Source organism: Chitinivibrionales bacterium (assembly GCA_014728215.1).
Lineage (GTDB): Bacteria > Fibrobacterota > Chitinivibrionia > Chitinivibrionales > WJKA01 > WJKA01.
In genome coordinates, this window is record WJLZ01000182.1 from 1 (window position 1) to 42,491 (window position 42,491).

General features: G+C 48.2%; 31 protein-coding genes. 16 read left to right on the forward strand and 15 right to left on the reverse strand.

Annotated elements, in window-relative coordinates:
• Positions 1-300: 300 nt before the first annotated feature.
• The gene (locus tag GF401_15770) at positions 301-2,415 is read left to right on the forward strand and encodes a hypothetical protein (protein ID MBD3346512.1); all 2,115 of its coding nucleotides are present in this window, start codon (positions 301-303) and stop codon (positions 2,413-2,415) included.
• A 281-nt stretch (positions 2,416-2,696) separates the two neighbouring features.
• Here the strand turns inward: GF401_15770 and GF401_15775 are convergent, their stop codons facing one another.
• The 4 genes from GF401_15775 to GF401_15790 all read right to left on the reverse strand — a co-directional run bounded on the left by GF401_15775 (position 2,697) and on the right by GF401_15790 (position 9,854).
• Complete coding sequence (locus tag GF401_15775) at positions 2,697-3,284, reverse strand: alpha/beta fold hydrolase (GenBank protein MBD3346513.1); 588 nt, start codon at positions 3,282-3,284, stop codon at positions 2,697-2,699.
• A gap of 557 nt (positions 3,285-3,841) precedes the next feature.
• The gene (locus tag GF401_15780) at positions 3,842-6,100 is read right to left on the reverse strand and encodes a hypothetical protein (GenBank protein MBD3346514.1); all 2,259 of its coding nucleotides are present in this window, start codon (positions 6,098-6,100) and stop codon (positions 3,842-3,844) included.
• 8 nt (positions 6,101-6,108) lie between these two features.
• The gene (locus tag GF401_15785) at positions 6,109-8,760 is read right to left on the reverse strand and encodes a hypothetical protein (protein MBD3346515.1); all 2,652 of its coding nucleotides are present in this window, start codon (positions 8,758-8,760) and stop codon (positions 6,109-6,111) included.
• Positions 8,757-9,854, reverse strand: coding sequence for a hypothetical protein (locus tag GF401_15790; protein ID MBD3346516.1), 1,098 nt, complete (start codon positions 9,852-9,854; stop codon positions 8,757-8,759). The genes GF401_15785 and GF401_15790 overlap by 4 nt, the downstream gene beginning before the upstream one ends.
• Positions 9,855-10,105: 251 nt before the next feature.
• On the opposite strand from GF401_15790, the gene GF401_15795 reads away from it, so the two are divergent.
• Positions 10,106-12,322 (forward strand): hypothetical protein, encoded by a 2,217-nt coding sequence (locus GF401_15795; GenBank protein ID MBD3346517.1) that lies wholly within the window; start codon positions 10,106-10,108, stop codon positions 12,320-12,322.
• Positions 12,323-12,328: 6 nt separating this feature from the next.
• On the opposite strand, the gene dxs is transcribed toward GF401_15795, so the two are convergent.
• Complete coding sequence (gene dxs / locus GF401_15800; protein ID MBD3346518.1) at positions 12,329-14,305, reverse strand: 1-deoxy-D-xylulose-5-phosphate synthase; 1,977 nt, start codon at positions 14,303-14,305, stop codon at positions 12,329-12,331.
• A 291-nt stretch (positions 14,306-14,596) separates the two neighbouring features.
• Here dxs and tgt point away from each other — a divergent pair, with 291 nt between their 5' ends.
• The 3 genes from tgt to GF401_15815 all read left to right on the forward strand — a co-directional run bounded on the left by tgt (position 14,597) and on the right by GF401_15815 (position 17,224).
• A complete protein-coding gene (gene tgt, locus GF401_15805) occupies positions 14,597-15,748 on the forward strand; it encodes a tRNA guanosine(34) transglycosylase Tgt (protein ID MBD3346519.1) in 1,152 nt (383 codons plus the stop codon).
• 21 nt (positions 15,749-15,769) lie between these two features.
• Positions 15,770-16,723, forward strand: a complete 954-nt coding sequence (locus GF401_15810; GenBank protein MBD3346520.1) for an aminopeptidase — start codon at positions 15,770-15,772, stop codon at positions 16,721-16,723.
• Positions 16,724-16,819: 96 nt separating this feature from the next.
• Positions 16,820-17,224: a hypothetical protein gene (locus GF401_15815; protein MBD3346521.1), complete on the forward strand. Its 405-nt coding sequence runs from the start codon at positions 16,820-16,822 to the stop codon at positions 17,222-17,224.
• Between the two features lie 136 nt (positions 17,225-17,360).
• On the opposite strand, the gene GF401_15820 is transcribed toward GF401_15815, so the two are convergent.
• The 3 genes from GF401_15820 to GF401_15830 form a co-directional block, all read right to left on the reverse strand.
• Positions 17,361-20,306 (reverse strand): hypothetical protein, encoded by a 2,946-nt coding sequence (locus GF401_15820; protein ID MBD3346522.1) that lies wholly within the window; start codon positions 20,304-20,306, stop codon positions 17,361-17,363.
• 215 nt (positions 20,307-20,521) lie between these two features.
• Entirely contained in the window at positions 20,522-21,448 is a 927-nt protein-coding gene (locus GF401_15825; protein MBD3346523.1) for a TSUP family transporter, read from the reverse strand.
• A gap of 23 nt (positions 21,449-21,471) precedes the next feature.
• The gene (locus tag GF401_15830; protein MBD3346524.1) at positions 21,472-21,852 is read right to left on the reverse strand and encodes a TIGR02147 family protein; all 381 of its coding nucleotides are present in this window, start codon (positions 21,850-21,852) and stop codon (positions 21,472-21,474) included.
• Between the two features lie 305 nt (positions 21,853-22,157).
• Between GF401_15830 and GF401_15835 the strand changes: the two genes are divergently transcribed.
• The gene (locus GF401_15835; GenBank protein MBD3346525.1) at positions 22,158-22,502 is read left to right on the forward strand and encodes a hypothetical protein; all 345 of its coding nucleotides are present in this window, start codon (positions 22,158-22,160) and stop codon (positions 22,500-22,502) included.
• 23 nt (positions 22,503-22,525) lie between these two features.
• On the opposite strand, the gene GF401_15840 is transcribed toward GF401_15835, so the two are convergent.
• The 6 genes from GF401_15840 to GF401_15865 form a co-directional block, all read right to left on the reverse strand.
• Positions 22,526-24,190 (reverse strand): hypothetical protein, encoded by a 1,665-nt coding sequence (locus tag GF401_15840; protein ID MBD3346526.1) that lies wholly within the window; start codon positions 24,188-24,190, stop codon positions 22,526-22,528.
• 116 nt (positions 24,191-24,306) lie between these two features.
• Positions 24,307-24,480 (reverse strand): hypothetical protein, encoded by a 174-nt coding sequence (locus GF401_15845; protein ID MBD3346527.1) that lies wholly within the window; start codon positions 24,478-24,480, stop codon positions 24,307-24,309.
• A 198-nt stretch (positions 24,481-24,678) separates the two neighbouring features.
• Entirely contained in the window at positions 24,679-25,863 is a 1,185-nt protein-coding gene (locus GF401_15850) for a hypothetical protein (GenBank protein ID MBD3346528.1), read from the reverse strand.
• Between the two features lie 180 nt (positions 25,864-26,043).
• Positions 26,044-26,655: a response regulator gene (locus GF401_15855; GenBank protein ID MBD3346529.1), complete on the reverse strand. Its 612-nt coding sequence runs from the start codon at positions 26,653-26,655 to the stop codon at positions 26,044-26,046.
• A 113-nt stretch (positions 26,656-26,768) separates the two neighbouring features.
• Positions 26,769-27,761: a hypothetical protein gene (locus GF401_15860; protein ID MBD3346530.1), complete on the reverse strand. Its 993-nt coding sequence runs from the start codon at positions 27,759-27,761 to the stop codon at positions 26,769-26,771.
• A 286-nt stretch (positions 27,762-28,047) separates the two neighbouring features.
• On the reverse strand, positions 28,048-28,428 hold the full coding sequence (locus GF401_15865) for a hypothetical protein (protein MBD3346531.1): 381 nt from the start codon (positions 28,426-28,428) through the stop codon (positions 28,048-28,050).
• Positions 28,429-28,876: 448 nt separating this feature from the next.
• Between GF401_15865 and GF401_15870 the strand changes: the two genes are divergently transcribed.
• From GF401_15870 to GF401_15915, 10 genes are all read left to right on the forward strand, one after another.
• Positions 28,877-31,795, forward strand: coding sequence for a hypothetical protein (locus GF401_15870; protein ID MBD3346532.1), 2,919 nt, complete (start codon positions 28,877-28,879; stop codon positions 31,793-31,795).
• 40 nt (positions 31,796-31,835) lie between these two features.
• Positions 31,836-32,309, forward strand: coding sequence for a hypothetical protein (locus tag GF401_15875; protein MBD3346533.1), 474 nt, complete (start codon positions 31,836-31,838; stop codon positions 32,307-32,309).
• 37 nt (positions 32,310-32,346) lie between these two features.
• Entirely contained in the window at positions 32,347-34,191 is a 1,845-nt protein-coding gene (locus GF401_15880; protein ID MBD3346534.1) for a hypothetical protein, read from the forward strand.
• An 88-nt stretch (positions 34,192-34,279) separates the two neighbouring features.
• The gene (locus GF401_15885; GenBank protein ID MBD3346535.1) at positions 34,280-36,271 is read left to right on the forward strand and encodes a HAMP domain-containing protein; all 1,992 of its coding nucleotides are present in this window, start codon (positions 34,280-34,282) and stop codon (positions 36,269-36,271) included.
• 26 nt (positions 36,272-36,297) lie between these two features.
• Positions 36,298-37,371, forward strand: coding sequence for a chemotaxis-specific protein-glutamate methyltransferase CheB (gene cheB / locus GF401_15890; GenBank protein ID MBD3346536.1), 1,074 nt, complete (start codon positions 36,298-36,300; stop codon positions 37,369-37,371).
• 84 nt (positions 37,372-37,455) lie between these two features.
• Positions 37,456-38,292: a chemotaxis protein gene (locus GF401_15895; protein MBD3346537.1), complete on the forward strand. Its 837-nt coding sequence runs from the start codon at positions 37,456-37,458 to the stop codon at positions 38,290-38,292.
• A 47-nt stretch (positions 38,293-38,339) separates the two neighbouring features.
• The gene (locus GF401_15900; protein ID MBD3346538.1) at positions 38,340-38,714 is read left to right on the forward strand and encodes a response regulator; all 375 of its coding nucleotides are present in this window, start codon (positions 38,340-38,342) and stop codon (positions 38,712-38,714) included.
• A 31-nt stretch (positions 38,715-38,745) separates the two neighbouring features.
• Positions 38,746-39,207 (forward strand): chemotaxis protein CheX, encoded by a 462-nt coding sequence (locus GF401_15905; protein ID MBD3346539.1) that lies wholly within the window; start codon positions 38,746-38,748, stop codon positions 39,205-39,207.
• Between the two features lie 33 nt (positions 39,208-39,240).
• Positions 39,241-39,597, forward strand: a complete 357-nt coding sequence (locus tag GF401_15910) for a response regulator (protein MBD3346540.1) — start codon at positions 39,241-39,243, stop codon at positions 39,595-39,597.
• A 17-nt stretch (positions 39,598-39,614) separates the two neighbouring features.
• Positions 39,615-40,514: an HDOD domain-containing protein gene (locus tag GF401_15915; GenBank protein MBD3346541.1), complete on the forward strand. Its 900-nt coding sequence runs from the start codon at positions 39,615-39,617 to the stop codon at positions 40,512-40,514.
• Between the two features lie 55 nt (positions 40,515-40,569).
• On the opposite strand, the gene GF401_15920 is transcribed toward GF401_15915, so the two are convergent.
• Positions 40,570-42,243, reverse strand: coding sequence for a ribulokinase (locus GF401_15920; protein ID MBD3346542.1), 1,674 nt, complete (start codon positions 42,241-42,243; stop codon positions 40,570-40,572).
• Between the last annotated feature and the right edge of the window lie 248 nt (positions 42,244-42,491).

The window sequence follows — 42,491 nt, forward strand, 5'->3', positions numbered from 1 at the left end:
AGCCAAATTAGCGTCATCGGCGTTCAACAATCAAAATAATTGTATAACGTAAACTTCGATTCAATTACGATAAAAAAATCGGGCTATATTGACTGCAATGTCAGTTATTTTCGATATTTCAATTTATTTTGGACAGTACTGCAATAGATAAAATATTCCAAAAAAAGTGAAATAAGTAAAAATAAAGTAGGTTAATACACATTTATACTCACTGTATTATTACAAAGGGCCTATATTATCTGTAATCAGGCACAAAGAGGTTTCAGGATAGGCTCTAAGCACACCGGGGAGGAGTATTATATGATTATCAGGTTTCCGAATAAAATGGAATTTTTAAAAGTACATATAATTGTTCTCTTTCTTGCATGCAGTGTCTTTTCCGGTCCTGTGGACATGTCGATAGATTGTTCACAGCCTGCAGGCCCTTTTGTACGCTTATATCACCAGACCGGCACGCCGAATGCCAATTCTTTTTTCAGTGACAGTCTCGAAACCATCTACAAGCAGTATGTAGAATATCTGGGAACGGTTCCCCACGATGGAATAAAGTACATGCGGTTCATGTGGCTTCTTGACCTCATTGCCGGAACCGATATTGTCGGCGAGAATGCAGTTTACGACTGGACATTGATCGATTCACTGCTCGATTTGCATGTCGAAAACGGTCTGAAAATAGTAGCGCCCATTATGGGTAATCCCACCGAAGGCACTATTCATGATATTGGTTTGCAGACCTATTCATCAAACTCGGTGGGGGCTTTTTTCACCTTTATTCAGCCGCAGGAAATACGGGCTTATTATCTTATGGTAAAGGCTTTCGTGCAGCATTGTGTCGATCGGTATGGTATCGATGAAGTCCGGAGCTGGTATTTTGATTCGTGGAACGAACCAAACACCCCCTTCTGGCGTCTGGTCAGCCGTAATCTGGAGAAGTTGGAATATTTCAGTTACTGGGATGCGGCATCGCAGGGAGTGAAGGATGTCGATTCGACATTTCGATTTGGAGGGCCGGGAAATGCAGAGGGTGAATTCCCTCGTGAGCTTTTTCAACATTGTCTGTCGGGGACCAATGCAATCACCGGCGAACAAGGATCGTCAATCGATTATTTCGCCGTCCATATCAAGACCGACGCCGATGAAATGGTAGGAGAATCGGTGGCCTTGATCGACAGTTTACGAACGCTTTTTCCTCAGTTGAGTGATATTCCTTTTATGAATGGAGAAGCAGACCCCCTTCCGGGGTGGACAAAGGATCTAACCTGGCGTGCCGGGCCGAATCACGCGGCTTTTGTCTGCAACTCTCTTAATCATCATCTGCTCAGAATTGTCGATTCCCTCGACTCTCCAGTACTCTCTGCTGCCTGTGATGACGCCTATGTGGGAGATTGGAAGCAGCGGACCCAGTTTACGTTGATCGGCGACAGGGACAATTTTGCCTTGATAAAAAAGCCGGTCCACAATGTGCGGACCATGCTCTCGTTGATGGGTGATACCCGGTGTGAAGTCGCTGGCGGGCCTGATATATACACTAATGCAGGGGTAATCGCAACCGCCTGTGATTCTCAAATTGCCGTGTTGCTTTTCAATGAGGATCTCAATGAAAACAAGGCTGTGACACAGGATATCAGCACCCGGATAATGGTTAATGATATTCCTTTTTCTCAAGGGTGTGTTGTTCATTACCGTATCGACAAAAGCCACTCGAATCCTTACAGACTTTGGAATAGTGAGCAAACACCCTCCGTTGAGCATATTGAAGAACTCCGTAAAAACCAGGAACTGGAAAGGATCGATATTCCAAAAGTTATGACCTTTGCCGGGAATTCCTATACCGATACAATCGATCTTCCAAAGAATTCGGTAAGCCTGATGCTCCTCTGCAGGAAGCCGGCCCAGGCTCCTGCACCAGTGAAAAATGTACGGGTAAAGGAATATAGTGGTATTGATGGCACTCCTGAATACCTGGTGCTCTGGGATGAATCACCCTCAAAGATGATGAAGACCTACGAAGTCCTCTATGCTGAGAACGCTCAGAGCGATGGTGTGCGGGTCAATGAGCCTGATATAATCTGCAGTGGATTTATGCATCGAGGCCCCTCACAAAAGGGATTTTACAGTGTACGGGCAGTCGATTACTGGGGCAGAGGGTCTGATGGCTCCATTCAGGCTGCTAAAAAAGGGTTGTATAAAACCGGCAGGCACGGCGCACCTCCAACACGGATCATTTCCACAGGGACTCTTGCAGGGCTCGGTCATGTCATGATGGAAATAGGAGTGTCGGGCTTTTCGATCTATAATTTACTGGGAAAATGCATTTTCCGGTATAATCGAAGCAATTGTGAAAACAGCGCGACCGTATCGCTGCCCCAAACCATTAAAAGTGCCTCAACTGTATATGTAATCCGGTATAAGTGAGGCGATTTTTCCGATTGCAGAATCGAATGAATAGGATCACGCGCTCACCTTGAAAGTTAAATAGAGACGGGTGTAGACGGATTACATTTTCTTCGTCCTCTTCTTTTTGGTCTTCTACCTCATCAGCATTGTCTCTAATGCCCTCCACAGGAGCCGCGATAGATCTTGTATTTAATCGCACAATAAAGGCATTCCTTTTGCCTTGTTAAGTCGGTAAACATGTGTTTACCTGTAAATATATAACCGAGCTATCTCGTTTTTGCTGTCGGTAAACGTATTTGTCAATTTGAGGGTGGACCGAGAAGCTCAGAACAGGCTGCGGCGACTGTTTCGCCTACTGCAGATACACTGTCGGCTGATGATGCGAGATCATGGTCGGCATTTTTAATAATGTGCAGGTTATCGATTATCGAATCAGCGTACTCGCTGGAAATTATTTCGTCATGTTCTCCGATAAAAAAATATGCCGGGCAGGGGACTTTCTCGATCCGTCTCTGTGCCTTGATAACAAACCGCGCCACCGCCGCGCCTTCAGACTGCGACAGGGCTGCATGAGTAGGGGCTGAGGGGATGATGCCGGGGCTATATACCGGAAGTGCCAGTAGAAAAATATTCCCGACTTTGCGGGTACAAGCCCCAAGCACGGCAGTCGATGCTCCCAGGGAATGGCCGATAAGAACGGTGGGACCATCATGAGAGTCAACCGTGTTTTGAACCGCTTTTAACCAGTCATCGGGCAGCGAAGGACCGATTGTGGGGAGGTCGGGAAAGCGGGGCGTAATGCCCAATTCCTCTATGGATGGAAGAAAGGGGGACCACCAGTCGGAGGTGTTTCCCAGGCCATGGATAAAAATCGCTTGTATTTGCATTGCCAAACCGGTTCGGGCCGGGCCCGGATCTTTCCCACGTGAGTATGAAAATCAACATCATCGGCGTTCTATAATAAAAATAATTATCTCTCACAAACTTCATAGAGGTTGTTATAAAACAGTGCCGGCGGTCGGTAAGAAAGGCAAATGCCGGATTTTCAAGCTCGTTAGTGCCGGCATGTCTGTAGAATCTTTGTATGAGGAAAGGGACTGCCGTCCCTTTACAACCCACGTTGAAAATGCTTATTGGTAGCTATGCATCCCGAGGGATGCATAGAAAGAATGATGTGGCGGGGTTGAGCTATGGGGTAATCCTCGCAGATCGGACCACGCAAAACCGAAAATAGCCGGAGTTTTTTCGCAACTGAACCGAACTTAACAACATAAGAAAATAGAACGCGGACGCCACGGATGTTCACGGATTTTGGGTTTGTAGTTAAGAAAGAAAGAAGAAAAACAGGGCATATTTGAGGAAATAGTAGTTTTTCTTTCTTGATTCGGATATTTCCAGACTATGTAAATCCGTCGTATCCGTATCATCTGCGGGCAGCACAGTTCTAAAACCGGAACTCATAGGCCAGACTTACTTGATTATCCCACAGGGCTTCACTGATCATGGTACTGATTTCTCCCCGGGCAAAGAGCGAGTGATGGGTGGTGATTTCCCAGGCCCAGCTTGACTGGAAGGCGATTTCGTTGACAGGGTCGGCGTTACGGTCGTTGTAGTGCTCGAATGTGAGGTCGAGATCGGCACGCATTTCATCGGGGATAAAGTGCCGGGTGATACCGGCGGAAGGGGAGACAAGGGTCAGACCGTAGTCGCCTTTGGAGGTGTTGACCGTTGCGGATAAACGAGTGTCGAAAGGGTAATCATCGTACCGGGTGGTAAGCGCCAGAATGCCGGTGTTGACATCCAGAGCTATATCGTCGAGCAGCGCCCCGAACTCGAGCCGGGAACGGGAATTATTGACCGAGAACGTGACAGTATTGTCGGTAATACCAAACTTCCGGGAGTACTGAATACTCGCGCCGATTATACCGAACCGGTTGTCTCTGCTGTCGGCGGCAACCGATGAATTCACTTCTTCACTGTTGCTCATCAGGGTTATCGTTACGATCGGCAGCGAGGGGCTCCAGAAGAGCGTTCCCATGAGGTTGAACCCGAGCATGTGGGCTGGAGCTGATTTGAGCCCGGCAAGATCGTTTCTGTACCATGAAAGCCCCCCTCGCACATAGACCCGCCGGTCAAAAACACGGACACCATTGGAAATGATGATTCCTGCCTTGTCATTCTGCTGGTTTTCATTACCCAGGGAGCGATAATTGGTTCCTGCGTAGAGATAGGTAAATTCGAATTCTTCATCGACACTCCCGATCGGCATGTGCAGTTTCAGGCCGGCGTCCCAGATAATTGAATTGCCCAGCGCTCCGGCATTGATCGTTTCGGTAGAATCAACCGGGATGGGAAGGGGGGTGCTCGTTTCGTTAATGATAATGACCCCTTTAATGTCATTGGGCCAGATCGGCAGTGAGGCATCTTCTCCCAGAGCATCGGAGATTTCATCATTGGAACTGGGGCCGTTGGAGATATCATTAGTCAAAAAGCTGAATGCAAAGTCAGAAAAGAGAGTGATACGTCGTTTCCACAGGGAAAGGCGTGCATCGAGGCCGCCGGCGATGTTATCTTTGGGAGTAACACCTCGTATCTGCTTTTTGAATACCGTATCGGCAAGTGATGTATCGGCGCCGCTGCTGTCGAGGGAGATGTTGGGCGCCAGAAGTGATATCTGGTCGATTGACTTGGGGTTATCCTTTGCTTTAAGGATATCAAGGCCTATTCTGAATCGTTTCTCAGTGCCGACTTGAAATCGTGCGGCAAAGAGTGAGCGTTTGAATGTGCCGTCGGCATACCCGCTTACCTTGCGGTTGAATGCATTGACCGTATCGATAAAATTTTCTGCGGTATCGTACATTATCTCCGCAGTTGCCAACGCTTTATTATCAACCACATAGGGGGCGATTGCACGCTGTGTATTTCCGAATACGACGTCGATACCAAAGCGGCGATCGGATGATTCCATGTTGACCTCCAGCCCCCTTACCCGCTGATCGCGGAGTATGAACGTGTTGTAGGCGGGGAAATTGTCCCCAATACTCAAACGGAGCATATGACTGTGGCCGGCGCCGATCCTGAACCGCTGGAGGGTTTGACGGTGTTTGTCTTCATCGGTGGTAAGTGAGAGATTGTAATTGTAAAACTGTTTACCCCGGTAACCGTTCCCCGAGGCTTCGAGAATAGCCGCGCTGTGGGTGCTGTCATGGAAATTCCGGTAGCCGAGTTCACTGTTGATCCTTCCGGTATGAACGATCTTTTGGGGGGTCACCGCCTTAAGCTCCCGGCCTTTCTGTTTCATCTCCTTCCGTTTTTCATCGGAAACGGTTTCCTCTTGTGTCAGATAAAACCGCACCGAAGCATCGGCAAGTTGTTTCCGGTGAGAACCGTAGAGAATAACGGTTACGATATGAGGGCCGGCCAGGTCCGGGCGATTCATGAAATCTTCGCCGGGAATGAACGTGACCGTCGAACCGGTAATGCGTGCTTTGGAGGAGATATCCTGCTTGTCGAAAAATAGTTTGACCCGGCTAACCGGTCCACTCAGCCCGCTGTAGGCAAAGGAGACAAAGAAATCTTCGAACAGCACGAATTCATCCGGCTGCGGAGTGAGTGACACAACCTCGCTTCCCTGGAGGTGTGACGAAATCCCCGTGAGAAAGAGCAATGCAGAAAACCGGAACATAAGGGTTTGGGTGTTCATAGATTTGACTACCGGAAATCAGCCTCAAGGGTCCTGGTGCGGTTGCTGCTGTTTTCGAAAATTACTTTCAGTGATGTAATCGGCCGTTGTTCGAATTCGGCTTTTATCAGGGCGTCATCACGGCTCAGGGTTATAATTGTTGTTGCATTCTGCACATTGGAGACAAGGGCGGAGCCCCGGGTAACCCGCCATTGGGTGAATGTATATCCATCGGCCGGGGCCGCCGTTACGGTCACCGGAATTCCCGCTTTTACCGCTTGCCGAGCATCGGTATCGATACTGCCCCGGGCGGGATCGAACTCGATGGTCAATTGAAAGGAATCGCCGGAGACGCCTCCTGTAATCAGCGAATCGCCGGGAACAAAGAGCGCTTTAATAATGCTTTCGTCGATGCCGGGGTTGACTTCGGTTTTTGCCGCGTACGGATCTTTGAACTCAACTTCGGTACCGGAGACGGTTATCCATTGCAGAAAGGCATTGCCTTTGGCCGGAGTGGCGTCAACCGCAGACCACCGGTTGGCAACGAAATACTCCTTGCCGTCGGGCTCGGTGGAGCCAAGCCCATTTGTTAAAACGGTCATTTCGACTGTTTCGGTGGAAAAAAGTGCCTCGATTTCCATCGATTGCCGGATATTGGAGAGGCTGATCTCCGTTGATGCGATCGTGTCGGAGAGTTCGAGGTCATCGCTGTTTTCGGGAAGCTTCCATGCAATAAAGGCTGCTTTGGGATTGGGTACTGCCTGGAGGGTCAGTGAGCCGCCTTCGGGTACCTTGATATTTCCCCCGGGTTCGGTATAACCGCCCTTTGTTGCCCCCACCGTCACCGTGCAGATCCGGGCTGCAAAGATCGCATTAATCATCGCATCGGAAGTGGTAAGGGTAACCGGCGTGGTATCTTGCTGCGGGTCCTCGATATCGGCCCATCCGCTCTGAATTTGCCAGTTGAGAAATTGTTGACCATTGTCGGGCTGGGCGGTAATAATCGTTGGGGTGCCGTGGATAATTCGTATGGGCTCAGAGGGTACCACCGAACCACCCTCTTCTGCAACGAGGGTAAGGGTAAAGGCCTTTTCGGTAATTGATGGCATAATAATGCAATCGGATTTTGCGTTAATCTCCGCTTGTTCGCTCCCTGTAACAGAAGCTCTCCCCGAGGCGACATTCCACTCCGTTAGCATATACCCATCATGAACCCCGGCAACAACAGAGAGATGCTCTCGCCGTTTCACAAAAACCGAATCGACCGGGGTGATTTCCGCCTGGGGGTGGTCGATAATCACTACTGAATAGGGATTGTCGGAGAAATGCGCTGCAACGGTAGCATCACTGGTGTCGATTACCAGGCGGGTTGCCGCCTTGCGGGGCTTGATGATTTGCGCGGTTCCGCTTTCAATCGACCAGGAAATAAACTGATACCCATCATCAGCCTGTGCCGAAAGGGGAATGGTATCCAGATAGATCCCGGTACGGGTCTCTTTATTGGAAATACGTCCGCCTTTCTTGGCACCAGTAACAATAGTATACTGTTTCGGTATAAACCGGGCGGTTACCGAACCTCTGTCGGCCGACAGGGTAACGAGGGCGGTATCCCGGTTTATCTGTTTAACCCCCACACGCCGTCCTTTTTTCCATCCTGTGCATTCATAGCCCAGTGAAGGGAGAATCGCCAGGGGAAAGGGTGCCCCTTTTTCTATGGTTATTGTTCCTGAAGGGGTTACTTTACCTCCATCGGTTGAAAGTACTTCGATTTGAGCAGGGGATTGCGAAAACTGTGGGGCAATGATTGAGTTTGATGAGACGATAACCGATGTCGACTCCTGTGAAGCATCCAGAAATGCGGCATTACCGCTGATTAGTTCCCAGTGGGTAAAGCTGATGCCGATTTCCGGCACTGCCTTTATTTCGACACCGGCACCATTAAGTGCCGCGGCTTCTCCCCGGGGTTCAGTTGTACCACCGTCGGTTTCCTGAATTGTCAGCCTGCTGGTAACCCGGGCATCACCTTTCAGTTTCTGCATCAGCTCGATCATGCCGTACAGCGTTCGGGTCTGTCCCCGGGAGATCGATCCTGTGTAAACCCGATTCCCGGTTCCGGCATACCCCACCGATCCGGGACCGAGCGTATGCCAGACGCCGCTTTCATCATCGGCGATTTTGGCGTTGCCGGTTAAAACATAGAATGTCGATTCGCCGCCGGCTCCGGTAACATCCAAAAAGCCGGCGCCGCGCTCGATCCAGATGAGTGTTGAGGGCGCGGTGGCGTCAAAGGAATAACCGGCGCGCGTGCGGACGTCAAACATCACCCGACCGGAATGTACTTTGACAATTTCGCTTGAGCGGTTTCTGTCGCGGGTAAAGTAAAAATCCGCTTCGGTATCGGGGCGGAGAATAACACTGCTTCTGCTGCCGATACAGACAATTTCTGCAAAACCCCGTTTCCCGGTCTGGAAACGGGCCCCGGATACTGCGGTATACCCTTTGGTTACGATATCGCTGCTTTTTCGGTCGATATCATAGGATACCGTCACCAGCCCCCGGGTGCGGACCACAAGCGCGATTTCCTGCGGTTCCGCGGCAGAAATATGAATGCCGGCGCCTGTCAGGCAAACAAGAATCATCCCGGCACGAATTGCACGTTTTTTGTCCCGGCTTTTCATCATCGAACATCCACTTTCTCAAGGTCCGTCTCTTCAACTAACACTTCGGCAACAAACTGTTTCAGTTCCGCCAGATTTTTCTTCTCGCCGTTGATATAGATCGAGGCGTCGTTATCATAGCCTGCAATTTTTTCGAAAACACTTTCATCATCGATAATAAGCCGCAGCTGCTGGATTATCTCCCAGACGCGCGGGTTGGCGACTTTATAAATTGTAAAGGCATATACCGGGCTTTTGATCAAGCTGGAAGTAGCTCCCTTTATTTTTGCGTGTACATTCCAGTAATAGGTTGTACCCGGTTCGAGCTGAGGTGATGACAGTGGAATGACATAGGAAAGTGCATTCACCGATGCACTGTGAAAGGGCGGGCGGCTGATTGCATCGGCCATGGAACCGCCGGGGACTTCTTCGTAGATGTAAATGGTAAAGATGTCTTCGGTACCATAAACACCCGGTAGAAGATCGGACCGCCACGAAAAGACCGGACGGGGTTCATAAATAGTTTGTGCACCGCCGGATGCCTCCCGACCGGGGTAATCTGGAATCACATAGGTTACATTGGTAATCGTGTGTTGAGAGAAATCATTGTCGATAACTATACCCGACACGCTTCTTTCGAGATCGAGCCTGAATTCGATGGCGCCGTCGGGAATACGCTGGCCGATGGAGATTTTTTCCTTGATCGAGGGATCCTTTAGTTCATACACGGTTGTTTGTATCGATGTCCGCACGGCGAGGTTGTTCTCGGTGAGAAAATCATTACTCTTGATAAGGATACTCTCGTAAGGCTTGATCGAAAATGTGTTCGACAGGCCTTCATAGATACGCTGATTTCCCTGTGTTCCCGCAGATTCACTGTCCAGATACACCCGGTAGCGGAGCCGAAGCCCGGTATAGGTCGAATCGTCGGGATTGGTTATCTGGATGACAAACATGAGCGGACCCAGACCGGAGGCAAAAATATCGAATTGCGAAATATGGGCATTGGTCATGGTGGAAGGAAGAGAGGGGATAAGATCGACGGTTACTCCAAGTAATGGAAACACTACAAAAAAATGGAGGATGAACAGACGGGAAAGATGCTTTTTGAAACTCATATGCTTTCCGTTATTTGACCAAAGACCAGTATGTTGTCTGTAATATATAATGTGATACATATAAGGTGGGTATGATTTTTACTAGAATTCAGTTAAATACAGGTGTTCGCCGTTGCCTTTTCATACATGCTCCTCTTAAATATCAGTGTTTCCATCCAGAAAACGCTTTTTACTCTCCGAAAGCATTTTCCTGCAAAATATTTTGTATTATTAAAGGTGAAAAAGATTCATAACCTTTTCCCGGAGGGATCATGATAAGAAAAATGTTTCTGTCTGCTTTACTGCTTTTTAATGTTGTTTTTGCAATCGGCTATCAGCATGCTACCTTTAGAAGTCAATCAACTCAGGGGGTACCCTGGAATGGAACATCGAAGATAATCCGGGAATTATTCCGGATAACCGTTTATCCGGATTATCTGGATATTGAACTGGATTGGGAATTTGATGTTAATGGGGTGGAACCGGATTCATTTAAAAATGCTCTGGAGATTGTCGGCAATATCAATCTTGAGAGAGGTTCTGTTGTTACAGGAATGCTGCTGTGGAATGGTGATGATATCCTGAAAGCAAAACTAAAATCCGTTGAAGAAGCCCGGAAGCAGTACGAAGAAGTCGTCGACCGGGATGCCGATATTCCTCCTCCGCCACGAGACCCGGTTATCTTCGAATACGGTTGGGCCCCTGATAATTATTATATGTCAATTTTTCCGGTAAGCTGGGGCGGTACGCGAAAAATGCGAATGCGCTATCTTATTCCATCACAAGAGTTGAATGGCACAACGAAGATCGGATTTCCGCACGCCTTTTCGGATAATGCTGAATATGTGATTTACAAAGGATCGGAGGTATCTTCATTCTACCTCGAATCATCTTCGGGAGCCATGCAGGAAATAACTGCGGATTCGATGACCCTTGAGCCCGGTGCAGGAAGGTATTCGTATAACTGTTTTCGATATATCACACCGCAGTTGTTTACCCAAACAGGTTCACGTTTGTATGTAAGTAATTTTTCCACTGCACGATTGAGCGGCGAAATGGTCCACTTTATCGGCATGACTCCTGATAATATCGTTTTTAATTCTGCTTTAAAAGAGGAATTTGTCATTCTCTGGCGATGGAACAATAGTGAAGTACTCAGCAGGTATGGCAAACAGATCGTGGAACAATCGAATCTTCTGCAGCAATTTCTGATTGCACTTCACGAGAAAAAGAAAAAGGTTGCTTTGATTATCGATAAAGGCGGCAATGAACGGATCATTTTCAATCTCGATCGCAAAGGCGGTCCGGAGTATAGCCGGATGATGAGCTTCTTATATGAGATCGGTACACGGCAGTTTGGAAATCCTCAGTCCGGCAGGGGACCGCAACTCACTCAGGCACAGATCGACAGCATTGTTGCGAAATCATTTTCTGAATTCGAAAATGCGTTGCAGGAGGCACTCTCGCTTTTTACAAATAACACTGGAGTGCTCAGGCATCTTATTTTGGTGACGGCTGGACCCGAGTGGATTCGGGAAAAGAGAAATGTCGGATCGATAGCCTGGGATCCATCCATCGAAGTCTCCGGCCTTATAGAACATTTGCAGAAATACCAGTGGTTTAATGCATCGTTATATCCTCCACAAAAGCTTTTCTGGCCTGGTGTGGATATTAATGCATTTGCTGCAATGTATAATCATTCGCTGACTGCAACTGCGGTATTATCGAATGGAACAAACTCGTGCAGCACTTATGTACGTTCGGATACGCGAAGCTCCTATTTCAATTACCGGCAGAGATACCGGATGCCTTCGTATGAACTGAAGCTCTTTACTGCGGAGCCTCTGGAACGCAGGATACACTGGAATATCTATCTTAACGGAACATCCTTTGCTTCCTTTACCGAAAAACCATTGGCAATAGAGAGTGGTGATCCCATGCAATATGCACGGCTGGTGGGGGCAGATCGGAATTTATTGTTTCTTGGATCAGAGAAACCGTCATCGATGGCCGCCACGTTGGGTTTTGTTGATGAGGAATATGCGTTGCTTGCGCTTGAAGAAGATGTGCTTCCGGATTCAGTGGCGGAACATTATGTCACTCGTGGGGTGCCGGACCTTCTGGCTGAAGATATCTTTCCGTCAGCTGATGACACATTAGCTTCGATTGAAGCTGAGGGTAATTCGGTTACTGATGTAAAAAATACCAGTCTGAATGGTAAAAAGCTGGTGAATGGAATTCATGCGCAGGTAACCGGACGCAGTCTTGTGTTGCATTTTGACTGGAGTGTGATCGAAAATCCCGAACAACTATCAATAATGCTTTTCACTGTTACCGGGAAGCTTATTCGGCGATGGAATTACACCGATATTGCAGGGATGAACCGGGTTGAATGGACAGCGGTTGATAACGCTGTTTCGCACAGCTCGTATATCCTGAAAATCAGAGCGGACAACGAGATCGCCGGGAAAGTGATAACGTTGCTGTGAGGTGACTCAGCCTTTCACAAAAGCGCGTATCTGCTTTGCAATGCCTTCGGCGTCGAGCTTGAGATTTTTCAGAAGGATTTTCAGGTCGCCGTGTTCGACGAATTCATCGGGATAGCCCAGGCAGAGAAATTTCGGAAGCCCCTTTTTCCCGCTTTGAGTGGCAAGTTCGAGGATGCCTGAGCCGAATCCGCCGGAAAGGATATTGTTTTCAAGGGTGATAATATGAGAATAGGAATCGAAAAGCTTTGTGTAAAATGCTTTATCGAGAGGCTTTACAAAACGAGCGCTGACAAGTGCCGGGGAGATGCTCTCTTTTTCGAGCAGTGTTATGGCTTCCTGTGCCGCGGCACAGGTGACCCCCGTTGCTATTATCGCGCATTTTTTACCCTCCCTTTCGATTTCCGGCCTGCCGATCGGCAGGGGGGCGGGATTTTTATCCAATGGAACACCCAATCCTGAACCACGAGGGTAGCGGAGGAAGGAGGGCCCATCGTTGTATTCAAGCGCTGTCAACAGCATATTTTTCAGTTCCCGTTCATCCTTGGGTGTCATGATTAACGCCCGGGGAACGGTGCGGAGAAAGGAGAGATCAAACATGCCATGATGAGTCGGGCCGTCATCACCTACGAGACCCGCCCGGTCGATACAGAACACGATCGGAAGCTTATCCAGAGCAACATCATGCATAATCTGGTCGTAGGCCCGCTGAAGAAAGGTTGAATAGAGGGCGACGACCGGTTTGAGACCGTTCAGGGCCAATCCTGCTGAAAAAGTCACAGCGTGGGACTCGGCAATACCGACATCAAAAAAGCGATCGGGATAGGTATCTCTGAAAAATTTCAGCCCGGTGCCGTCGGGCATGGCCGCGGTAATGGCGACAATATCCTTTCGTTTGGCGCCAAACTCGACAAGGGATTTTCCGAAAACCTGGCTGTAAGTCGGCCCCTTTTTCCCTTTCCCATTGACTGTTCCGGTGGTTTTCGAAAAGGCCGATATGCCATGATATTTGGTGGCGTCGTCTTCGGCAAAGCGGTAGCCTTTTCCTTTTTTGGTGATCACATGAATAATAGCCGGTTCCTTGGAGGTGTCGCGGGCAAATTTAAATACCTCGATCATTTCTGCAATATTATGGCCGTCAACAGGACCAAAATACCGGATTCCCATATCCTCAAACAGCTTGCCCGGAATAACAAAATGCTTCAGAGTATCGTCGATATCGTGCACCAGGTTTCGGATGCTTTTCCCTACATGGGACATATTCCCCAGAAGTTGCCAGACCTGTCCTTTGATTTTATGAAACCGCCGGTCGGTAATAACCCGGGTCAGATAGCGTGACAGGGCGCCCACGTTTTTCGAGATAGACATCTTGTTGTCATTAAGGATGATTGTCATTTTGGTCGAATGGGTCCCCAGGTTATTTAAGCCTTCGAAAGCAAGGCCGCCCGAAAGGGAACCATCCCCGATAACCGCCACTACATCAAATTTCTCTTTTTTAATATCCCGTGCCATGGCAATACCCAGGCTGGTGGATATGGATGTCGATGCATGACCGGTAGAGACGGTGTCGTATTCACTTTCCGAGATTCGGGGGAACCCGCTGATTCCTTTGTATTGACGGAGTGTGTTGAAATTCTCCCGCCGTCCGGTAAGAATTTTATGCGCGTATGCCTGATGTCCCACATCCCAGACAAGCTTATCTTTGGGAGTATCGTAAACATAATGGAGAGCAATAGCAAGCTCGACTGCACCCAGACTGGGAGCGAGATGACCGCCGTGTTGGCTGACATTATCGAGCATAAGCTCGCGGATCTCCCGGGCAACAAGGCGCAGCTTATTTAAAGGTATTTTTCGAAGATCCCGGGGGGAATCTATCGTATCGATGAGCCGCTTCGGTTGCTCGGGAGACGGTGTCTTACGTTTCTGTTTTGTGGTTTTTCTGGACCGCTGTTGATTTTCTTTCACTGTCGGCACAATCTGTTCCATTAAAGGTATATAAAAATAATGTTCTGCATCAGCAGGAAGACCTTTTGTATTCCAATCAAATGCGTTTTATACGACCCTGAAGCACTTTTCCGGAAGTACTCCGCTATCGGGTAGAGTCTATAAATATATATAGCATAACAATATACAATACTGATATATAACCGTGCTGATTCTTTAAAGATACCTCAATCGATGAATATGATCAAGATATGAAAGATATTTCAAAATTAAAATACGAAAAATGGAGCATTGTATTTTATACATTTAACCTCCAACAGAAAATAGTCGTTGATGCTCAAAGAATTTGCCTACTCTCTGGAAGGAAAAGATCCGCATTCCCGGGCCCGGGCCGGGTTGTTTCAGACGGCTCATGGAACAATCGAAACCCCGATATTCATGCCGGTGGGTACACAAGCCACGGTTAAATCGCTCTCACCCCGGGAACTGCAGGAATGTGGCAGCTCAATTATTCTGGCAAATACCTATCATCTCCATCTCCGCCCCGGTGATATGCTTATACGTGATGCCGGCGGACTGCATGCTTTCGAAAACTGGGATCGAGCGATCCTGACCGACAGCGGTGGTTTCCAGGTTTTCAGCCTGAAAGATATTTCAAAAATTACCGAGGATGGCGTCTGGTTTCAATCTCATCTTGATGGTTCTCGTCACTTTTTCTCTCCCGAGAGTGTAATGGAGATCGAGCATAATCTGGGCGCGGATATTATCATGGCCTTTGATGAATGTCCATCCGCCGATGCCGATGACAGCGAAAAGGTAAAAGCTGTGGAACGAACAATTCGCTGGGCCGCTCGCTGTATCGAGGCCCATGTAAAAACACCCTTCCATTTTGGCTACAACCAGGCGCTGTTCGGGATCACGCAGGGAGGGACCAATAAAGAACTCCGGAAAAAGTGTACTACCGAGCTGGTTGCCATGGATTTTCCCGGTTATGCTGTCGGGGGACTGGCGGTTGGTGAGAAAATCGAAACCATGTATGAGATTGCAGAATATAACGCTTCACTGCTGCCAACGGAAAAACCACGGTATCTCATGGGCGTTGGTATGCCCCGTGATATTCTTGAATGTATCGAGCGGGGAATCGATATGTTCGACTGTGTTCTTCCCACACGCAATGGAAGAAACGGCTCGGTATTTACCTGGAATGGTAAACTCAACCTTCGGAATGCCGGCCATGCCCGTGATTTCGATACCCCCATCGATCCTGAATGTTCCTGTTATGCATGTACAAATTTCAGCCGTTCTTATCTTCGTCACTGTATCCTTGCTGGAGAAATTTTAGGCATACGTTTGACAACGCTTCATAATATTTATTTCTTTCTATATTTGGTGCGAAAAGCACGAGAACATATTTTAAACGGTACCTTTACGCAATGGAAGGGTGACGTTTTGCAGAGAATGAATGCCGGAATGAAGAACGCATGAAGTTGAGGTGAGAGGAAAAAAATGCACAAAGAATTAAAAAGTGTCGCAAAAAATGCGCTCGCTGAATGTCTGAACCTGGGGCGGAAAGAGCAGCTTCTGGTTATATGCGATCCGCCCTGTTTTGGGATCGGTTCGGCTTTCTGGGAGGCCGGAAGAGAGCGGTGCAGGGAAGCGGTTATGGTGCAGATCAGTCCACGCAAAGAAAGTGGTAATGAGCCGCCCGCAGCAGTCGGGGAACTGTTTTGTCAGTTCGATGTCGCAGTGATGCCGACGTCCAAATCCCTGTCGCATACCAAAGCCCGTCGAAAAGCTTCTGATCAGGGAGTCCGCATCGCAACGCTTCCCGGAATTACCCCCGATATGTTCATACGGACAATGAACACCAACTGGGAAAAACTGGGTGTTCAGACCCGTAAAGTAGCTGCCCAGTTGTCGTCATCCAGAAAAATAAGGATCCAGAGCGACGCAGGGACCGATTTGACATTTGAAACAGGCGGACGGCATGCCAAAGTTGATGACGGCCGTCTGAATTTCAAAGGAGCCTTCGGAAACCTTCCGGCTGGAGAGGCATATATGGCGCCTGCTGAAGGTACTGCTGAAGGGGTGATTGTTTTTGACGGTTCCTTTCCCCTTGTAGGCATTCTGGATACACCGCTTATTTTGAAGGTGCGGGAAGGCAAGGTGACTGAAGTCAAAGGACACAGCTGTGCAAAACAGTTGGAAGAACTCTTTCTGAAATACCGGAAAGCATCGCGAACAATTGCCGAATTCGGCGTCGGAACCCTCGATACTGCCCGGATAAGCGGTAATGTTCTGGAAGATGAAAAGGTCAAGGGAACAGTCCATATCGCTATCGGTGATAATGCATCGATGGGCGGGAATGTTTCGGTCCCGATTCACCTCGATGGTATCATAAAGAATCCCTCGGTATGGCTCGATTACGCCCAATGGATGGATAAAGGCCAATTGGTGTAAAGAGTTGGAGGGAATGACGGAGATAATTGATAAGAATAATGGATGAAGTTATGGGGGCATTACTCCACTACTTCAGCAACCAGTGACCAGTGACCAGTGACTGAGAAAAAACGATCAGACAGGGAAGAAATATTACGCCACCTTGACAAGTACGGGGTTGTCGATAAGGATTCGTTGAGATTTTCACGCAAAAATCGACGGAGGCCTGGACGAACAGGGCGCCGACAGCGGAATCGGGAAATACTGGACCTTCATGGGCTTACCGAAGAACAGGCTGCCGTGCATGTACGGGCGAGTATCGAGCGGTGCAAAGAAAACGGCATTGCGCAGGTGTTGATTATCCATGGGAAAGGATATCATTCTACACCCGGAGAAGGGCCGGTACTCAAAAAACTGGTCAGGACCATGCTCGATCATGAGCTGCGGTCGATTATCAGAGACTGGATTCCCGCTCTTCCCAGAGACGGCGGGGAAGGGGCGACCGTAGTGAGGCTGAGATGAAGATGGCATGAGAATAAAAGACCCTTCGATAAACTCAGGACAATACAACGAAAATGATTACGATTATAGAATGGGAAAGGCAGACTGCTTCCTTATTCATCGATCGTTCTCGTGATCTTTTTTCGCTCTTATAAATTCACTCCAACCAATCATTTCCCGTACTGTTAACAATTCGGGTGTTATCGCTGCCGTCAAGGTTGACCCGGTAAATCTGCCGTTCTCCGGATTCGTATTCACGGTAATAAATAATTCCCGTTTTCCCTTTGTAACGCATGAGCTGCGGATGCAGTTCACTGTAATCTTTGATGCCGTGCCCGGTGATCAGTTTCCGGCTCATGCCGGTTTCTGTGTCGATGACGGTCAGGTCGCAGAGGTTTACTCCCGCCGAGTAGATGATTTGCTTTGAATCTTCGGTCCAGCAGAAATCAGAAACGTTTGCCTGCCGAGTGAGAGGCGAGGTTTTTCCGGAAACGAGATCGTGCACAAAAAGGTCCATTCTATTCCGTTTACTCATCCGGTCCGAGAGGAACGCGAAGCTTGTTCCATGGGGACTGAATTTCGGCTTTGCATGGGTGGCTTTTGCATTGCTGATCCTGAGCGGTTTTTCTCCGGCCGAAGATGCCATATAAACCTGGGGGAGTCTGTCGCGGTCGGAAATGAATACCATCTGTGAACCATCCGGAGAAAGATCGATATCGCTTTCCCGGGAATTATCCCAGGTTATCAAAGGATGTTTCACCCCACCACTGGGTTTAACACGATAGAGTGCTGTCGATTTACCAGGGCCCTTACCTGCAGCAAAGTATATCCAGTCGCCCTGCGTGCCAAAGCAGATATCTGATACATGGAAATTACTGCAGATTTCGGTTACCTGTGTACCATTGAAACTCATGGAAATGAGCGAAGTCGCGCCGGTTTTTTCATCATTTTGCAGAAATGCAATTTTGCCGCATTCATAGGAGTAGACAGGGGAGAAGCAATGTGTAACTCTGGGCGAGAGAGGAAATTCCGCCAGCTTGTCGATTACTTTCAGAAAGATGCCTTTCTTGCCGTGGCGGTTTGAGACAAAAAGAAATGTTCCATCAATAGCGCCCTTTGCCAGTTCCTTGAGATCTATTCCCTTTTGCTCGAGTTCTATCGTAATTGCAGTTTTCCGCGCAAGTTCATCCATTACCGGATCAGGAATCACCCTATTGGTAAGGGGGATAAGTTTGTTATTATAAGACAGCATCTTTCCTTCATCGTCAAACCTGATTGCAAGGGTTCCTACATAGCGTGAAGAGTCACCGGCCGAAAGGATAAGCGTAGAGCCCGCGGTCATAGGCGTATGAAACTCCCGGTGTAAACCACTGCAAATAATGATATCAATTTCCGGAAGTGCTTGCGCATATTTCGACATATTCTTGAAATTGTCATCGGCAACAAGCACCCGGAGATTGCATTTTTTTGCCTCAGGATAAAGCAGTTCTCCCTGAAGTTCTCCAATTACAGGCGTCAATAGAGCTTTATCCTCATTGCGTGAGGGAAGGGAAGGGTTGACGACGCTGAGCACCATAATTTTGTATTTATGGACATCGATAATATCTTTTTTAATAAGCCCTTTACCGAAAACTTTTTTTGCATTGGTACAGATGAATTTTGTATTGGAAACATTTGCTTCCGAAAGATATCGCTCGAATCCGAAATCGAGTTCGCCCGCACCCAATGCAACAGCATCCCAGTTGGCGGTTTCGTAGTATTTGTCAAAGAGAGTGCCTTTTAACTTGTGAGAAACCCTGAGGATGTTATTCCCGGTATTGATTCCGATTGAAGCGGGATATGAATCGCGAAGCTGTCGTATGACCGTTACCCCACGGGCTATACCGCCGATATGTTCCTTTTCGGAGAGGAATGGAAGTGTCTGACCTTTGGCACCTCCCGCGTAAATGAGGGCGATTTCGCTGCCTTTTTCCTGGCGCAATTCAGCCTGTGCCCGGGCTATGATCGTATGGGCCTTCCACATATTGGGGTTCAGCCGTAGTGCTTCTTTGGCATACCTGGTGCAAAGGCGGTATCGCTCTTTGGAGAAATGGTTATGAGCGACTTCATAAAAATCTTCGGCGGTTTTAGGGACAATCTCTTCCAGTTGCATGGTTGCGGTGATCCCCCATACCCCACCAAGTATCTCGGATTGGTATTTCCAGCCAAAATCTGCGCCGAAATTTTTCACGGTAAACCCGGCGCCCAGACTGAGGCCTGCAATGGATTGTTCCTGACCCAGAGGAAATTCATATCCTCCCCGGATTTTCCCCCAGGTCATGATTCCCATTTCGGTGCTGAATCCGACCAACAGCGGTTCATCAGCATTTTTTTGTACTCCTCCGCCGATTTCGAGGGCAAACCGGTTTTTGAGTTTGATCCGGTGAGCCAGAGGCATGAAAAAGAGTGACACGCCGGTCTGCAGCGGAAGCGGTTCCGGTGTTGCGATATAGGTGAGTTCGGGACCGAAATTGCCGCCATAGAGCCGGGCTTTAACAAATGGCAGATCGAGGGCCAGGTCTGCATGTCCCGCAACCGACCGTCCAGCCTCATTATCGAGTCTGCTCTCGATATAGGAAAAAGTCATTCCCCCTGCAAGGGTCCGGTAGAGAATCTCCCTGGCATAGGATGCACCAAATGCACATTCAAAAAAACGGGGTGATGAAGGCAGTTCATCGATATCACGTGAATGGGGAAATTCTCCCACAGTAAAAAGCTGTGAAAAAACACCGATCGTGCCGACACCGAAAACAGGAAAGCAGGCGCCGGTATATTCTTTTCGAAGCCCCTGAAGCCATTCGATATGGGATGCTGCAAATTTGTAGCTGTCAAAATATGCCGAGGTGGCGGTGAAATTCGGTAAAACCGTGGCATCCATCATACCCGGCGATGCCGAAAGGCCCCGTCCAAGATCGCCCACACTTACCGGAAGGGTCAAAAAATTGCATACCGTATGACCGGTGTTTTCACCTTTCATGTCGGTCAGCCACTCGCTCCACTGGGCCATGGAGGGGACGAGTATAAAGAAAAGCAGGAGAATTCCGGTTCGTATCTGTGCAACCATAAGCTTAATGGGTAACTATTTCAGACAAGTGGTCCCATATTTTCACAACTTCCTGATAGTGAATAGTATATCATTATTATTATCGGTTGTGGGACCAATATTATAAAGAGGGGAGCGGTAAATACGCTTTTTTTAATGATGTACGGGATGTCAGGAAAGACACGAAAGGTTGGATGTCATAAAAAAATCTTTGTTCCTGGGGCAGGTTATCATTTTTATGGGCTCCAGATCAGGAGCTTCGCTCCCACCAGGGCGAGAAAAATTCCTACAAAAATACGGAAGAATTTCTGAGGCAGTTTATCCAGCGATTTCTTGGCAAGAAAGGCTCCGGCAAAGGAGACGGGAATGCTGACGATAAGGGCGATGAGGAGATTCTGCTCCAACCGTGTTCCGCCCATGAAGTACCGCGTAATTCTTGTTACATCGATAAACATGGCGATAAGCCCGGAGGTGAAAATGTACACTTCCTTTTGAAGGTTAAAGGCCATAAGAAATGCTCCACGAACTGCGCCGCCCACACCAAAAAATCCGGCAAAGAGACCGGATAGTAAGCCTCCGCTCACTGCAGTCCCGTTTGTTTTGGGCAACGCCCATTCCCGTTTGAGGAACAGAAACACTACATACATAATCAGGAAAGCGCCCAGAATATGTTTCAAAGGAAGGTCTTCCGCATGCATGGAAAGGGAAGCCCCGATATAGCTCGCAATAATGCCTGATAGACCAAAACCCAGAACAAGTTTCCAGTCGAACCCCCGCTTGAACAGAAGTACTTTCCAGATATCACCGGCAAGATGGATAATACCCACAAATAAAAGGGCAACCGGCAAAGGTACAAAGAGGACCATCACGGGGATCATTATTGTCGATGTTCCGAATCCGGTAGCTGTTCCAACGCCCGAAGCCACCAGGGTCAGGAGACCGAGCAATACAATGTTGATCATGAGATATTCTTTCCTTTGTGTTTCAGCAGTATAGTCGGAAATATGAGTAAAACCAGCATAGCAAAATAATATAAATTTTCTCTGTGCCGGTATTTTGATGTGAGTGTGTATGATATGGATTCCGTATAAAGATCTGCGGCGGTATTTTGATAGCAATGTGCTATATGTCATAGCCTTCAAGGCCATGTCACCAAAAAACATTCAAAGAAGAAAAAAGAGAACGCTCAACCGAGGGCTGTATGAAGCTCAGGTTCGGCAAAATGGCTCGCATGATTGGCACTCGGGTCGTGCATTCGGCGAAAAGTGCGCATTTTTGCCTTGATTATACTCTTTTGGTGCATTGTCCCTGCATGTTGATAATGGACCAGCAGGGTGAGATAGTCGCTTTCATGGGGATTCAGGTGAAAGACCCTGGAAAGCGGCTGTATTTTACCCGGCGAAAGATTAATCCGTCCTTTCGTGATATGCAGAAACCAGGCAGGCGATGAAACACCGACTTTGGCGGATATGTACCGATGAGAAAATATGGATTTTTTTGCCTTGATTTCCCGGTGAAGATCGGCCAGATAATGGCGATAATCGAGATAATTGTATATTTTCGGCATCGGATACTCCCCTCAATAATGGGTTATTCGATCTCAATGGCTGAATTGTGCTGTTCAGCCTATAATATACTTACCAAAAACCCGAAAAAGAGTGACATCGATGTCACTTTTTCGATCACAAGATATGCGAGGGTATAAAAAATATGGAATAGAATGCAAAAACATGATGACTATTTCCACTTGAGGTCGATTATGGACGGATTTTCCCTGTTCCGGCATCCAATTTCGGTTGACGCCATCATTTTTCCAGCATAGAACTCATCTCATAAAAGGACGTGATGGCCCGAGGCCGAGCGAAAAGCCGAGTGCCGCGAAGCGCGAAGCAGACATATCCTGGAGCGATATGGCGATGCAGCGCGCCAAAGGACAGTGCGTCTTTTGTCAACAACACCATAACCGGAAACGGCGAATATGGGATTACCTTACAAGCACAGAGTCTGGGTAGGCTTTCGGGTGTCGGTTCGGTAGCCGGTAATACCAAAGGCGGCATTCTGATTGATGGAGGTGAAGTTGACGAAGACGGTGTGTGGAAAAAACATGATGCTCCATATATTGTTTCCGGTCGTGTCGATATTCGGTCTGAAACCGGTGTTTCGATGACCATCAGGCCCGGCGAATCTATGAAAAACACAAAATCAGAACTATTGTAATTGCGGTTGTTGTGGTTGTGATTTCATGGATTGTATTCGGGATTCTGTTGTAAAATGACAATACCTGCCCCGGCGCCGATTGCCGTTCCGCCGGCGCCCGGGGTGAGAAAAAGGTCCTTTGCCGGGCCTTCGAAAAGCATTCTTCCCCTATAGTCATAGATCCTGATTTCGCCGTGTCGTCCTGCTTTACGCCGTGGTAGTGATCCTTTGCTGTAGCTGTTTATAAAAATCGGGAAAACGCCGCGATTCCGTCTCCTGTTCTGGTTGTCGGGTCGGAGATGTTTTCTTTCTGCTTTTAGTGCCGGGTCGAAGGAGTAAGGGTGAGGAACAGTCAAGAGAGTATCGTTGTTCCATCGGATTTGCGCGGGGATTGTTCCGTTTCCCCCGCGATTCGCCTGAGAGGCGCCGAACGGGGGAAAGAAGTTTATGTTGTCAAGAAAATCCGGCAGGTCATGCGGGTCGAGATAGAGAGAACGGTTTGTGCATATTTCCGAAGGCTCCGGATAGGACGGGGGATTGGCGTCAAGATTACTATTTCCCAGAATGAAATTTCCGCTGCTTTGGATATCGAATGCTTTCCAGAGCCTGTCCGCCAGGTCTCCTTCTAAATCGTCAATTTCATTGGCGACAACATTCTGATTCGGGCTGTCGCGGTAGATTTTTATCCCGTAACGGAGGGCCTTGTTTCTGAAATAAGTGTTACAGGGCCCATTATCATACCAGGCGTCATCGGCATGCATAAAGGCACATCGATTGCCCTCGAAGAGATTGAATGAAGGGCCGGGGATGCTTTGATCGGGATGGCCGTGCAGGCACATGTCCGAGGGCCAATCAGAAATACCGAAGTAGGTTTCTGTTGTGTAGGGATCGGTGGAATAATTATAGCCGATAACGTTCGATACCGGGCCGTTGCTCAATATGACTGAGTGACGAAGATGATTGAAAATGGAGTTTTCTACAAGACAATATGATGAATAGGCGCCGATAAGAACACCATATCCATGACCGCCCGTACCGTAGTTCCAGGCATGATGAATATGGCAGCCGGTGATTTCAATATGGCTGCTGTTCAGGATGTGAATATGAATCGACGGCGCCTTATTGCTTTCAACCCCGCTTACCCAGCAACTGGTGTCGTTGGAAAACCGGATGTTTTCTCCGTAATTCGCAGAATCCTGCCGTTCAATCGAAAGATTACTGATTCCGATAAAACGGGACTTTTCTATAAGAAAGCCCGGTCGGTTTTCTTCTCCATTGAAATTAAAATGAAAAAATGTCCTGTTCGCCCCGTCGCCGATAACGACCAGCCGGATGTCCCGCTCAATTCGAACAGGTCGCGAAAAAATATACACTCCCTCCGGAAAGTAAATGGCCGTATACCCTGCCGCGGATCGATTTCCAAGAGAGGCCTGCAGGGCTGTCTGGGTGATTTCAGGATGAGTGCCGTCATTTCTCGCTCCATATTCCAGAATGTTGTTGACCTGTCCGACAACAATATCCCGACCTGTAGAGCGAAGAATACCGGCGTTTTCCCAATCGCTTTTCCGTTCGTCGGGGAGGTGATTCTGCGCTGCGGTGATGCACCACAACACAATCAAAGACAGATAAAAGCGGTAATGCTTCATAAACAACCTGCCTTTCGGAAATAATGTATCGACCAGTGTTTGAATCGAATTATGCGCCGGCATAGTGGGGGCTTAATGCCGGTAAACCGGAATTGAGTATACTGAGGAAATATAATCGGTGGATGAGAAATTTTCCACTGAGCGCATGGAGTACTTCATGGGGAAATGATCTTTATCCTTCAGGGAAAGAACCGGCTGCTAAGTGATTTGAGAATAGCACCATTGGATTCGGCAGCGCATCCGGTAAAACAGATCTCCTCCGGATCAGCGCCAACAGGCCCCCTCACATGGGGCCTGCTCTTCTCGATCATCTCTTTTATGAATGTGAGGGCCTTATCGGCTTTCACTTCCATAAGACAGTGCTTTTTATTCCCGGCCGTTCCCCCGGCGGCCAACAAAAGGGTTTACCCTCGATAAAAACCTGGCTGTTGAAATTTACCGATGATGCCTGGGCCGCGACGAGAACTTCGCCGGCCCAGGCGCAGGTTTCAGGACCTCCTTACGTCTGCAATCACCGATGAAGCCGTATTTTCTCTGAACAATGGCTTTCATTATTCTTCTCCCCGTTCATGTGTTTGTGTCAATTCCTTTTTGCCTTCGTCAATAGCCAGGTCCTTCTTGAAAAGAAAGGAGATAAAAACTCCCCATCCAAGTGAAGAGAGAAAGAGAAAACCCAAAAAGTTAACAAATGGTATTAGTATCGTTATGGCACCGGCACAAGCACCGATCAGAAAATGATAGGTCCGCTTTTCGATATTCCATTTAAATTTAAGTGCAATGTATTTGCCCAGAAGGGTTGTGCCGATAACATTGGCAAAATAGAAAAGGGGCACAAAGGCAAGCATCAGGACAAAGGCAAAGGGTATCGTGACAACAAGGGCAAGGCAGAGGACAATAATCGCAGGATACATCAGCACCGGAACGAGTCCCCACAGTGCGGTGTTCCAGAAGGTCCTTTCGGAAAGCTTCTCTTTCAGTTTTCCAAATACCGGAAGGAGAAGAAGTAGACTTCCCACTATAATAAACGAGATGGTAAAGCCTATCAAAATGAAAAACTGAATGGATTTCATTCTTTTGGCAGGAAATTTCCATTCCTTATCCAGTGCATGCTTCTCGTCGATGGTGATCGTTCCGGTGACTCGGGCCCGTTCTTCATCACTCAACTTTTCTTTGGCGCCATAGGTGAAATTACCGTTGATTCTTCCGTTTTCTTCGATGATAATCCTGCCGCCATAGGCAACGACATCCCCATTTATCTCATCATTAATAATTATTTCACCCGCAGCGGCATAGAGATTGCCGTTAAGGGGGCCATCGATTGCAAGTTTAGCGCATCCGACAAAAAGATTCCCGTCAACCACGGCGGAATCACTCAGATGCAGCGACTTACATCCTATAAAACTGTTGTCCATGACCGTACCGTCTATGAGTATATTCATTCCTCCGGTAAAAATGCCATTACCCGTTTCACCCGAGAATATTAATTTTTCGCATAAAGCAAAGAGTGTGAGGTCTGTTCTGCCGCGGAATGTGAGTGCTTTGCCGAGAAAGATAAGGTCTTCAGCCGCACCGGTAAAATTCAGTTCATGACCCAAAAAGAGATAATCCTCTTCGTAAATTCCCGATTCAGTCCTGATACCATCCTCTTCTTCGCAATGCATATGAATTTCTATTGCAAAGGTTGCCAGGCTTATGCAAAGCGCCATCCCGATGCCGGTAATCAATTTAGTTTTCAAATGATCCTCCTTTAATAATCTGGGTGACGTCGACCACTATGGTGTTTTCCATTTATCCGCTGCTTATAAGATAATCCATTTTTTCGTTTTTGATAGATAAAGGTCCATGAGCGGTTTGTTATACAAGATGAATGGTTCGTTCCGGAGAATGAAGGGCGATGAACGTGAGGCTGGTTGGGTTCAGAAATCGATAATCTTTTTTAATAGCTGTGCTTTTCGGCGGGATAAATCGATCTGCATGCCGTTTTTTAATTCAATTGTATACATACCCTGAAACAACCGGTGAATCACGGTGATATGATCAAGGTTAATGATATCGGTTCTGCTTGTCCTGTAAAAACGGCCGCCTCGAAGTTTTTCTTCGTAATAATTCAAATATTTATCGGAGATCAGTTTTTCACTATTGGTATAGAGATAACAGAACCCGTCTTCAAAGGAAATTCTGACAATGTCGTGTGTTGGAATAACTTTTGTTTTCCCGCCGATTTTAATGGTCACCTGTTCCACCGGTTTTACCAAAGAGTCTGAGGGATCGGATTCATCGGTGGCATCTGATGTCAGTTTTGCCTGAATTTTTGCTACTGTTTTTTCCAGCCGTTCATATCGGACCGGTTTCAGTAGATAATCCAGTGCATCGATTTCAAATGCCCTGGCCGCATGTTCTGAATAGGCTGTCTGAAAGACGATCAGTGGCGGTTTCTGAAGGGATTGGAGGGAATTAAAAACCGATATCCCCGGCATAGTGATATCAAGAAAAGCCACTTGTGGCTTGTGGGCAATAATACAATTCAAAGCCTCATTTCCATCTGTCGCTTCGGCGGTAATATCAAATATACCAAATCTACAAAGAAGCTCCCGTAATCGTTCCCGGGCATGACTTTCATCATCTGCAATAAGTGCTGTAATTATTGGCCGAATGATATCTCTATCCCTCCGTCTTTTATTGAAAATGTACCATTGCAGTTTTCAACACGCTTTCTGGTTATGGCTAACCCTCGTCCTTTATCGATCATTGATGGTGTAAGTTTCTTCTCCGAATCGGTGATAACTATTCTGTTGCCGGAATCATCACCGGTAACCGCTATCTCGATAGTCAAAGAGCGAGTATCTGCGATATTATGCTTTATGCTGTTCTCGACCAGTGGCTGGATGATCAAAGGCGGGATAGGAAAGTCGGCTTCTCCTGTAATAGAGTAACGGAGCTTTTCACCAAATCGCAGGGATTGTATTTCCAGATACTTTCTTACATTATCAATTTCCTCTTTAAAGAAGATGCTCATTTTCTCCGACTGATCGAGGTTCTGCCGGAGAAGGTCTGAAAGATTCAGGATAGCCTGTTCTGCCTTTGCAGGCTGTTTTAGAAGATTGAGAATCATATTGAGCGTATTGAAGAGGAAATGGGGGTTTACCTTTGATGAAAGCAATTGCAGCTCCATCTGGTTTTTAAGCGCACGCTCATCACCGATAGCTTTTTCTTTCCGGACCATTACTTCCCGATAGAATATCAGCCCGGAACTGATCACATGAAGGGCGACGATAAAAAGAAAGTTTATGAAGAGAAATGAAAAGGCACCCCGGTCATAATAAATAAACAGGGCCGCTTCAGAATAGAGAATGATTAAAAAACTGATGATACTTACTCCAAGTATAAGTGAGAACGAGATGGCGACGATATAAATGGTTTTCACCCTGAACATGAGTTTCTGAGAAAGGTAACAGGTTCCGATCAAAGAAAGACCCAGAATAAAAGAATTTATCAACGCCATCCGCACAAAGCCCCATATGAAATCCTGGAGTATGAAACATATCATCAGACTGAGAAAAAGACCGGTAACCTGGGTTACCAGAAAGATGGTGGAATAAATGAGGAGGGGGAGTGGATTAGCTGGTTTTTTCATTTTTGTGGGATATTACAAACGTTTTGAATAATACTATCATGATTTTCAGCTTTGGTCATGGTTGTAATATAAATCTGCTATAAATATTTTGGAATCTTTTTTATTGCTGTAATTGGGGTGTCATGCAAAAAGGCTTGCCGAAAGCAAGAACGCAGTGACGATACCTTTACTAAAGACAGTATCAATTTCCGGAATTTCCCGATCAATGACCAGGAATGAATAAGTGTTTACCGGCCTTCGCCGGACAGGGGTTAAGGGCGATACAGGCTTTCCTGAGCGGTATGGGTCATCGCCAGGTATGGCCGCACTCATTGCACCGGTAGGATCGTGCGATAGCCAGGGTGAGGATGCCGATTGTGAGTATGGATAGGATTTTTAGCAGGCTGCTCAGTTCCGTTTCGGAAATATTCTCCGATTCGCAATGGGGGCACGAGGGCTTGTGATTCTCATAGATCCTTTTATCGTATTCTTTTAATAGATCAGCAGCCTCCTGCGCCTGTGACTGCTCGACCCGTATTTTTACTCCCCCTACGGCGCTCCCCAGAAGGGGATTGGCCGCGGTAATACCGCTTTCAACTACTTCAGCCTCGATACCATGAATCTGCAGTTCAAGGCGAGCCATCTCGGCTTCATTCAGCCAATTGTATGATGCTATTTCTTTTTTCATTATCCTTATGCCTTCATTCTGCTGTCCCTTGTATGATTCGATTAAAGGAAGTGCATATTTTCTCGGGAGAGCGATTTTCCTATGAATATAAATAGCGCCCTGTGCTTATGCCGGAATGGGTCTTTGTCTCTTCCAGGACCGGATACGCGTAGTATCAGCTATCCTCTTCTGAAAAAACATTTTTGTCTCATCGCCCCTGAAAAATAAATCTTCTGATAATTTTATGTGTTTTAGGCAAATAAAAATGCTTGAAAAAATCAAAATTATGTGATATCCTTTAAATTCTTTTGTTTTTATGTGGAGCATTGGAAGGCGGATACGAGGGAAGGACTAGCGCGCTTTACATGGAATTTAAACGATTAATAAAGCCGGCGACATATCTGCATCACAAATATTTTTCCCAAGAACAACATTTCGGTATAATTCTCAGCTCGAAAAGGAATGCACTATGAATGATGATGAGATGATTCTGGAACTTGTAGCGGAATCCCGGGAGCATCTGTCGGAGATCGAGCCCGATTTGCTTGAGTTGGAACAAAAGGGGAGTAATGTATCCGATGAGCTGCTCAATCGGATTTTCAGGGCTGTGCACAGCATCAAGGGCGGGTTCGGCTTTTACGGCAAAAAAACCATTGTCGAGTTGTCACATTCCATGGAGAATGTTCTCTCACGGCTCCGGGATCGGGAACTGACTATTGATGCTGAAATAACCGATGCGTTGCTTGAGGGTATCGATAAACTTCGGGTGCTTCTGGATGATATCGATGTTTCGGATGAGGCGTCGATTGAAAAAGAAGTTGCTGCCCTTGCGCCCTATTTAAAGGAAAATGTGAAGGGAAAAACGAGTACGGCCAAGGAGAGCAAACCCAAAGCACAAAGGAAAACGACTGGAAAAAAAGGAAGAAGCGCTTCCGGAAAAAAGACGGAGTCCAAAGCTGAAGAATCCGAAGACCCTCTTGCCGGTGTACGGAAACTGCATTCCGATATAACTGAAGAGTGTATTCAGGAAGCGGTACGTAACGGACAAATGCTGTATCAGGTAACCGTTACGCCTTCCGACAATATTATCAACAGTGATAAGAGCTTCAAGGAGGTTGTCGCTACCTGGGAAAATTTCGGGCCAGTGATCAGCACGACTCCTCCGCGGGAAGTTCTCGAAAAATCATCGCCCTCAGACGATATACTGCAAAAAGATATTTCGGTCATAATTGCAACGGTTCTCGAGCCCGACTTGATTGCCGAAGCACTTGGTATAGGTGAAGAGCAGATTCTGACGCTGGATCTGGCCGATTATAAAAAGAAATATCAGGAGCAGCGACAACAGGAGCGAGAAAAGGGTGGGACCGCTCAGAAGGATTCATCGCAGAAAACTGAAAAAGCGGAGAACGGTCGGAAAAAAGAGAGGGTCACCATTGAAGAAGCTATCCGGGTCAAAACCGGCTTGCTCAATAATCTCATGAACTACGCCGGAGAGCTGGTCCTCGCCCGCAACCAGTTGCTTCAGGCAACCCAGCAAAACCTGGCAAAAAGCGAGAAGGCCGAAGGGATTATTCGCGCCGCGGTTGAAGCTGTCAAGCAGGTCTATGAGGGCCATTGCAAAGAAATAAACAGTGAATTGGGACCGATTCCCCAGGGGTATCTGGATACTGTCGCTAATTCGGTGGCCGGCGCGCTCAATTTCGCGGTCAACGATGTATCCGGGATCAACGGTATTACTCAGAATATCAATATGGTAACGTCGGTGCTCCAGGAAAACATAATGCAGACCAGGATGCAGCCGGTTTCGGTAGTATTCAGCAAGTTCCCCCGGGTTATCCGGGACCTTGCCCGCAAGCTCGGCAAAAACATTGTTCTTCAGCAATTCGGTCAGGACGTTGAGCTTGACAAGTCGATTATCGAGCTGTTGTCGGACCCCTTGACACACCTGGTGCGAAACAGCGCCGATCACGGAATCGAGGCGCCTGAAGAACGGGAGCGTAACGGTAAACCTGAACAGGGGACGATAACGTTGAAGGCATATCAGGAAGGGGGGAAGGTATTTATCGAGATTGTCGACGACGGAGGCGGTATCGATGTTATTCGGGTAAAGCAATCGGCGATTGAAAAGGGGCTTGTGGATGAAGAAAAGGTTTCGGAGCTTACCGACAAAGAGATACAGTCTTTTATCTTTGCCCCGGGTTTTTCATCCGCTAAGGCCGTCAGCGAGGTTTCGGGCCGGGGCGTGGGTATGGATGTTGTCAAATCCAATATCGAAAAACTCGGTGGGACTATCGAACTCAATTCCGAATATGGACGGGGAACGACCGTGACCCTTGCCATGCCCTTGACACTGGCAATTATTCCATCGTTGATAGTTTCTTCCGGCGGGCGACGTTTTGCCATACCGCAGGTAGCTCTTGATGAAGTAGTCAGGCTTCGCGCGGGTGATGTTACCCGGCAAATCGAACGGGTACACAATGCCGAAGTGTTGCGTTTACGAGGAATGCTGCTTCCTCTGGTTCGTCTTTCCGATGTTTTGGGGTTTGAGCCAACATATGTCGACCCGCAAACAGGGGAGCGCCGGGCCGACAGCCGCAAGCGATGGTCCGACCGGAGAGGGCTTCCTCAGGAACAGAATGGTTCTGAGACGCCCGATGAGCGCCGGAAAGGAGCCATCGACCGTCGAAACCGCCTTGCCAACGCGGTGAAAATTGCGGTGCTGCGCGTGGAGGATAATGAGTTCGGACTCGTGGTCGATAATGTACAGGACAGCGAAGAGATCGTGGTCAAGCCGCTTCCGGGATATCTGAAAAAGAGCGCTTGCTTTGCCGGCGCCACTATAATGGGGGACGGCAAGGTGGCGATGATCCTCGATCCGGGCGGTATAGCAGCTATGGCAAATCTTCAATTTCACGAAATTGCCGAAGAAGCAGCGCAGCGGAAGCAGCGGGAAAAGAAAATCCGGCAGGAGAGAGGCGATGAAGCCACGATGCTTCTCTTCTCCCTGGGAGGAGACGAACATTTTGCGGTGGACCTTTCCCATATCGCCCGGATCGAAAAACGGACAGGAAAGGAAATCGAAAGTGTTGGAGCCAGAAAATTTCTCAAGTATGACGACAGTACCCTGGAATTGTTCTGGTTGGAAAATATTATGCCGGTGCAATCCTCTTTGGAGATTGGTGATGAGTTTTTTGTGCTGGTACCGAAAAACACTCAGCGGCGTATCGGTTTTGTTGCCGCCCGGGTTGAAGATACCATGCAGACCCGGTTGGCGCTCGATAAAGAATCGGTGAGCGGTCCGGGTATCAAAGGATCATCGCTGGTAAATGATACAATGACCATTGTCGTGGATATGCCCGGGGTGCTTGACGCAATTGAGCAGCGCTGACGGCGCCGGCAGATCGTATAAGAGAGGGAAGGAACGCTTTATGCAGCATCAATATGCCACATTTTACCTTGGTGACGGAATGTTTGCAGTTAATGTACTTCTGGTGCAGGAAATCAACAGGAATCTTGAGATAACCAACGTTGATCCCTCACCCGACTTTGTGATCGGCCTGATGAATCTCCGTGGACAAATCGTAACAATCCTCGATCTGGGGGTGCGCCTGGGTCTTGAAAAACAGCAAAGGGGTTATGGCTCATGCTGCGTGATCCTCAAGACAAATGCCGATATCAAACTGCTTGACGCTATTAATGACGTCAACGGGCAGACATCTGAAGATATTGTCGGTCTTCTCGTAGACAATGTCGGTGATATGATTGAAGTTGAAGATTCTGAAATTGAAAAACCGCCTGCAAATGTCAATGGTGTTGAAAGTGTATATCTCCGCGGGGTAATTAAGCGTGATGAACAACTTGTGGCCCTCATGGATATGCGCCGGATCCTGGAAATAAGTTGAATTTATTACTGATGTCATTATACAACATGAGAAAGGAATGCCTGGTATGACACTCACGATTAAAATGAAACTGCTGGTGTGGGCATTATTCGGTGTTATAGTTGTCTTTTTAACAGGGTTTATCGGTCTCAACGGTATGAGTTCGATGACCAGAATGCGCAATGAAGTAGAAAAAAAAGAAGATCTTCACAATCAGCTTGTCGAACGGGAAATCGACCACCTTCAGTGGGCACAGAAAGCGGGCAGTTTTCTCCATAAAGGGCATATCAAAACGCTTGATGTGGAAAAAGATTTTCATCAATGCGCCCTCGGCAAATGGTATTACGGTAAAAACAAAGAGACGGTTCTTGAAGAACATCCGGAATTAGAACACGCGCTGGAGCGACTTGAAGAACCCCATAAAGAGCTTCACTCCTCAGTCGTGACAATAGAAGATTACCTTCAAAAGGGGGAGCGAGACAGCGCCGAGCAGGTGTATGCGCAAACAACAATCGATAATTTGAAGGCTGTACAAACCATATTGCATTCCATACAATCATCGCTTGAAGAAGAGATCGGGGTAATTGAAGAAAAGACCGAACGAAGCATACGGCGTACCAGGACCGTTGCCGGAGTGAGTATGGTGCTTTTTGTTTTCATTATTATTGTAGTAGGCTATTTTATCTGGCGGTCGATCAATACCCCGCTCATGCGGACGATCGAGCGGTTGAAAGATATTGCTCAGGGCGACGGTGATTTAACGAAGCGTATGCCGATGAACAAAGTTAACTGTTCTTCGCAGAAGCAGTGCAACAAAACCGATTGTCCCGAATACGGCCGGGAAGCACAATGCTGGGATACGGTCGGTTCCAATGCCCCGGGAGAAATAACCTGTCCGTCAATTTTAACCGGAAAGCTGAAAAGCTGTAATGAGTGTTCGGTCATGCAGGGGGCTATTCGAACAGAAATGGATGAGCTTTCGGCGTGGTTCAATACCTTTATCGGCAGGGTATCGCAAATCATAAAAAAGATCGCCGGAAACGCTGCGACCCTTTCCGGTTCTTCGGAAGAGCTATCCGCGACGTCGAACCAACTTGCCGCAAGCGCCGAAGAAGTGAGCAATCAATCCAACACGGTGGCGTCGGCAAGCGAACAGGCGACCACTAATGTCAATGGTATCGCTTCGGCGGCGGAAGAGATGTCGTCATCGGTCAATGCGGTGGCGTCATCCATTGAAGAAATGAATGCCTCGCTCAATGAAGTGGCGAAAAGTTGTCAGAAAGAATTGGATGTTGCAAAGGACGCCAATACAAAGGCGTCGTCAACAAAACTTCAGATGGAAAAACTGGGGACATCTTCAAGAGAAATCGGTAAAGTGGTCGATACAATCAAGGATATTGCCGACCAGACCAACCTTTTGGCGCTCAATGCCACGATCGAAGCCGCCTCCGCGGGCGAGGCGGGCAAGGGATTTGCCGTTGTTGCCAATGAAGTCAAAGAACTTGCCAAGCAAACCGCCGAGGCTACCGATCAGATCGGCAGGCAGATCGAACAGATACAAAACGATACCGGAGAATCGGTAAGCGCAATCGATGAAATTGCCGGTGTGATAGAGCAGGTTACCGAGATATCCCAAACCATTGTCAGTGCAGTCGAAGAGCAGTCGTCGACGGTGAGTGAGATATCGGGCAATGTCGGCGGCGCAGGCAATGCGTCATCGGAAATAGCCCGGAATGTACAGGAGTCGGCAAGCGGTTTGACCGAAATCTCATCGAATATTCAGGGGATCAATGCTGCCGCGGGTGATACGGCCAAGGGAGTCGGCCATATAAGCGACAGCGCCCGGGAGCTTGCAAAACTTTCGGCCCAGCTAAAAGATATTGTAAAGCAATTTAAAATATAGGTATAATGGGTGAGATACAATGAATCGATCGACTTGCGTTTTAAAGAATAGAAAATGTACCTGATAAATTTTTCCGAGGAGATGAGATATGGCACGTCATGCTAGTCCCGGGCCGGCATTGTTCGGGAACATTGTGAATCGTTTCACCGGCAGCGGAAAAACCGTTCGCGGAAAGCTTTTTCTCCCTGTCTATGTGCAGATTGCGGGCCTGATTGTGGTCGCCGCCGTTATAGTGTTCTCCCTTCGTTCGGCAAAGAAAAACCTTCATCGGACAAATACTATTACGACACTGTCGACGGAGGTCAAATCACTGATTGAGCTTTCGGTTGAACAGTATTTTAATGCGGTTCCCTCGTCGGAGCGGGAAGAAGCGTTTCTCAGGAGTCTCAGTCAATCGGCACAGCATTTCGATGAAGCCCATATCAAAGTGGACCCGGATGAAATACGGCAATTATTCGTGGAAATCGGCGAGAAAAAGAGACAAAATCAAAATATCGAAAAAAAGGTCATGAAACTGTCGAACGCATCGATAGAGCAATCTGACGGCTATATCCGTCAGGTGGTCGAAAAAATGATAAAACAATCGCAGTATGTCAGTCCTCTTGAGAAGCAGGTGATTGTCGGCGCCAATATTAATACCAGCTCGAATTTGAAAATCCAGAACCTCTTTTCCCGCATCGTTTATGACCCGTCGGCAAAACAGGAACTCCAAGCATTCCTCGAACAAGCTATGGAAAACGTTGAAGTTGACAAGAAGAGGTTGGCCGGCACGCCTTTTCAGCACATGGCTGAAGCCGCCGGTGAATCGAACAGGCAGATGCAGGCCCTGGCGGGAGAGTATACGACCAATATCGAACATATAAATTCCGCATATAATAAACTGTTTTCCAGGCTTTCATCGGTAGACAAGGCATTGATGAATACAAAGACCGAATTGCAAAAGAGCACTGTCTCGGTAATCAGTACGTCATTTCTGCTCATCGGGATAACGGTAATTGCGGCAATCGTCGTTGTGGTTCTCCTCAACAGCGTTCTGGGAGTGCAGATTTCAAATTCGCTCGGGAGAATGTCGGGAATGTTGCGTGACATTTCGGAGGGAGAAGGCGATTTGACAAAGCGCCTGGAATCGGACTCCGGGGATGAGATCGGTGACATGGCCCGCTATTTTAATAATTTTGTAAACAAATTACAGGGCATAATCACAAAAATTGCCGGTGATGCCGAAAGTGTTGCTTCATCTTCCAGTGAATTGTCGACAACATCGGTTCAGATTGCATCCCATGCCGATGAGATGAATTCTCAGTCAACTACTGTTGCCTCGGCGGCAGAACAAGCGACCGCCAATGTGAATGGTATAGCTTCTGCGGCCGAAGAAATGTCGACATCCATGAGCACCGTCGCATCATCGATTGAAGAAATGAGTGCTTCTCTCAATGAGGTAGCGAAAAACTGCCAAAAAGAACTCGCTGTTGCCCGGGACGCCAACAGCAGGGCTTCGGCAACAAGGCAACAGATGGAAAAAATGGATGCATCTTCCCGGGAAATCGGCAAAGTGGTCGATACGATTAAAGACATTGCCGATCAGACTAATCTTTTAGCGCTCAATGCCACGATCGAAGCGGCTTCAGCCGGCGATGCCGGTAAAGGGTTTGCCGTTGTTGCCAATGAAGTCAAGGAGCTTGCAAAGCAGACCGCGCAGGCAACCGATGAAATCAGCAGGCAGATCGAACAGATGCAGAGCGATACTGAAGAATCGGTGAATGCGATCGAGAAAATCGCCGAAGTTATCGAACAGGTTACCGAGATTTCGCAGACCATAGTGAGCGCTGTTGAAGAACAATCGGCTACAATCAATGAAATATCCGGCAATGTGGGCGGCGCGAGTAATGCATCGTCGGAGATCGCGCGCAATGTGCAGGAATCGGCCAGTGGGCTATCCGAAGTCTCTTCGAATATACAGAGTATCAACACCGCTTCGGGCGAAACCGCACAGGGGATGGAATTGATAAAGGAGAGTGCTCAGGGGCTCTCGCAACTTGCCGAACAACTGAACCAGGTGGTGAACCAGTTTAAAGTGTAAAGGAAAAAACCGGAAGAAATAGATTCATGGCCCTACGCACACTTATAATCGACGATACCATTATCTGGCGCAAACTCGTGTCGGATATCGCTGGAGAGTTCGCGGATCTTGAAATTGCGGGCACAGCGCCCAACGGTGAGATTGCCCTGAAAAAGATGGAGCAAAATCCGGTTGATCTGGTGTTTTGCGACGTTCACATGCCGGGTCTTGACGGGGTGGAGACCCTCAAGCGCATCCGGGACGAGTGTCCGCAAACGCTCGTGGTCATGATGAGCGGGATCAGTACCCGGAATGCGGATGTAACGATCAGGGCCCTTCAGATGGGAGCGATCGATTTTATTCGCAAGCCGGACGGCAGAGCGCCAGAAGAAAACAGGGAACGGCTCCGCAAGGATATCGCATCGGTCCTTCGTCTGGCGCGGATCAAAATAAACACCATGGGAATTGACAAGAGGGTTTCAGGTAAGGTTCAAAAATCCGCTGCACTCGCCGGGGCGGTAACAAAAGCTCCGGTTCCCCGTTCCTTCGCTATTGTCGCTGTCGGCGTCTCGACCGGCGGACCGGAAGCGCTCAGTAAGCTTATCCCCACGTTGCCCGCCTCGTTGCCTGTCCCGGTTTTACTGGTCCAGCATATGCCGCCGTCATTCACTCGGTCCCTGTCCGAAAGTCTCGACCGGAAATCGGCGCTTACCGTGGTGGAGGCTGAAGAACATATGGAGGTGAAAAAAGGAACAGTTTATATCGCACCGGGTGGAAGGCATATGACTGTTCGGGAGAAGGACAAGAAAGTGGTAATAGGGCTCAATGACAGTCCGCCGGAAAATTCCTGCAGACCGTCGGTGGATGTTCTGTTCCGATCGGTGGCAAATCTTTACGGCAACAGAGGTGTTCTTGCTGCTGTCCTGACCGGAATGGGAAGTGATGGCGCGGCAGGGGTTCGGGCACTGAAGCGAAAAGGGTGTTTCTGTATTACCCAAGAAGAAAAATCCTGTGTGGTGTACGGCATGCCCCGGGCGGTCGATGAAGCAGGGATGTCGGATCTTTCGATCCCCATTGAGAGCATTGCCGAAATAATGGCGCGAAAGACCGGTAGCAGATGAATGAATGTCGAAACTTTTCGAGCTGCTTTGCAAAGCGGAGCGTCAGAGAATGACCATAAGCCATAGCAAACGTGAGAAACTATCATGAGCGTCAAAATTGATCCTACCGAATTCCGATTGATGCGTGATTATATCGAGCAGCAGTGCGGTATTCATGTGGGTGATGAAAAGATGTACCTGGTTGAAACGCGGCTGACAACCCTTATGGCGGAACAGGGGTGCAGCGATTTCAGAGAGCTGCATCGCAAAGCCCTGAGCGATTCGAGCAACAAGCTCCGGGACAAAATTGTCGATGCCATGACTACCAATGAAACACTCTGGTTCAGAGATAGCGCGCCTTTTACTATCCTGCGTTCGGTGCTCAAAGAAATGGCTGAAGACCTGAATGCGGGGAAACGCAGAGAAATACGCATCTGGTGTGCAGCATGCTCAACCGGACAGGAACCATACTCTATTGCAATGCTTGCTAAAGAATTGGAGCGGCAAAATTCAAAATTTCCTCCGGCTACAGTAAAGATACTTGCCACCGATATCTCGCCGACCGCGCTTTTTCTTGCCATGAGCGGAAGGTACGATTCGTTTGCAATTTCACGGGGACTTTCGGAAGAATACAAGTCGAGATATTTTTCATTTGACGGCAAGGTGTGGACAATAGATAATAAGATAAAGTCGATGGTCACGTTCAAAAAACTCAATCTTCAGGACCGCTTTGATAATCTTGGCAAACAGGATATTGTATTTTGCCGTAACGTGCTCATATATTTCAGTGATGACTTTAAGCGCGATATACTGCAAAAGATTCATGATATGCTTTCCCCCGGCGGCCTTCTTTTTGTCGGCGCCTCGGAATCCTTGATGAATTACAGTAAAGGGTATCGCATGATCAGGGAGGGACGGGGTATTTACTACCGGAAAGAATAGAAAAATGGATCGAATGCTGAAGACAACAATCAAGAAAGGACTGCCTGATGCGTGTGCTTTCTGTTGATGACGCGAAATCGACCAGGGAATTCATACGAAATGCCGTTGATGTTCTGGGGTTCGAATTTCTTGAGGCCGGTAACGGCCGCGAAGGGCTGGAGGTGCTCGAACGGGAAGAAAGCCGGGTCGATCTGGTATTACTCGACTGGAATATGCCGGTTATGAACGGCATGGAGATGCTGAAAAAAATGAAAGAAGATAAACGGTTCCGTACCATTCCGGTTACCATGGTAACCACCGAGATAGAGCGCCCTAAAGTTATTCAGGCTATCAGTTCGGGCGCAAAAAATTATGTCATGAAACCTTTCACGCAGGAAGAGCTTGCCACCAAAATTATGGAAGCGCTTGGGATGGGGCTCTAACCGGCAATACAGCATTTGAGCGAGGTAGTCAATGGATGTAAAGTACATCAATCCCTTTATTCAGTCGACGATGGAGACCTTTCAGAAAATGATGAATACCGAGGTCAGCCCGGGAAAACCGATACTCAAGAGCGCGTCAACCATGAAGTTCGATGTCTCCGGGATTATCGGTCTTTCAGGCGAGGCGCAGGGGTCGATAGCGATTTGTTTCCCCAAGGTCGTGGCCCTGAAAACGGTTTCCGCCATGCTGGGAATGAGTGTCAAGGTTGTGGGTGAAGAAGTCAGGGACGGCGTGGGGGAAATCGCCAACATCATCGCGGGATATGCCAAGCAATATCTTCATGAATACAGCGTAACTATTTCTCTGCCGAAGATTATTATGGGTAACGGCCATGTCGTGACTAACATAAAAGGGGTGCCGGCATTTATCGTGCCCTTTGAAAGCGCTCTCGGCGTCTTTGCCATGGAGGTTGCCCTGGTACCGGGAAAATAGAGATTTATACTTACTCTTCAGGAGAGCCCTATTATGAAATTACTACTTGTTGATGATTCCACGGTTATGCGCAGGATGATGAAAAACCAGCTTGGTCAGTTGGGCGTTACCGATACCGTTGAGGCTTCAAACGGGCAGGAAGCGCTCGAGGTGCTCGCAAGCAATATGCCGGTTGACATTATTCTGCTCGATTGGAATATGCCGGTTATGGACGGCATGACATTTTTAAAAACAGTGCGTGCCGACAATACATATAAAGATGTAAAAATTGTCATGTGTACATCGGAGTCGGAAAAGAGCAAAGTTATTGTAGCAATGAAAGAGGGGGTCAATAATTATATTGTTAAGCCCTTTACCCCTGAAGCTTTGCAGGAGAAGCTTGGCCTGTAACAGTCCCGAAAAGCGACATGAACATGGAAAAACAACGCAGCGAAATTATCGCACGCCTCTCGTCGATAGAGGGGCTTCCCAGCCTGAGTAGTACTATGGTGAAGCTCAAGGAGCGGGTGTGTAACACCGATACTTCGCTGGCGGGATTCGGCGAAATCGCCGCCATAATTGAGCAGGATGTCGGATTGGCGATGAAAATCATGCGAATGGCTAATTCGGTGCATTATACCGGAAAATATGGAGATATCAGCAGTATCGATCAGGCAATCAGCCGTCTCGGGATAGACATGGTTTGCAGGTTATGTCTTGCTGCCGCGGCCATGGAGCTTTTTCCGGTTTCATCCAATCTGATATCACTCTCCGATTTCTGGCGCCATTCCATCGGTGTTGCTCTGACGGTGAGGCAGGTAGGGGAACGTCGTCGATTAGTTGACAGTGACGGATATATTGCCGGATTGTTTCACGATATCGGGATACTGGTGTTAGACCGTCATTTCTATGAGGGGTACGCCGAGGCCCGGAATGTTGCGAAAAAGGAAAACATACCAGTTTACGAAGCAGAAAGACGGTCCCTCGGGATCGACCATGGTGAAATCGGGGGGCTCCTCTGCCGACTGTGGCGCCTTCCCGAAGACGTTGCTACCGCGGTTTCTTTTCACCATTTTCCCGAAAAGGCCCCGGAACCATTTGTCGACTTGACCCAGGTTGTTCATCTCAGTGATTTTGCCTGTTCGGCCCTTGGTGTTTTCGAGCCGGGTGACCTCCAACTGCAGGAGTGCAGTTTTTCAGCATGGGACAACCTCGGTATCGGTATGGAAGAAATGCGGAAAATCATCGAATACACCGAGTCCCGTATTGCCGAAACCGATACCTTTGTTGCATTGTCGCAGAAACTGGGGAGTTCCCCGCGGCGTTAACGATCTGCGGAGTTCTCCTGTTGCAACGGTCTTCTGTCGAGCAAAAAGCAATCGATTATATATTTTTCTTCTCAACAATCTCACCCAGCGTACAATATTTCCGATAGAGGTCCTGGTATATTTTTGCCTTGTCGGGACGGGGGTGATAGGTTGTTTCGAAGCCGTTGCCCATTGCTTTCTGGGCCTGCTGTATGGTGGGATAGAGGCCTGCCGCGGTTGCCGCGCACATTGCCGAGCCGAGTGCGCATGCCTGGTCCGATTGTGCCACTTTGATACTCATATTGATAACATCCGCGACCGTTTGCATGACAAAGGGTGATTTTTTCGCCACGCCGCCCAGAGCAATGACTTCCTTGATTGTCACGCCTTCGTCAACAAACCGTTCTATAATCTTTTTAGCGCCAAAGGCGGTGGCTTCAACCAGTGCCCGGAAAATGGCCGGCGCGGTGCTTCCGAGATTGAGGCCGGCAACCGCGCCTTTCAGCATCTGATTGGCGTCGGGAGTACGGCGGCCGTTCATCCAGTCGAGCGCGATAATCGAAGATTCCTCAACCGAAATTTTTTCGGCGGCTTCGGTGATCAACGGAATAAGCGCATCCGTTGTTTCCGCAACCAGCTTTTCGCCGGCGCCATTGTCAAGGGAGGAGCTTCGGGCAACAACATTCAGCACCGGCCACATGAGGACCTCCCTGAACCAGGCATAAATGTCGCCGAACGCCGACTGTCCGGCTTCCATGCCCAGCATGCCCGGGATTATGGAGCCGTCAACCTGACCACAAATCCCTTTAATGAGCTTATCACCCGTTTCTTCCATGGGAGCAATGAGCATATCACAGGTTGAAGTTCCCATTACTTTGAGCAGCACATGGGGCGCGATTTCTCCACCCACCGCGCCAAGATGAGCATCGAATGCGCCCACACCCACGGCAATACCGGGTTGCAGGCCAAGTTTTTGTGCCCATTCATCGCAAAGTGCGCCGGCCTTTTGATCACAGGTAAAAGTTTCGGTATAGAGTCGGTCCCGCACGCCTTGAAGTAAGGGGTCGAGTTGTGTCAGAAAATCTTCGGAGGGAAGCCCGTTCCAGGACCGATGCCACATGGCCTTGTGACCGGCTGCGCAACGGCTCCGCCTGAGCGAGAGTGGATCGGTGTTGCCGGACAACAGTGCCGGAAGCCAGTCACAGTGTTCGACCCATGAATAGGCGGCGTCACGTACCTTATCATTAATCCGGAGGACATGGAGCATTTTTGCAAAGAACCATTCCGATGAATAAACGCCGCCTTCATACATGGTATAATCCACCCCGCCCCATGATTTTGCACAGGCATTGATTTCATCGGCTTCTTTCACCGCGGTGTGGTCTTTCCAGAGAATAAACATGGCGTCGGGATCATCCTTAAATTCCGGGGTGAGGGAGAGGGGAGTACCCTCCTTATTGACCGCGACCGGCGTACTGCCGGTCGTGTCGATTGTCAGGCCGCGAACATTGCCCGCGGCGTCGGCGGGCGCATTCCCGAGCGTCTCCTTTACCGTCTTTTCGAGGCCTTCCAGATAGTCGAGAGGGTGCTGACGAAACTGGTTTTGTGATGGGGTACAGTACCGTCCTTCAGACCATCGCGAATAAGGACAAACCGACGACGCCGCTTCGCTGCCGTCGGACGCATTTATCAGAACAGTCCGGACCGAGTCGGTGCCATAATCGATACCTAAAACGTAATTTTTACTCATAGCTTACCCTCTTGGATATACCCGTTATGGTACAAAAAATGCTTAAGAGTCCCTAACAAAATGAAATCCTACTCCGGCCGGCTGCTAAAACCCATTGGCTTCGTTGGGCTGCATCGCCATATCTCAGCGGATATGTCTGCTTCGCCTGCCTCGCCACTGGGTCTTCTCGCTCAGCCATCGTTACGTACCTCATTTTGTTAGGGACTCTAAGATGCTTATAATATACAAATTGTCGAGGGTATGGGCAG

Coding starts and splice junctions, on each gene's coding strand:
- GF401_15770 (MBD3346512.1), top strand. CDS start 301: ATGATTATCAGGTTTCCGAATAAAATGGAATTTTTAAAAGTACATATA.
- GF401_15775 (MBD3346513.1), bottom strand. CDS start 3,284: ATGCAAATACAAGCGATTTTTATCCATGGCCTGGGAAACACCTCCGAC.
- GF401_15780 (MBD3346514.1), bottom strand. CDS start 6,100: ATGAACACCCAAACCCTTATGTTCCGGTTTTCTGCATTGCTCTTTCTC.
- GF401_15785 (MBD3346515.1), bottom strand. CDS start 8,760: ATGATGAAAAGCCGGGACAAAAAACGTGCAATTCGTGCCGGGATGATT.
- GF401_15790 (MBD3346516.1), bottom strand. CDS start 9,854: ATGAGTTTCAAAAAGCATCTTTCCCGTCTGTTCATCCTCCATTTTTTT.
- GF401_15795 (MBD3346517.1), top strand. CDS start 10,106: ATGATAAGAAAAATGTTTCTGTCTGCTTTACTGCTTTTTAATGTTGTT.
- dxs (MBD3346518.1), bottom strand. CDS start 14,305: ATGGAACAGATTGTGCCGACAGTGAAAGAAAATCAACAGCGGTCCAGA.
- tgt (MBD3346519.1), top strand. CDS start 14,597: ATGCTCAAAGAATTTGCCTACTCTCTGGAAGGAAAAGATCCGCATTCC.
- GF401_15810 (MBD3346520.1), top strand. CDS start 15,770: ATGCACAAAGAATTAAAAAGTGTCGCAAAAAATGCGCTCGCTGAATGT.
- GF401_15820 (MBD3346522.1), bottom strand. CDS start 20,306: ATGGTTGCACAGATACGAACCGGAATTCTCCTGCTTTTCTTTATACTC.
- GF401_15825 (MBD3346523.1), bottom strand. CDS start 21,448: ATGTTTTTTGGTGACATGGCCTTGAAGGCTATGACATATAGCACATTG.
- GF401_15830 (MBD3346524.1), bottom strand. CDS start 21,852: ATGCCGAAAATATACAATTATCTCGATTATCGCCATTATCTGGCCGAT.
- GF401_15840 (MBD3346526.1), bottom strand. CDS start 24,190: ATGCCGGCGCATAATTCGATTCAAACACTGGTCGATACATTATTTCCG.
- GF401_15845 (MBD3346527.1), bottom strand. CDS start 24,480: ATGGAAGTGAAAGCCGATAAGGCCCTCACATTCATAAAAGAGATGATC.
- GF401_15860 (MBD3346530.1), bottom strand. CDS start 27,761: ATGAAAAAACCAGCTAATCCACTCCCCCTCCTCATTTATTCCACCATC.
- GF401_15865 (MBD3346531.1), bottom strand. CDS start 28,428: ATGAAAAAAGAAATAGCATCATACAATTGGCTGAATGAAGCCGAGATG.
- GF401_15870 (MBD3346532.1), top strand. CDS start 28,877: ATGAATGATGATGAGATGATTCTGGAACTTGTAGCGGAATCCCGGGAG.
- GF401_15875 (MBD3346533.1), top strand. CDS start 31,836: ATGCAGCATCAATATGCCACATTTTACCTTGGTGACGGAATGTTTGCA.
- GF401_15880 (MBD3346534.1), top strand. CDS start 32,347: ATGCCTGGTATGACACTCACGATTAAAATGAAACTGCTGGTGTGGGCA.
- GF401_15885 (MBD3346535.1), top strand. CDS start 34,280: ATGGCACGTCATGCTAGTCCCGGGCCGGCATTGTTCGGGAACATTGTG.
- cheB (MBD3346536.1), top strand. CDS start 36,298: ATGGCCCTACGCACACTTATAATCGACGATACCATTATCTGGCGCAAA.
- GF401_15895 (MBD3346537.1), top strand. CDS start 37,456: ATGAGCGTCAAAATTGATCCTACCGAATTCCGATTGATGCGTGATTAT.
- GF401_15900 (MBD3346538.1), top strand. CDS start 38,340: ATGCGTGTGCTTTCTGTTGATGACGCGAAATCGACCAGGGAATTCATA.
- GF401_15905 (MBD3346539.1), top strand. CDS start 38,746: ATGGATGTAAAGTACATCAATCCCTTTATTCAGTCGACGATGGAGACC.
- GF401_15910 (MBD3346540.1), top strand. CDS start 39,241: ATGAAATTACTACTTGTTGATGATTCCACGGTTATGCGCAGGATGATG.
- GF401_15915 (MBD3346541.1), top strand. CDS start 39,615: ATGAACATGGAAAAACAACGCAGCGAAATTATCGCACGCCTCTCGTCG.
- GF401_15920 (MBD3346542.1), bottom strand. CDS start 42,243: ATGAGTAAAAATTACGTTTTAGGTATCGATTATGGCACCGACTCGGTC.